General features: G+C 60.2%; 52 protein-coding genes and 1 tRNA gene (1 of these 53 running past the window's edge). 29 read left to right on the plus strand and 24 right to left on the minus strand.

The window, feature by feature from the left end; genetic code table 11:
* Nucleotides 1-827 precede the first annotated feature (827 nt).
* From guaD to xdhA, 3 genes are all read right to left on the minus strand, one after another.
* Nucleotides 828-2,153, minus strand: a complete 1,326-nt coding sequence (gene guaD, locus H663_RS36975) for a guanine deaminase (protein WP_053175076.1) — start codon at nt 2,151-2,153, stop codon at nt 828-830.
* A 251-nt stretch (nt 2,154-2,404) separates the two neighbouring features.
* Nucleotides 2,405-4,708, minus strand: coding sequence for a xanthine dehydrogenase molybdopterin binding subunit (xdhB, locus tag H663_RS36980; RefSeq protein WP_053175081.1), 2,304 nt, complete (start codon nt 4,706-4,708; stop codon nt 2,405-2,407).
* Nucleotides 4,705-6,189: a xanthine dehydrogenase small subunit gene (xdhA, locus tag H663_RS36985; RefSeq protein ID WP_116695919.1), complete on the minus strand. Its 1,485-nt coding sequence runs from the start codon at nt 6,187-6,189 to the stop codon at nt 4,705-4,707. Before xdhA ends, xdhB begins: the two co-directional genes overlap by 4 nt.
* Nucleotides 6,190-6,485: 296 nt before the next feature.
* On the opposite strand from xdhA, the gene H663_RS36990 reads away from it, so the two are divergent.
* Nucleotides 6,486-6,749 (plus strand): type II toxin-antitoxin system Phd/YefM family antitoxin, encoded by a 264-nt coding sequence (locus tag H663_RS36990; RefSeq protein WP_053175087.1) that lies wholly within the window; start codon nt 6,486-6,488, stop codon nt 6,747-6,749.
* Nucleotides 6,733-7,191, plus strand: a complete 459-nt coding sequence (locus H663_RS36995; protein WP_083451283.1) for a putative toxin-antitoxin system toxin component, PIN family — start codon at nt 6,733-6,735, stop codon at nt 7,189-7,191. The genes H663_RS36990 and H663_RS36995 overlap by 17 nt, the downstream gene beginning before the upstream one ends.
* Nucleotides 7,192-7,196: 5 nt before the next feature.
* Here H663_RS36995 and H663_RS37000 read toward each other — a convergent pair whose 3' ends face one another.
* Nucleotides 7,197-8,234, minus strand: coding sequence for a UPF0149 family protein (locus H663_RS37000; protein WP_133240059.1), 1,038 nt, complete (start codon nt 8,232-8,234; stop codon nt 7,197-7,199).
* A gap of 341 nt (nt 8,235-8,575) precedes the next feature.
* Between H663_RS37000 and H663_RS37005 the strand changes: the two genes are divergently transcribed.
* From H663_RS37005 to H663_RS37035, 7 genes are all read left to right on the plus strand, one after another.
* Nucleotides 8,576-9,526 (plus strand): LysR family transcriptional regulator, encoded by a 951-nt coding sequence (locus H663_RS37005; RefSeq protein WP_053175092.1) that lies wholly within the window; start codon nt 8,576-8,578, stop codon nt 9,524-9,526.
* Nucleotides 9,527-9,565: 39 nt separating this feature from the next.
* Nucleotides 9,566-11,134 carry an ABC transporter ATP-binding protein gene (locus tag H663_RS37010; RefSeq protein ID WP_053175095.1) on the plus strand — a complete coding sequence of 523 codons (1,569 nt, stop codon included), beginning with the start codon at nt 9,566-9,568 and terminating at the stop codon, nt 11,132-11,134.
* Nucleotides 11,121-12,194, plus strand: coding sequence for an ABC transporter permease (locus tag H663_RS37015; RefSeq protein ID WP_053175098.1), 1,074 nt, complete (start codon nt 11,121-11,123; stop codon nt 12,192-12,194). The genes H663_RS37010 and H663_RS37015 overlap by 14 nt, the downstream gene beginning before the upstream one ends.
* Complete coding sequence (locus H663_RS37020; RefSeq protein WP_053175101.1) at nt 12,194-13,114, plus strand: ABC transporter permease; 921 nt, start codon at nt 12,194-12,196, stop codon at nt 13,112-13,114. The genes H663_RS37015 and H663_RS37020 overlap by 1 nt, the downstream gene beginning before the upstream one ends.
* A 44-nt stretch (nt 13,115-13,158) precedes the next feature.
* Nucleotides 13,159-14,295 (plus strand): BMP family ABC transporter substrate-binding protein, encoded by a 1,137-nt coding sequence (locus H663_RS37025; RefSeq protein WP_053175104.1) that lies wholly within the window; start codon nt 13,159-13,161, stop codon nt 14,293-14,295.
* A 1,048-nt stretch (nt 14,296-15,343) separates the two neighbouring features.
* Nucleotides 15,344-15,778, plus strand: coding sequence for a host attachment protein (locus H663_RS37030; protein WP_053175108.1), 435 nt, complete (start codon nt 15,344-15,346; stop codon nt 15,776-15,778).
* 53 nt (nt 15,779-15,831) lie between these two features.
* On the plus strand, nt 15,832-18,069 hold the full coding sequence (locus H663_RS37035) for a PAS domain-containing protein (protein WP_053175112.1): 2,238 nt from the start codon (nt 15,832-15,834) through the stop codon (nt 18,067-18,069).
* 3 nt (nt 18,070-18,072) lie between these two features.
* Here the strand turns inward: H663_RS37035 and H663_RS37040 are convergent, their stop codons facing one another.
* The 4 genes from H663_RS37040 to metK all read right to left on the minus strand — a co-directional run bounded on the left by H663_RS37040 (nt 18,073) and on the right by metK (nt 21,856).
* A complete protein-coding gene (locus tag H663_RS37040) occupies nt 18,073-18,753 on the minus strand; it encodes a response regulator (RefSeq protein WP_053175115.1) in 681 nt (226 codons plus the stop codon).
* A gap of 30 nt (nt 18,754-18,783) precedes the next feature.
* Nucleotides 18,784-19,623 carry a peptidylprolyl isomerase gene (locus H663_RS37045; RefSeq protein ID WP_053175118.1) on the minus strand — a complete coding sequence of 280 codons (840 nt, stop codon included), beginning with the start codon at nt 19,621-19,623 and terminating at the stop codon, nt 18,784-18,786.
* Nucleotides 19,624-19,902: 279 nt separating this feature from the next.
* The gene (locus H663_RS37050) at nt 19,903-20,541 is read right to left on the minus strand and encodes a phosphoribosyltransferase (protein WP_053175121.1); all 639 of its coding nucleotides are present in this window, start codon (nt 20,539-20,541) and stop codon (nt 19,903-19,905) included.
* A gap of 133 nt (nt 20,542-20,674) precedes the next feature.
* On the minus strand, nt 20,675-21,856 hold the full coding sequence (gene metK, locus H663_RS37055; RefSeq protein ID WP_053175124.1) for a methionine adenosyltransferase: 1,182 nt from the start codon (nt 21,854-21,856) through the stop codon (nt 20,675-20,677).
* Nucleotides 21,857-22,211: 355 nt separating this feature from the next.
* Between metK and H663_RS37060 the strand changes: the two genes are divergently transcribed.
* Nucleotides 22,212-22,433 carry a SlyX family protein gene (locus tag H663_RS37060; protein ID WP_053175127.1) on the plus strand — a complete coding sequence of 74 codons (222 nt, stop codon included), beginning with the start codon at nt 22,212-22,214 and terminating at the stop codon, nt 22,431-22,433.
* A complete protein-coding gene (locus H663_RS37065) occupies nt 22,433-23,503 on the plus strand; it encodes an RNA methyltransferase (protein WP_053175133.1) in 1,071 nt (356 codons plus the stop codon). The genes H663_RS37060 and H663_RS37065 overlap by 1 nt, the downstream gene beginning before the upstream one ends.
* Nucleotides 23,504-24,669: 1,166 nt before the next feature.
* Here the strand turns inward: H663_RS37065 and H663_RS37070 are convergent.
* The 3 genes from H663_RS37070 to H663_RS37080 are packed head-to-tail and all read right to left on the minus strand — an operon-like array spanning nt 24,670 to nt 27,676.
* A complete protein-coding gene (locus H663_RS37070; RefSeq protein ID WP_053175138.1) occupies nt 24,670-25,566 on the minus strand; it encodes a DMT family transporter in 897 nt (298 codons plus the stop codon).
* A complete protein-coding gene (locus tag H663_RS37075) occupies nt 25,563-26,093 on the minus strand; it encodes a methylated-DNA--[protein]-cysteine S-methyltransferase (protein ID WP_053175142.1) in 531 nt (176 codons plus the stop codon). Before H663_RS37075 ends, H663_RS37070 begins: the two co-directional genes overlap by 4 nt.
* Nucleotides 26,090-27,676, minus strand: a complete 1,587-nt coding sequence (locus H663_RS37080) for an Ada metal-binding domain-containing protein (protein ID WP_053175146.1) — start codon at nt 27,674-27,676, stop codon at nt 26,090-26,092. Before H663_RS37080 ends, H663_RS37075 begins: the two co-directional genes overlap by 4 nt.
* A 153-nt stretch (nt 27,677-27,829) precedes the next feature.
* Here H663_RS37080 and H663_RS37085 point away from each other — a divergent pair, with 153 nt between their 5' ends.
* From H663_RS37085 to H663_RS37095, 3 genes are read left to right on the plus strand one after another with little or no spacing between them, the layout of a single operon-like run.
* The gene (locus H663_RS37085; RefSeq protein ID WP_053175149.1) at nt 27,830-29,233 is read left to right on the plus strand and encodes a phosphomannomutase/phosphoglucomutase; all 1,404 of its coding nucleotides are present in this window, start codon (nt 27,830-27,832) and stop codon (nt 29,231-29,233) included.
* Nucleotides 29,234-29,261: 28 nt separating this feature from the next.
* On the plus strand, nt 29,262-30,332 hold the full coding sequence (locus H663_RS37090) for a glycosyltransferase family 4 protein (protein ID WP_053175152.1): 1,071 nt from the start codon (nt 29,262-29,264) through the stop codon (nt 30,330-30,332).
* Between the two features lie 41 nt (nt 30,333-30,373).
* A complete protein-coding gene (locus H663_RS37095) occupies nt 30,374-31,714 on the plus strand; it encodes a 3-deoxy-D-manno-octulosonic acid transferase (protein ID WP_053176850.1) in 1,341 nt (446 codons plus the stop codon).
* Between the two features lie 624 nt (nt 31,715-32,338).
* Here the strand turns inward: H663_RS37095 and H663_RS37100 are convergent.
* Genes H663_RS37100 through H663_RS37115 form a run of 4 tightly spaced genes read right to left on the minus strand, consistent with a single transcriptional unit; the run spans nt 32,339 to nt 34,962 of the window.
* Complete coding sequence (locus H663_RS37100; RefSeq protein ID WP_083451285.1) at nt 32,339-33,166, minus strand: UDP-2,3-diacylglucosamine diphosphatase; 828 nt, start codon at nt 33,164-33,166, stop codon at nt 32,339-32,341.
* Nucleotides 33,167-33,196: 30 nt separating this feature from the next.
* Nucleotides 33,197-33,703 carry a peptidylprolyl isomerase gene (locus H663_RS37105; RefSeq protein WP_053175155.1) on the minus strand — a complete coding sequence of 169 codons (507 nt, stop codon included), beginning with the start codon at nt 33,701-33,703 and terminating at the stop codon, nt 33,197-33,199.
* A gap of 4 nt (nt 33,704-33,707) precedes the next feature.
* Complete coding sequence (locus H663_RS37110) at nt 33,708-34,391, minus strand: peptidylprolyl isomerase (RefSeq protein WP_083451286.1); 684 nt, start codon at nt 34,389-34,391, stop codon at nt 33,708-33,710.
* Between the two features lie 58 nt (nt 34,392-34,449).
* Nucleotides 34,450-34,962 carry a tetratricopeptide repeat protein gene (locus tag H663_RS37115; RefSeq protein ID WP_053175158.1) on the minus strand — a complete coding sequence of 171 codons (513 nt, stop codon included), beginning with the start codon at nt 34,960-34,962 and terminating at the stop codon, nt 34,450-34,452.
* Nucleotides 34,963-35,222: 260 nt separating this feature from the next.
* Here H663_RS37115 and cysS point away from each other — a divergent pair, with 260 nt between their 5' ends.
* The 8 genes from cysS to H663_RS37155 all read left to right on the plus strand — a co-directional run bounded on the left by cysS (nt 35,223) and on the right by H663_RS37155 (nt 42,092).
* A complete protein-coding gene (cysS, locus tag H663_RS37120) occupies nt 35,223-36,608 on the plus strand; it encodes a cysteine--tRNA ligase (protein ID WP_053175161.1) in 1,386 nt (461 codons plus the stop codon).
* Nucleotides 36,605-37,252, plus strand: coding sequence for a DNA-3-methyladenine glycosylase family protein (locus tag H663_RS37125; protein WP_053175164.1), 648 nt, complete (start codon nt 36,605-36,607; stop codon nt 37,250-37,252). The genes cysS and H663_RS37125 overlap by 4 nt, the downstream gene beginning before the upstream one ends.
* A gap of 44 nt (nt 37,253-37,296) precedes the next feature.
* Entirely contained in the window at nt 37,297-38,271 is a 975-nt protein-coding gene (locus H663_RS37130) for an acetyl-CoA carboxylase carboxyltransferase subunit alpha (protein ID WP_053175166.1), read from the plus strand.
* A gap of 29 nt (nt 38,272-38,300) precedes the next feature.
* Nucleotides 38,301-39,245, plus strand: a complete 945-nt coding sequence (gene tilS, locus H663_RS37135) for a tRNA lysidine(34) synthetase TilS (protein WP_053175169.1) — start codon at nt 38,301-38,303, stop codon at nt 39,243-39,245.
* A gap of 146 nt (nt 39,246-39,391) precedes the next feature.
* The gene (locus tag H663_RS37140; protein WP_053175171.1) at nt 39,392-40,654 is read left to right on the plus strand and encodes an aspartate kinase; all 1,263 of its coding nucleotides are present in this window, start codon (nt 39,392-39,394) and stop codon (nt 40,652-40,654) included.
* An 18-nt stretch (nt 40,655-40,672) separates the two neighbouring features.
* Nucleotides 40,673-40,765: transfer RNA gene (locus H663_RS37145), tRNA-Ser, on the plus strand.
* 539 nt (nt 40,766-41,304) lie between these two features.
* Entirely contained in the window at nt 41,305-41,583 is a 279-nt protein-coding gene (locus H663_RS37150; protein WP_053176856.1) for a type II toxin-antitoxin system TacA family antitoxin, read from the plus strand.
* Nucleotides 41,580-42,092 (plus strand): GNAT family N-acetyltransferase, encoded by a 513-nt coding sequence (locus H663_RS37155; RefSeq protein WP_053175174.1) that lies wholly within the window; start codon nt 41,580-41,582, stop codon nt 42,090-42,092. The genes H663_RS37150 and H663_RS37155 overlap by 4 nt, the downstream gene beginning before the upstream one ends.
* A 26-nt stretch (nt 42,093-42,118) precedes the next feature.
* Here H663_RS37155 and H663_RS37160 read toward each other — a convergent pair whose 3' ends face one another.
* The 4 genes from H663_RS37160 to H663_RS37175 form a co-directional block, all read right to left on the minus strand.
* Complete coding sequence (locus H663_RS37160; RefSeq protein WP_053176858.1) at nt 42,119-43,342, minus strand: pyridoxal phosphate-dependent aminotransferase; 1,224 nt, start codon at nt 43,340-43,342, stop codon at nt 42,119-42,121.
* Entirely contained in the window at nt 43,342-43,971 is a 630-nt protein-coding gene (locus H663_RS37165) for an RraA family protein (RefSeq protein ID WP_053175177.1), read from the minus strand. The genes H663_RS37160 and H663_RS37165 overlap by 1 nt, the downstream gene beginning before the upstream one ends.
* On the minus strand, nt 43,971-44,636 hold the full coding sequence (locus H663_RS37170) for an RraA family protein (RefSeq protein WP_053175180.1): 666 nt from the start codon (nt 44,634-44,636) through the stop codon (nt 43,971-43,973). The genes H663_RS37165 and H663_RS37170 overlap by 1 nt, the downstream gene beginning before the upstream one ends.
* Before the next feature lie 89 nt (nt 44,637-44,725).
* On the minus strand, nt 44,726-45,385 hold the full coding sequence (locus H663_RS37175) for an RraA family protein (RefSeq protein ID WP_053176860.1): 660 nt from the start codon (nt 45,383-45,385) through the stop codon (nt 44,726-44,728).
* Between the two features lie 117 nt (nt 45,386-45,502).
* On the opposite strand from H663_RS37175, the gene H663_RS37180 reads away from it, so the two are divergent.
* Nucleotides 45,503-46,441, plus strand: a complete 939-nt coding sequence (locus H663_RS37180; RefSeq protein ID WP_053175183.1) for a LysR family transcriptional regulator — start codon at nt 45,503-45,505, stop codon at nt 46,439-46,441.
* 71 nt (nt 46,442-46,512) lie between these two features.
* On the opposite strand, the gene H663_RS37185 is transcribed toward H663_RS37180, so the two are convergent.
* Nucleotides 46,513-47,874, minus strand: coding sequence for a class II fumarate hydratase (locus H663_RS37185; RefSeq protein ID WP_053175188.1), 1,362 nt, complete (start codon nt 47,872-47,874; stop codon nt 46,513-46,515).
* Nucleotides 47,871-48,050 carry a hypothetical protein gene (locus H663_RS37190; RefSeq protein WP_133240058.1) on the minus strand — a complete coding sequence of 60 codons (180 nt, stop codon included), beginning with the start codon at nt 48,048-48,050 and terminating at the stop codon, nt 47,871-47,873. The genes H663_RS37185 and H663_RS37190 overlap by 4 nt, the downstream gene beginning before the upstream one ends.
* Before the next feature lie 101 nt (nt 48,051-48,151).
* Here H663_RS37190 and H663_RS37195 point away from each other — a divergent pair, with 101 nt between their 5' ends.
* The 4 genes from H663_RS37195 (at nt 48,152) to H663_RS41715 (ending at nt 51,268) form a co-directional block, all read left to right on the plus strand.
* Nucleotides 48,152-48,685, plus strand: a complete 534-nt coding sequence (locus tag H663_RS37195; RefSeq protein ID WP_053176862.1) for a ferritin-like domain-containing protein — start codon at nt 48,152-48,154, stop codon at nt 48,683-48,685.
* Nucleotides 48,686-48,716: 31 nt separating this feature from the next.
* Complete coding sequence (locus H663_RS37200; RefSeq protein WP_053175195.1) at nt 48,717-49,280, plus strand: NADPH-dependent FMN reductase; 564 nt, start codon at nt 48,717-48,719, stop codon at nt 49,278-49,280.
* Between the two features lie 162 nt (nt 49,281-49,442).
* Nucleotides 49,443-49,697 carry a DUF2789 domain-containing protein gene (locus H663_RS37205; RefSeq protein ID WP_053176864.1) on the plus strand — a complete coding sequence of 85 codons (255 nt, stop codon included), beginning with the start codon at nt 49,443-49,445 and terminating at the stop codon, nt 49,695-49,697.
* A gap of 1,397 nt (nt 49,698-51,094) precedes the next feature.
* Entirely contained in the window at nt 51,095-51,268 is a 174-nt protein-coding gene (locus tag H663_RS41715) for a hypothetical protein (RefSeq protein WP_165803944.1), read from the plus strand.
* Between the two features lie 46 nt (nt 51,269-51,314).
* On the opposite strand, the gene H663_RS37210 is transcribed toward H663_RS41715, so the two are convergent.
* Entirely contained in the window at nt 51,315-53,933 is a 2,619-nt protein-coding gene (locus H663_RS37210; RefSeq protein WP_053171646.1) for a cation-translocating P-type ATPase, read from the minus strand.
* Nucleotides 53,934-54,706: 773 nt separating this feature from the next.
* On the opposite strand from H663_RS37210, the gene H663_RS37220 reads away from it, so the two are divergent.
* Complete coding sequence (locus H663_RS37220) at nt 54,707-55,162, plus strand: MaoC family dehydratase (RefSeq protein ID WP_053171644.1); 456 nt, start codon at nt 54,707-54,709, stop codon at nt 55,160-55,162.
* Here H663_RS37220 and trmL read toward each other — a convergent pair.
* Together trmL and H663_RS37230 are read right to left on the minus strand one after the other, a co-directional pair.
* Nucleotides 55,153-55,647 (minus strand): tRNA (uridine(34)/cytosine(34)/5-carboxymethylaminomethyluridine(34)-2'-O)-methyltransferase TrmL, encoded by a 495-nt coding sequence (gene trmL, locus H663_RS37225; protein ID WP_053170928.1) that lies wholly within the window; start codon nt 55,645-55,647, stop codon nt 55,153-55,155. The two genes, H663_RS37220 and trmL, sit on opposite strands and share 10 nt — an antisense overlap.
* Nucleotides 55,648-55,703: 56 nt before the next feature.
* On the minus strand, nt 55,704-56,453 hold the full coding sequence (locus H663_RS37230; protein ID WP_053170926.1) for a ComF family protein: 750 nt from the start codon (nt 56,451-56,453) through the stop codon (nt 55,704-55,706).
* A 101-nt stretch (nt 56,454-56,554) separates the two neighbouring features.
* On the opposite strand from H663_RS37230, the gene H663_RS37235 reads away from it, so the two are divergent.
* A protein-coding gene (locus H663_RS37235) for a hypothetical protein (protein WP_053170923.1) crosses the window boundary here: on the plus strand, nt 56,555-56,612 show its 5' end (the start). It continues 860 nt past the right edge of the window; 58 of the gene's 918 nt are visible here — the first part of the coding sequence; the start codon lies at nt 56,555-56,557; the stop codon falls past the right edge of the window.

A 56,612-nucleotide genomic window follows, 5' to 3' on the forward strand; every position in this document is an offset into this window, starting at 1 on the left:
AGGTCGGTGGTCGAAGACCCCGACATGGGCCTGCTGAAGCCCGCAATGGTTGAATCAAGATAGCGCCCAAGCTCTCAAACGTCGGACTCTTCGAGTACCGACCTACAGGGCAAGGCCTGTGGGTTTTCGTATGTTGGCGGTCAAAGACGCCGACTGTGGGTTTTCGTAGGTCGGTGGTCGAAGACCCCGACATGGGCCTGCTGAAGCCCGCAATGGTTGAATCAAGATAGCGCCCAAGCTCGCAAACGTCGGACTCTTCGAGTACCGACCTACAGGGCAAGGCCTGTGGGTTTTCGTATGTTGGCGGTCAAAGACGCCGACTGTGGGTTTTCGTAGGTCGGTGGTCGAAGACCCCGACATGGGCCTGCTGAAGCCCGCAATGGTTGAATCAAGATAGCGCCCAAGCTCTCAAACGTCGGACTCTTCGAGTACCGACCTACAGGGCAAGGCCTGTGGGTTTTCGTATGTTGGCGGTCAAAGACGCCGACTGTGGGTTTTCGTAGGTCGGTGGTCGAAGACCCCGACATGGGCCTGCTGAAGCCCGCAATGGTTGAATCAAGATAGCGCCCAAGCTCTCAAACGTCGGACTCTTCGAGTACCGACCTACAGGGCAAGGCCTGTGGGTTTTCGTAGGTCGGTGGTCGAAGACCCCGACATGGGCCTGCTGAAGCCCGCAATGGTTGAATCAAGATAGCGCCCAAGCTCTCAAACGTCGGACTCTTCGAGTACCGACCTACGGAACTCCGTGGCTCCCCGTAGGTCGGTAGCAACAGAGCCGACATTGCCCGCTTCGGCACAGGCCGCATGACGGCTCTGTTGCCGCCGACCTACCGACCGATGTTCACGCGCTGGCCCTGCACCACGGTGTGCGCAATCAAGCGCTCATCGCCCAGCACGATCATCGCGAACAGCCATTCGGCCAGGGTCTCGGTTTGCGTCGTTCGCCTTGCCAGCAGGGGTGTGGCCCTCGGGTTGAGCACCACAAAGTCGGCTTCGCAGCCGGGCAAGAGGTTGCCGACTTTGCCGCCCAGGTCCAGCGCGGCCGCGGCGCCCGCCGTGTGTTGCCACCACAGGTGTTCGGGCGCGAGGCTGATGCCCGGGCGGCCGACGTTTTGCCGTGCGACGGTGTAGGCCGCGTGCATGGTGTGGAAGGGGCTGAAGCTGGTGCCGCCGCCCACATCGCTGGCCAGGCCATAGCGCAGGCCAGCCGCGTCCGAGGCGGTGTAGTCAAAAAAACCGCTGCCCAAAAACAGGTTGCTGGTGGGGCTGACGGCGGCGGTTGCGCCCACTTCGGCCATGCGTCTCCGGTCGGTGTCGTCGAGGTAAATGCAGTGCGCATACACCGAGCGCTGGCGCAAGAGGCCGGCGCGGTCGTACACATCGAGGTAACTGCGCGCTTCGGGGAACAGCTCGCTTACCCAGCGGATTTCATCCAGGTTTTCGGCCACATGCGATTGAATCCACACATCGGGGAACTGATGCGCGATCTCGCCCGCGCCGTGCAGCTGCTCCGGGCTGCTGGTGGGCGCGAAGCGTGGCGTGATGGCGTAGCCCAGGCGGTCCACGCCGTGCCAGCGGCGGATCAGGTCTTCGGTCTGGCGCAGGCTCAAAGCCGTGTCGGTGTCGCGCAGGCCGTCGGGGCTGTGGCGGTCTTGCAGCACCTTGCCGGTGACCATGCGCAGCTGGCGCTTTTGCGCTTCAGCCATGAACACATCGACCGACTCGGGGTGGGCGGTGGCAAAGCACAGGGCCGTCGTCACGCCGTGGCGCATCAGCTCGTCCATGAAAAACGCGGTCACTTCATGGGCGTAGGCAGGCTCGGAAAACTGCTTTTCGTGCGGGAAGGTGTAGTGCTCCAGCCAAGGCAGCAGGCCTTCGGCGGGCGAGCCGATCACATCGGTTTGCGGGTAGTGGATGTGCAGATCCACAAAGCCCGGCGCGATGCACAGGCCGGGCCAGTGGGTCACAGGCAAGTCGGGGAATTGCGGGGCGAGATCGCGGTAGGGGCCTATGGCCTGGATGCGCACGATGCCGTCGGCTTCGCGGGCGGTCACCAGCAGGCCATCTTGTTCGTGCTGGGCTTGCGGCATCTGCGGGTCAGGAAACCACAGCAGGCCAGCGCGCCAGCCTTGGAAAAAGGAAGGAGAGGTCATGGGTTTAATAAGCTGGAATCAAACGGTCAAAGTTGTTGAAGATCGAAGTCACGGCTTCGACATGGAGCTGCGCTCAGGCCACAAATGTCGGAGCTGAAGCTCCGACCTACGAGGACGGTCTCTTGTAGGTCGGTGGCTTTAGCCCCGACATGGACCGATGCCAAGCCCACGAACGTCGGACCTGAAGGTGCCGACCTATGGGCTAATGTCTCCTGCATCATTGGGATCTGACCCCTCGTTCAAAAGCGTCGTCATCGTGCAAGGATAGCGCCCAGCACGCGCTCGGGGGTGGCGGGGGTGTCGAGGTGGATGGGTGTTTGGCCAGGGCGGGTGGCACCGATGGCGTCGCGCAGCGCCTCCACCACGCTGATGGCCAGCATGAAGGGCGGCTCGCCCACGGCTTTGCTGCCGCCCACCGTGTCTTCGCGGTTGGCCTCGAGCCACAGATCGATGTTGAGCTGCGCGGGCATGTCGGCGGCGGTGGGGATCTTGTAGGTGCTCGCGCCCTTGGTGAGCAGCTCGCCTTTGGCGTTCCACACCAACTCTTCGGTGGTGAGCCAGCCCAGGCCTTGCGCGAAGCCGCCTTCGATCTGGCCGATGTCGATTTCGGGGTGCAGCGAATGGCCCACGTCGTGCAGGATGTCGGTGCGCAGCATGCGGTATTCGCCCGTCAAGGTGTCGATGGCCACTTCGCTGCAGGCCGCGCCGTAGGCGAAGTAATAAAACGGCCGACCGGTCAGCGTGGTGCGGTCGTAGTGGATTTTGGGCGTGGCGTAAAAGCCGTCGCTCCACAGCTGCACGCGCTGGCCGTAGGCGTATTGCACCGCGTCGGTGAAGCTGCGCTGGCGCACGGGTGTGATGACTTGACCGTTTTCAAAACGCACTTTGTCTGCCGAGCAGGCATCGGCCTTGGCGATGCAGGCGGCGATGTTCTGGCGCACCTGCAGCGCGGCGTTTTCGGCGGCGCGGCCATTGAGGTCGGTGCCGCTGGAGGCCGCCGTGGCGCTGGCGTTGGCCACCTGGTCGGTGTCGCTGGCGCTGGCCTGCACTTGGGCGGCGGGCAAGCCCAACACACGCGCCACCAAACCACACACCTTGGTGTGCAGGCCCTGGCCCATTTCGGTGCCGCCGTGGTTCACGCGCACGCTGCCGTCGGTGTAGACCGAGACCACCGCTCCGGCTTGGTTGAACTGCGTGGCGGTGAAGCTGATGCCGAACTTGACCGGCGTGAGCGCCAGGCCTTTCTTGATCACGGTTTGCTGGGCGTTCCAATCGCTGATGTTTTGTCGGCGTGCGCGGTAGTCGCAGCGCTCGGCCAGCTGTGTCATCAGCGGGTGCAGGATGTTGTCTTCGACCTTCATGCCGTAAGGCGTGGTGTCGCGCTCCCCAACGCCATACAGGTTGTTCAAGCGCACATCGAGCGCGTCCAGCCCCAAGTGCCTGGCGATGTCCCCCATGACGGTCTCGATCAGCAGCACCCCCTGCGGCCCGCCAAAGCCTCGAAAGGCGGTGTGGCTTTGGGTGTGGGTTTTGCAGCGGTGCGACGTGATGTGCAGGTCGCTCAAGAAGTAAGCGTTGTCAGTGTGGAAGATCGCGCGGTCGGCCACCGGGCCGCTCAGGTCGGCGCTGTGGCCGCAGTGGACCAGCTGCACCGAATCCAAACCCAGCACGCGGCCACGCGCATCAAAGCCCACTTGCCAGTCGTGGCTGAAAGGGTGGCGCTTGCCGGTGATCAGGATGTCGTCGCCTCGGTCAAGCCGCAGCTTCACGGGCCGATCGAACTTGTGCGCGGCCAGCGCGGCCCAAACAGCCAAATGCCCGGCCTGCGTTTCTTTGCCGCCAAAGCCGCCACCCATGCGCCGACACACCACCCGCACCTGCGACAGCGGGATGTGCAGCGCGTGCGCCACCCAGTGCTGCACCTCGCCCGGGTGCTGCGTGCCGCTGTGGATCAACCAGTGGCCGTTCTCTTGCGGAATCGCATAGGCGATCTGGCTTTCCAAATAAAAGTGTTCTTGCCCGCCGATCTCCAGCGAGCCTTGCAATTGGTGGGGTGCGTTGCTCAAGGCCGCAGAGGCGTCACCGCGCTGCACCGTGACTTGGGGCAGCACAAAGCTGCCCGCTTGCATCGCCTCACGGGCGTGCAGCAAGGGCGTGTCGTTCTTCGTTTGCAATCGAATCAGGCGTGCGGCCCGCCGCGCTTGGGTGTGGCTGTGGCCCACCACCAAGCCCATCACCTGGCCCACATGCATGAGCTGCGGCCCGGCAAAAATGGGCTCGTCGTGCACAAAGGTGGCCAGCAGCGGGTCACCCGGAATGTCTTGCGCGGTGACCGTGCCCACCACACCGGGCGCGGCCAGCACCGCCTCCAGGTCCATGGCGATGAGTTGGGCGTTGGCCAGGGGGCTCATCAGCGGCGCGGCGTGCAGCGTGCCTTCGACCAGCGGCAGGTCGTCGATGTAGCTGGCGCAGCCTTGGACCTGTGCGGTGGCGCTTTCGTGGAAGCGGTGGGTGCTGCTGTGGGTAGTATTGCGGGTGGTGGACGGCGTGTTCATGTAAGGGCCTCCAGTCGAACGGTGTTGTGCCCGGTGCTCTCCAGCCAGGCGCGGCGCAGCAGTTGGCCCAAGATGGTTCGGCGGTAATCGGCGCTGGCACGCAAATCGCTGAGCGGCGAAAACTCATCCGCAATGGCGGTCTGCGCGGCCTGCAAAGTGGCTTCGCTCCAAGGCTTGCCGATCAGCGCGGCCTCGGTCTGCACGGCACGCGCGGGCGTGGCAGCCACACCGCCTGCGCCGATGCGTGCTGCGGTGATGTGACCATCTTGCACATGCAGCTGCACCGCCAGACACACGGCCGAGATGTCGTCTTCTTTCCGCTTGGACACCTTGTACGCACCCAGCCATTCTCCGGGCGCAGGGCGGGGCACCACCACCCAGGCCAGCACCTCGTCCGGGGCCAGCAGACTTTGGCGGTAGCCGGTGTAGAACCGGTCCAGCGGCACATGGCGGTGCACGGTGCGGCCTTTTCCTTTGATGTTGCGCCAAGCCATCAGCACCACTTGCGCGCCCAGCGCGATCAGCAGCGGCATGCTGTCACCAATCGGCGAGCCGTTGGCCACATTGCCGCCCAGCGTGCCCGACTGGCGCACCGGCCAGCCCGCAAAGCGTTCACCAAAGGGCGCTATCACGGGACGGTCGGCGGCCAGCGCCTCAAACGCGTCTTGCAAATTCACGGCTGCGCCAATGGCGATGTGGTGCGGGTAGTGTTCCACGCGTCGCAGCTCGGCCACGCGGGTCAGGTCAATGATCTGCTGCATGCGGCGCAGGCCCTGGGTGATCCACAGCCCGGCGTCGGTGGCCCCGGCGATCAGCTGCGCCTGGGGGTGCTGGGCGCGGGCTTGCAGCAAAGCGTGCAGGGTGTTGGGGCGCAGGTAGTTGCCGCCGGTTTTTTCGGTTGCCGAGAGCTTTTGCAGCGCCGCCACGATGGGCTGTTCATTCACGGCCTGCGCGGCATCGGCCTGCAGGCTGCAAGCCGCCTGCACGATGGGCCGGTATCCGGTGCAGCGGCACAGGTTGCCCGACAAAGCCTCATGGGCACGGTGGCTGTCCACGGCCTGGCCTTGCGCCACCGTGCGCTGGTATAGCGCAAACAAGCTCATCACAAAACCCGGTGTGCAAAAGCCGCATTGCGAGCCGTGGCACTCGACCATGGCCTGCTGCACCGGGTGCAGCGTGCCGTTGCTCTGGGCCAGATCGGCGGCGGTCCACAGGGCCTGGCCGTCAATGGCGTGGGCGGGCTTGATGCAGCTGTTGACGGCGCGGTACAACAAACGCCCGTTCACAGCTTCGGCCACCACCACCGTGCAGGCCCCGCAGTCGCCCGCTGCGCAGCCTTCCTTCGTGGCGGTGAGGCGCAGGTCCTCGCGCAGCAGGTCGAGCAGGGTGCGGTCTGGGGGAACGTGATGGCGCTCGACCACCGCATCGCTGTGCCAAAAGCGCAGGGGAGCTTCGGTAACAGGGTGAAGAGTTGGTTTCATGGGCATCGTCCAAGGCGTGCTTCATGCTAGTCCAAAGCCTTCTGGGTCATATGCAAAATTTGAGATACCCCATATGGGACTGCAAGCATGTGTTGTGCCGCTTGCACCCCGTCGCTCGCCATAAAAGACAGGGTGTTGAGTGTGTGCTTGCGCCATGCGTTTTTCTGCCTGAGCAGGTGCCACACTGAAAATGCCTGTCAATTTGGCTGGCCCCCCTTATGTTGTTTCATCCGGCTTGACTTCTTGCACAAGCTCCCTAAGATGTCCATGTTAGCTAACATGTCCAGGATGTGACCATGAAAACCCTTTCATCTGCAGAAGTTCAAAACCGATTCGGATCGATTGCCAACATCGTCAAAGGCGGTGAGCCTGTGGCTGTGACCCAATATGGCACGCCCACCATGATGATTCTTCCCTATGCCATGGCCACTGAAGCCCTGCGCGATTACAAGGCTCGGCAATGGGTTCAATTCATGGATGCCATGCCTTCTGCCAGCCCAGAGGCCCCTGAGCTCACACCCGAACAGCTGAACGAACTCGTCCATGAGCTCCGTCCGTAAAAGAATCGTTTTTGACACGAGTTCGCTCATTCCCGCTTGCTTGAATCCAGACCGAGAGCCTGCACAAATTTTGCGCCGCGCCGTGTTGGAGCACGAGGTGTTTGTTTCGGCGGATACTTTCAACGAGTTGGTCGCCGTGCTCGCCAGAGAAAAATTCAACGCCTGGCGACCTCTTGATCAACGGATGGTTTGGGTCCGACTTTTCCGCGAAGCCGTGATGTGGGTGGATGACCTGTCTCCGATCGCCGAATGCCGTGACCCCAAGGACAACAAGTTTCTGGAATTGGCCGTGGCGGCTCAGGCGGATTTCTTGATCTCAAGTGATGTTCATTTGCTTGAAATGCACCCTTTTCGCAGTATTCAAATCCTCCAGTTGGCCCACTTCAAGTCATTGGTTTTTGAAGGGCATGTCGGATCTGGGGGCCCACCCAGGAAATCGTGAAACGGTCAATGCAACTCAGCCGCTGATCCACAACATTTCTTGAACTTTTTGCCACTGCCGCAGGGGCAGGGCTCGTTGCGGCCGACCTTGGTGCGCAAGCGTTGGGACGTTTCTCGCTCGTACATGGCCTGGCGCAGCGGCAGCCAAAAGGCGTGGATGTTGACCAAGCTGTTTTCAATTTGCTGGGCCAGTTGTTCGCGCTGCGGGGGTGTTTTGGTCAGCTCGTCCTGTTCGGCAGAAAACGCTTCTTCACCCAGCAAGCCAATGGGCCTGTACCACTGCTGGCCTTGCGCGGTGTCAAACAAGGGTTTCCATGCGGCGCGGTTCAGCGCCACGCCTTCGGTAAAACCGTAGGCCCAGCCTTCCGCGTCCTCGTACACGCCTGTCTCGTATTTGCGGATGCCCCAGTAGGGCGCCACAAACGGTGGCTTGTGCTGAAAGGCAGAAATGATGCTGTTGTAGTGACGCATGACCAGGCCCATGATGTTGTTGAACTGCTCCAGGTTGTCCATGGGCGGCATCACGGCGCTGTCTTCGCCCCAGACTTTGGGCAGCCACTGACTGGGCATGATGGTTTGCGGCCCAATGGCGATGGCGTGCAAATACCCGTCCAGAGTGTCCAGCGTCATGGCTTCGTCGTTGTCCACGCCATCAAGCAAAAACTGATCGAGTTCTGCAAGATCCGCGTCGGACAGTGGCGCCATCATGTCCTGCACTTCTTGAACTGTGGGTTGAATTTTTCCCTGTGCCAAGGCTTTCAGCAACGCCGGTTCTGCGGTTTTGTCCTCGTGGTGGGCCTTGCTGATGAAGCTGCCAATGCCTTCGGACTCAATGGCCATGAAGGCTTCTTCCAGCACTTGCTTGTCCGTTTCAAACAGGTCATCCCAAACGGTGGAGGTGCCCGCTTCGTCCACCACTTCAAGGCTCCACTGGGTATCTGGGAGGCGGTAGATCAGAACGCGCAAGCTTTGGCTGTCAGCGCTGTAGGTCTGCGACAACGGGGAATGGATGATGTCGATGTCTTCGGTCCTGCGGCAGATCATGGGAGCAACTGTGCCGACTCGTGCGAAGGGTCAGTCAGTATTTTTTCGGCAAGAATCGTCACGCTGGCTTGTATCTTCAAGTGCATCGCGACAAGCCATGGCTATTCGATGGCAAGCGGTCGTGCCCATTTTTGCCTTTGGATTCATCACCATGGCTGGTGTTACATTCGCCTGCATTCCATCAAAGCCCCGGCTTGACCAAGGGGCAGACCAACACCAAGAAAACACAGAGACAAAGGCATGGGTGTGATCGATTCATTAGCACGTATGGCATTCAAAAGTTTCGGGGTTAACCCTGAAAAGAGCCTGCGCCCAGCCATAACGATCATCTGGATTCCGATATGAAGCAGCCGCATCTTTTCGACAAGATCGACCTTCAACTCATTCGCACCCTTCACACCTTGCTCATCGAACGCAGTGTCTCCAAAACCGCCATGCGCCAGGGCCAGCAGCAGCCGGCTGTGTCCGTGGCGCTCAAGCGCCTGCGCGAGCTGACGGGCGACCCGATTTTGGTGCGCTCGGGCACCGGCATGGTGCCCACCGATGTGGGCTTGCAGATGTTGGGGCCGGTGTCGCAAATTTTGCAATCGGCTGAGAGCCTGTTTTCGCCAAGTCGGGTGTTCGATCCGGCCAATGCCTGTGAGACATTTCGCATTGCCGCCAGCGACACGCTGGACCCGCTTTTTTTGCCCTCGGTCATGGCCCGCATCAAGTCATTGGCGCCGGGCTGCCGGGTCGAGGTGCATGCCTTGTCGGCGCAGGCGCAATACGCGCACGATCTGGGTCAGGGCCTGATCGATGTGGTGATTGGCAACTGGGCCCAGCCCAGCGAGGAGCTGCACCGAGCCCAGTTGTTTGAAGACGACATCATGTGTCTGGTCAGCAGCAAACACCCGGCGGTGCGCCGTGGTTGGACGCAAGATGACTGGTTGGCCTGCGAGCACATTGCGCCCATGCCGGCCTACCCGGGTTGGCGCGGCGTGATCGACGAACACCTGGACCGCTTGGGGCTGGCGCGCCACATTGCCGCACGCTGCGCCTACTTTGGCCTGATGCCGCGCATGGTGGCATCGAGTTTGCTTGTGCTGACCACTGGGCGACACTACTGCCAGCGCTTTCTGGAGGGCGACCTGCCTTCCGGGTTGGCCTTGCTGCCGTGCCCGGTGCCTTTTCCCAAGATGGTCTATTACCAGCTTTGGCACGAACGCAGCCACAACGCCGAGGCGGCCCGGTGGCTGCGAGAACAAGTGAAAATCAGCGCTTTGCAGTTGTCGCCCCCGACAGCTGCCTGAACCTTCCTGACGACAAAACCAACAAGAACACCCACAGACATGACCACACCCCTTTTGTCTTTGCAAGGCATCACCAAACGCTACCCGGGCGTGGTGGCCAATCAGGACGTGTCGCTCACCGTGATGCCCGGCCAGGCCCATGCCGTGCTGGGCGAAAACGGCGCGGGCAAGTCCACCCTCATGAAAATCATTTACGGCTCGGTCAAACCCGACGAAGGTCAGGTGGTGTTCAACGGCCAGCCGGTGCAAATTCGCAACCCGCAAGAAGCCCGCAAGCTGGGCATCAGCATGGTGTTTCAGCACTTCAGCTTGTTTGACACGCTCACCGTGGCAGAAAACGTGTGGCTGGGCCTGGACAAGTCGCTGAGCCTGGCCGAAGTGACCGAGCGCATTGTGGCCAAGGCCAGCGAATACGGCCTGGACCTGGAGCCCGAGCGCCCTGTGCACACCCTGAGCGTGGGCGAGATGCAGCGGGTGGAGATCATCCGCGCCTTGTTGACCGAGCCCAAGCTCTTGATTTTGGACGAGCCCACTTCAGTGCTGACGCCGCAAGCGGTCGAGAAATTGTTTGTGGTCTTGCACAAGCTGGTCAGCCAGGGCGTGAGCATTTTGTACATCTCACACAAGTTGCACGAAATTCGGGCGCTGTGCACTGCTTGCACTGTGCTGCGCGGTGGCAAGCTCACGGGTGTGTGCGACCCGCGAGAAGAAACGAACGCTTCGCTCAGCCGTTTGATGATCGGGGCCGAGCCCCCGGCTTTGCAGCATGTGGCGCGTGCGCCGGGCGAGGTGGTGTTGTCTGTGCAGGGCTTGAGCCTCACGCGGCAAGACCCGTTTGGCGTGGACCTGGACGGCATCAGCTTGCAGGTGCGTGCAGGCGAGGTGGTGGGCTTGGCCGGGGTGTCGGGCAATGGCCAGAAAGAATTGATGTGGGCCTTGTCGGGTGAAGACACCCGCTCGGGCGTGCAGTGCGGCGTGGCCAGTGTGAGCCTGTCTGGCCAGGCGGTGGCGGCTTTGGGGCCGGTGCCGCGCAGGCAAATGGGCCTGCATTTTGTGCCCGAAGAGCGCTTGGGCCGGGGCGCTGTGCCCTCGCTGAGTTTGTCGCAAAACCTGCTGCTCACGCGCAGCGAGGCCGTGGGGGCGGGCGGCTGGGTGCGCATGAGCGCGCTGGCCGATCAGGCCCGCAGCATCATCGACCGTTTCAAGGTCAAGGCCTCTGGGCCGGATGCCGCAGCGCAGTCGCTGTCGGGCGGCAATTTGCAAAAGTTCATTGTGGGGCGCGAAATCAGCGCGGCTCCCAAATTGCTCATCGTTTCACAACCCACTTGGGGCGTGGACGTGGGCGCGGCGGCGCAAATTCGCGCCGAAATTTTGGCGCTGCGCGACGCGGGTTGTGCCGTGTTGGTGGTGAGTGAGGAGTTGGAAGAATTGTTTGAGTTGTCTGACCGATTGCATGTGATCGCCAAGGGGCGCTTGTCGCCGTCTGTGGCGCGTGCCGAGGCCACGGTAGAGCGCATTGGCGAGTGGATGAGTGGTTTGTGGCCAGATTCCTCTTCTGCAACTTCTGCCGCGCCTGCCCAACAAGGAGCCCAACATGCTGCGGCTTGAACCCCGTCCCCAGGCCTCGCGCCTGTGGACTTACGCCTCGCCTCTGCTGGCGCTGGTGCTCACTGTGCTGCTGGGCGTGGCGCTGTTCATGGCGCTGGGCAAAGACCCGGTGCGCGGGCTGCAGATGTTCTTTTGGGAACCCATCAAAACCAGCTACGCGCTGGGCGAGTTGATGGTCAAGGCCACACCGCTCTTGGTCATTGCTTTGGGTTTGTCGGTGTGTTTCCGGTCCAACGTCTGGAACATCGGTGCCGAGGGTCAGTTTGTCATTGGCGCGGTGTGCGCCGGGGGCGTGGCGCTCTTGGCCGACAAAGACACAGGCCGCTGGATCGTGTTGGCCGTGTTGCTGGCGGGGGTGTTGGGCGGCATGTTGTGGGCCGGCATCACGGCGCTGTTGCGCGACCGCTTCAATGCCAGTGAAATTTTGGTCAGCCTGATGCTGGTGTACGTGGCCGACATGGTGCTGAGCTATTTGGTTTATGGCCCCTGGAAAGACCCGGCGGGTTTCAATTTTCCGCAGTCCAAAACCTTTGAGGCGGTCACGCAGATCCCGCGTTTGATGAGCGGTTCGCGCGTGAGCGTGGGCTTGCTCTTGGCGCTGGTGGGTGCAGGTTTACTGTGGGTGTTCTTGTTCCGCACGCGGGCGGGCTTTGCCCAGCAAGTGGGCGGTTTGGCGCCTGATGCGGCGCGGTATGCCGGGTTTTCTTCGCGCAAGGCGCTGTGGGTGGCGTTGCTGACATCGGGTGGGGCTGCAGGTTTGGCGGGTGCGTTGGAGGTGGCGGGGCCGATTGGCCAGCTCACGCCTTATGTGCCTGCGGGTTATGGCTTTGCCGCGATCATCGTGGCGTTTGTCGGGCGCTTGCACCCGGCGGGCATGGTGCTGTCGGCCGTGCTGATGAGCATGTTCTACATCGGCGGCGAGCTGGCCCAATCTCGCCTGGGCCTTCCCAAGTCGATCACGGGCGTGTTCCAGGGTTTGCTGCTGTTTTGTTTGTTGGCGTGTGACACGCTGGTGGCCTACCGTCTGCGCTGGGTGGCGGTCAAGAAAGGAGGCGTGTGATGGAGTCTTATGCATTGCTGATTGCAGCCACCCTGAATGCGGGGACGGTGCTGGCCATTGCCGCTTTGGGTTTGCTGATCAATGAAAAAGCCGGTGTGGTGAACTTGGGGGCCGAGGGCATGATGCTGTGCGCGGCGATTGCCGGTTTTGCGGCCGTGGTGCACACCGGCAACGACTGGCTGGGCTTTGTCGCGGGCATGGGCGCGGGCGCGGTGCTGGCGACCATTTTTGGGGTGCTGGTGATTTGGCTGAACACCAACCAGTACGCCACCGGGCTGGCGCTGAGTTTGTTTGGTGTGGGCTTTTCGGCCTTTGTGGGCATTGGCTATGTGAAGGAAAAGCTGCCGGACCGGCCCCATTTTGCGGTGCCTTATTTGGCCGACATTCCCCTGGTGGGGCCCGCCTTGTTCAAGCAGCACCCGCTCGTTTATGGGGCGATGGCGCTGGTGTTGGCCCTGATTTGGTTCCTTTACAAAAGCCGCACCGGTTTGGTGCTGCGGGCGGTGGGCGAATCACCCGCTTCGGCCCACGCTTTGGGCTACCCGGTGCGCCGCATCCGTTTGGCAGCGGTGGTGGCTGGGGGCGCACTGTGCGGCTTGGCGGGGGCCTACATTTCGGTGATCTACACCCCGCTGTGGGTCGAAGGCATGGTGGCGGGCAAGGGCTGGATTGCGCTGGCCTTGACCACCTTTGCCACATGGCGTCCGGCACGCGTATTGCTTGGGGCTTACCTGTTTGGTGGTGTGACCATGCTGCAGTTCCATTTGCAAGGGGTGGGCGTGCAAGTGCCCAGCCAGTTGCTCACGGCGCTGCCTTACATCGCCACCATCGTGGTGCTGGCCCTGATTTCGCGCAACCCGACCTGGATTCGCGTGAACATGCCGGCCTCGCTGGGCAAACCCTTTTATCCCGGTTCATAATTGCTTTTTTTCAACCCCTGTAACCCTGTTCAAAAGGACCTGACATGACAGACCTCTCCAAGCGCTCCATCGTCAAGATGGTGGCCCTGACCGCTGTGGCTGCCGCCGCACTGGTCGGCTGTGGCAAAAAAGAAGAAGCCCCCAAAGCTGAAGCACCCGCTGCGGCCAAGCCTGAGCCTTTGAAGATCGCGTTTGCGTACGTTGGCCCTGTGGGCGACGGCGGCTGGACCTTTGCGCACGACAACGGTCGCAAAGAAATCGAAAAAGCCTTCGGCGACAAAGTGGTCACCACCTTCGTTGAAAAAGTGCCAGAAAGCGCTGACGCTGAGCGCGTGATCCGCGACATGGCTGCCCAAGGCAACAAGCTGATTTTTGGCACCACTTTCGGCTACATGGAGCCCATGCTCAAAGTGGCGGCTGACAACAAGGGCGTGAAGTTTGAGCACGCCACCGGCTACAAAACCGCCGAGAACATGCGCACTTACGACAGCCGCACCTACGAAGGCGCGTACATGGCTGGCGTGATCGCGGGCAAGATGACCAAGACCAACACGCTGGGTGTGGTGGCTTCGATCCCAATCCCAGAAGTGGTGCGCAACATCAACAGTTTCACCATGGGTGCCCAGTCGGTCAACCCCAAGATCAAGACCAAAGTGGTTTGGGTGAACGAGTGGTTCAACCCACCGAAAGAAACCGAAGCCGCGACATCGCTGATCAACGGCGGCGCTGACGTGTTGATGCAAAACACCGATTCGTCGGCTGTGCTGCAGACCGCCGAAAAAATGGGCAAGCGTGCCTTCGGTTGGGATTCGGACATGACCGCCTACGGCCCCAAGGCCCACCTGGGTTCGGCCGTGATCAATTGGGGCCCTTACTATGTCAAGGCCGTGGGTGAAGCCCTGGAAGGCAAGTGGAGCACTGGTTCAAGCTGGTGGGGCGTGAAAGAAGGCGCGATCGAGATGGTCAACGTGGCCGCTGACGTGCCAGAAGACACCAAAAAGCGCATCGGTGAGATCCAAGCTGGTCTGAAAGACGGCACATTCTCCATCTGGAAGGGCCCCATCGTGGACCAGGCTGGTAAAGAAATGTTGGCCAAAGACGCTGTCGCCGACGACAAGTTCCTGGGCGGCGTGATGTTCTACGTCAAGGGCGTGGAAGGCAAGATCCCAGGCGGCAAATAAGTCGCATGACGGGGCCACTGCGCGCAGTGGCTCTGTAAAAAAAGGCTGCAAGGGCGAAAGTCCTGGCAGCCTTTTTTCATGCGCTCAAGCATCGGCCTTTGGTGTTGGGCGTTGCCTGGATGGTTGCGCTGCCCTGAGGCCAATTGATCCGGCACGTTGAGGTTTGAAATGTGTGAGAAAGGTCATCTCGTAGGTCGGCACTCGCAGAGTCCGACATTTTTGGTTTCGGCACAGGCCCATGTCGGGGTCTTCGACCGCCGACCTACAACAGTTTTGAGGCGCGTCATCTCGTAGGTCGGCACTCGCAGAGTCCGACATGGTTGGTTTCGCCACAGGCCCATGTCGGGGTATTCGACCGCCGACCTGCAACATCAATGTGTGAGAAAGGTCATCTCGTAGGTCGGCACTCGCAGAGTCCGACATTTTTGGTTTCGGCACAGGCCCATGTCGGGGTATTCGACCGCCGACCTGCAACAGTTTTGAGGCATGTCATCTCGTATGTCGGCACTCGCAGAGTCCGACATGGTTGGTTTCGGCACAGGCCCATGTCTGGGTCTTCGACCGCCGACCAACAACATCAATGTGTGAGAAAGGTCATCTCGTATGTCGGCACTCGCAGAGTCCGACATTTTTGGTTTCGGCACAGGCCCATGTCGGGGTCTTCGACCGCCGACCTACAACATCAATGTGTGAGAAAGGTCATCTCGTAGGTCGGCACTCGCAGAGTCCGACATGGTTGGTTTGGGCACAGGCCCATGTCGGGGTCTTCGACCGCCGACCTACAACAGTTTTGAGGCACGTCATCTCGTAGGTCGGTACTCGCAGAGTCCGACATGATGGGTTTGGGCACAGGCCCATGTCGGGGTCTTCGACCGCCGACCTACAACAGTTTTGAGACATGTCATCTCGTACGTCACGGGCGAAGGGGGCCTCGGTTGCGTTTTCTGGTGAAGGTTCGATCAAGGGTATAGACCCCCTGATCAATTGACCCACAAGCCCTGAGCCCGAAAAATTCAAGTTTGAATCTTTTGGTTGAAAGGCTGCCGATATGGCGCAAAAGCACTGGATTTTGACGGCCAACGCCTCTGTGGCCCGATTGTTTGAACGCACCAGCTTGTTGGAGCCATTGATCGAACTGGCCGACTGGATGCACCCGGAGGGCAGCATGCTGGCCAGCGAACTGGAAAGGGCACCTTTGGGCCATTCGATCGGCGGTCGCACAGGGCTGGCACCCCGCATGGATCTCAAGCACCGTGAACGACTTGAATTTGCGCACCAGTTGGCGCTGTGGCTGCGAGAGGCTGTCTTGGCTCACAGCGTTGAGGACATCGTTTTGTTTGCCTCCGATCCCTTCATGGGGGAACTGTTGGCGCAATTGGACCCTGGAGTTCAAAAAATCATCTCGCTCAAGCATTCTCTGGACTTGACGTCTTTGCCGGTCCATGAATTGGAGAGGAAGGTGCGCGTCGAATTCGGGGTGTGAGTGATCTGCAGTAGATTGCCTTTGCACAGGGCACAGGCGCTAACATCAGGGGCATGGATGCACAAGCCCTAATTACCTGGCTAAGCCATGCGCTGCGACGCCTGGCAGGCTGCATGGCCTGGCTGCTGATTTTTCTTGGGTGCGCCATCTTCAGTCACGCGGCATGGGCCACTGCGCCGAATAAATGGGTCATTGACAAAGCTGAGTTGACCAGCATGGCCGGGCGTCGCGAGGTGACGCTGCCCCATATCCTGCAGCCACAAGATTATTTGCCCGCAGGCAGCCGTGTGCGTTACCGCATCACCGTGCCTTTGACGCGGGTTCCGGCCGAGCCGCTGGGCGTGTTTGTGTCCAAGTTGAGCCTGTCGGGTGCCTTGTACATCAATGGCCAGTTCATCCTCAACTGCGACCAGGGCCGATTGGAAGAGCTGCGCTGCTTGCACAAGGTCAATTTGTTCAGCACCCCCTCCAGTGTCTGGTTTGTCGGTGACAACGTCATTGAACTGGAGCTCTATGCCACGGCGCGGCAAATGAATGGTTTGTCCAAGGTCCAGGTGGGTGATCTGGATGAACTGCATGACGGCGCTTACTGGGTGTTGCAATGGCTCAAGATCGAATTTCTGAGCGGCCTGGCATGGGTCAGTGCTCTTTTGGGCATTTTGTCCTTGGCTGTCAGTTGGGTCTTACGCAAGGAGCAGGCTTACCTTTGGTTTGGCATCGCGTCCATCGCCCATGCGCTGGGCCTGCTCAATCTCACGGTGAGCAACCCCGTCATCCATGTTGAAGTGTTCACCTGGATGGTGTTTTCATCGCGTCTGGTGGTCGCTCCGATGGCTTTGCTCACCATGCTGTCATTGTTTGACAAATTGCGCCGTTGGATGATCCTTGTCTTGGTGGGCTTTGCCCTGGTGGGACCCCTGGTGCTGGGGCTCAGCGGTAATTCCAGGATCGTGTTGGTTGTCTTTTTTCTACCCTTTTTATTGGCCACCAGCGTCTTATTGCTGTTCTTCATGCGTTGGGCCATTGAGTCGCGCAATCCCATCAAACTCATCACCATCGGCATGGCGCTGGCCCTGGTGTTTTCGGGCATGCTCGATTGGCTGCGACTGACGGGGCGGACCGATTTTGAAGGTGTTTTCCTGTTTCCCTACACCTACAGTGCCATGCTCATGACCCTGGGCACATTGCTCTTTCGCAATCTGGCGACAGCGCTCAAGCAATCGCGCATCGACCGTGAGTTGCTGGAGATGCGTGCCGCAGAACGCATGGCCTATGAGGTGACAGAAAACATTCCGGTGGGCACCTACACCCTGGTCTATCGGCAGGGGGGCAGGCGAGGGCAATTTTTGTTTGTCAGTCAACGGTTTCTGGAGCTCACGGGGCTGGACCGCAAGAGCTTGCTGGTCGACCCTAAACCCTTTCTGGACATCTTGCACGTGGACGATGGGGCCGCATGGCAACAGTTCATCGCCCGCACTTTGGATCAGCGCGATACCTTCAGCATGGAGTTCCGGATTTTTCATTTCAGTGGCGAGATGCGCTGGGTCAGCACGGAAGCCGTGGCGCGCAGCTTGCCCGACGGATCAGTGCTGTACGAGGGAGTCCTGATTGACCAGACCGCCATGGTGCATGCCAAGCGCGAAGCCGAAAGCGCGCGCGGCATCCTGCTCCAACAGCAGCTCGAACAGTCAAGGCTGCAAGAGCGTGAACAGCTCATGCGTGACATGCACGATGGATTCGGATCGCAGTTGGCGGGCGTGCGCATGCTGGCCGAAAAGGGCCGCATTCGGCCTGAGGAATTCCCCCAATTCCTGCACGAAATCACGGCGGATTTGCATTTGGTGGTGGACACATTGGGACAACTGCACATCACCCTGGACGAGGCGCTGATTGACTTGCGTCACCGACTCGAGCGACGGTTTTCTGGCAACGGTCCTCGTTTGCATTGGGACAGCCAATTGGCGGGTTTGCCTGCTTTGCCGCAACGCCAAATTCTGCAAACCCTGCGCCTGATTCAGGAGGCCTTCAACAATGCCTTTAAGCATGCCCGCGCACAGAATGTGTGGTTTTCAGCGCACTACGATGCCCCCACGGATTTGCTCACAGTCTCGGTGCGTGACGACGGACAAGGCCTGCAACTGCCCAAGGTTCGCGGGCGTGGCCTGAACAACATGCAGTACCGGGCCCGCGAGATCGGCGGCAAGTTCCAGCTGATCGAACGTCACCCCGGGGTCGAAATCATCCTGCAGGTGCCGGATGTCTCTAAGGCGGCGCAAACCGATTCAGCGTAAGACTCAAAGCAATTGGTAACTTCGCGCCATGCTCACCGCCTGGGATTGCGATTTCACATTCAGCTTGCGGTAGAGGCTGCGCACGTTGGACTGCACCGTCGACAGCGTCACCCCCATGCTTTCGGCCACCAGCTCATAGCTCAGGCCCTGCGCGAGCCCTTGCAAGGTTTCGTGTTCCCTGGGCGAGAGCTTGACGGGTAGACGTTCCTCAGGCTTTTCGCTGCTGACTGACAGGTGCTTGAACAAATAACGCGCCAGCCGTGGACTCAGGGGATACACCCCCTTGAGCACTTGCTCGATGCCTTTGGTGATTTCTTCGATGGATTCGTCCTTGAGTATGTAGCCGTTGGCCCCGGCTTCAATGGCGGTCAGGACTGCTGACTCCGAAGCCACCACCGAAATCACCACAATCGGCATATCAACAAATCGCTCGCGGCAAGCGCGGATCACTTCGATGCCACTGACATCGGGCAAACCCAGATCCACCAGCACCAGGTCAAAAGGCTTGAGCGCCACTTTGACAAAGGCTTTGGCCTGCAGGCCCTCGCTGAATTCCAGCACGTTCCAGCGCTCTGGCAGACCGCGCATGGCATCGGTGATCTGCTCGGCAAAAAGCGGGTTGTCCTCCACCAGCAAAAGCTGTCGCAAAGGGGGCGTCTGTTCGTTGGAAGGGTAAGCTTGCATCGGGCGATGATACAAAACCCTCAGGACATATCAGCGAATGAGCGCCTTGTCGCGCAGCTCTTGCAGTTTGGTGGCGATGACTTTTTGGGACAGCTGTTCCAGCAATTGGGGGCGCAGTTTTTCCAGACTTGGGGCATCCCAGGGGCGGCGCTCTTGCAGGCTCAGGACATGCCAGCCTTGTGCGGTGCGAACAGGCACTGACCACAGTTGCTGGGGTTTCATCTGGCGGATGATTGCTGCGACTTCGGGCACCAGTTGTTTTTCAGGCACCCAGCCAACCAGACCACCCTGGGCTTTGCTGTCGGGGTCTTTGGAGTGCTCGGTGGCCAAATCGTTCATGGGGGCGCCTTGCTGGATGCGCTGGATCAGTTGCTGGGCCAGGCTTTCCTCGGCCACAACGATGTGCCGAATCAGCAGTTCCTCGGGCCCCATCTGGGCCATTTGCTGCTGGTAAGCCTGCTGCAGAGCCTCGTCGGTGATGGGGTGGTCTGCCAGATACTTTTGTTGCCACAAGCGCACCAAGGCGGTCTGGCTGGCCAGGGCCATTTGCGCCTGCACCAGGGGTTGCAGGTCGATGCCATCGGCTTGGGCGGCTTGCATCATCAGGGACTGGTTGATCAGGGTCTGACGGACCGATTCACGCAACTCAGGGCTGCTGGCCACGCCACTGGCGACCTGTTCCCGATACAGCACTTCGGCATGTGCGGTCGATTGCACCAGGCCATTGACCACCACAAAGGGTTTGGTCAAGGCTTGCAGCACTTCGGCAGACGGGGCAGGCAAGACGGTTTGGGCCATGAGCGGGCTGGCCAGGGCCAGCGACAGCCACAGGGGTGAGCAGGCCTTGAGAAAAGGAGCGCGAAAAGACATGTACGTGTTCAGGGTTGAGCGTTGAGCGTTGAGCGATGAGTGATGAGCGTTGAGCGATGAGCGATGAGCGATGAGCGATGAGCGTTGAGCGTTGAGCGTTGAGCGTTGAGCGTTGAGCGTTGAGCGTTGAGCGTTGAGCGTTGAGCGTTGAGGGGGATAACTCGATTTTCATCGAAACATGGGCAGGTTTCTGAGGTCGGCTGCGCAACATCGTGGTGTGGCCGTGAGTACTAGAAGTCGCCGACATTTGTGGGTTGGGGCCAACCTGGCGTGCGACCATCAGAATTGAGGGGGCAATTGCGCCCCCAGCACGGCCACAGCCTCTGAATCTTCCACTGTGGGAAAGTGCCGGTAAAACTGCGCCACGGCCTGGAAGTCGTCTGGCGTGGACAGGCAAACGGTATCGTCTGCCAGCTCTTGCACTTGGCGCAGCGCGTGTGCGCTGGCCACGGGAATGGCGCACACCAATTTGGCTGGTGCCTGTCGGCGCACGGCTTGTAGGGCCGCCAGCATTGTGGCTCCGGTGGCCAGACCGTCGTCCACCACGATGACCAGGCGGCCCTTTGGATCGATCGGTGGGCGCACCGGCGTGTACAAGGCCCGGCGTTGGCGCAGGGTGTGCATCTGACGGGCTTTTTCAAGGTCCAGATAGGCGGCGTCTGCACCCACTTCATGCGCCCACGGGGCGATGAAGGCGTTGCCGTGTTCATCCATGGCACCCACGGCCAGTTCATCCTGATGGGGCGCGCGCAATTTGCGCACCAGCACCACGTCCAGCTCGCCCTCCAATTGCCGGGCGATCCATTGCCCCATGGGCACCGCCCCTCGGGGAATGGCCAGAATCAGGGGGTGTTGACCGCGATATGCAAGCAGCGCGTGCGCCAATTGCTGCGCGGCGTCCAGTCGGTCTTTGAACATGGCCAATCCTGTGTGATGCGTTGACTGGCATTGTTCAGGAAATGGCGAAAAAAAAGCCGTGATTCTTTCCGAAAGCGGCTGGTGCTGGCAAGGTGTGTGATCGACTTCACACACCAGCCCACAACGTGTCTGTTTACAGCCCGGCGGCTGCACGCAATGCGGCTGCGCGATCCGTGCGCTCCCAAGTGAAGTCGGGCTCGTCGCGGCCAAAGTGGCCGTAAGCAGCGGTCTTGCTGTAGATGGGGCGCAGCAGGTCCAGCATCTGGATGATGCCTTTGGGGCGCAGGTCAAAGTGTTCGGCCACCATGGCAGACAGCTTGTCATCAGCGATCACGCCAGTGCCTGCCGTGTTGACGGTGATGTTCATGGGGCGTGCCACGCCAATCGCGTAAGCGACCTGCACTTGGCACTGGGTGGCCAGACCAGCGGCCACGATGTTCTTGGCCACGTAGCGGGCGGCATAAGCGGCTGAGCGGTCCACTTTGGAGGGGTCTTTGCCCGAGAACGCGCCACCACCGTGGGGGCAAGCACCGCCGTAGGTGTCCACAATGATCTTGCGACCCGTCAGGCCACAGTCGCCTTGAGGACCACCGATGACGAAACGGCCCGTGGGGTTGATCAGGTATTTGGTGTCTTGCAGCCACTCTTTGGGCAGCACGGGCTTGATGATCTCTTCGATGATGGCTTCGGTGAAGCTGGCCTTCATCTTCGTGGCCGTTTCCGACTGGTCAGGGCTGTGCTGGGTGGACAGCACCACGGTGTCGATGCTGTGGGGTTTGCCGTCCACATAGCGCATGGTCACCTGGCTTTTGGCGTCGGGGCGCAAGAAGGGCAGACGGCCGTCCTTGCGCAACTGGGCCTGGCGCTCCATCAGGCGGTGGGCGTAGTAAATCGGGGCGGGCATCAGCTCGGGTGTTTCGCTGCAGGCGAAGCCAAACATCAGGCCCTGGTCACCCGCGCCAATGTTCAAAAAGTCGTCGGACGCGTGGTCCACGCCCTGGGCGATGTCGTTGGACTGCTTGTCATAAGCCACCAACACAGCGCAGCCTTTGTGGTCGATGCCGTAGTCGGTGTTGTCGTAGCCGATGCGTTTGATGGTGTCACGCGCCACCTGGATGTAATCCACATTGGCTTGCGTGGTGATTTCACCAGCCAACACGACCAGGCCGGTGTTGGTCAGGGTTTCGGCCGCCACGCGGCTCAGCGGGTCTTGAGTAAAGATGGCGTCCAGGATCGCATCAGAGATCTGGTCGGCGACCTTGTCGGGGTGGCCTTCCGAGACGGATTCGGAAGTAAAGAGGTAGTCGTTAGACATGAAAAAGGCTCCTGTTTTCAAAGGTTTGTCGGCGTTGCCGACCCTGAGAACCCGGAGCCTGGCGAACGCTTTAGCAGAATTTGTGAATCGCCCTGCAAGTAGTTCAGTTAACTCGGCGATGCGCGGATTGTATCAACTTGGCAGGAAGCCCATGCCAGGGTCATTGACCGCCAGATACACGCCTTCCGTAGGTCGGCGCTTCTGCTTCGACGTTTGTCCGCTTCGGCGCAGGCCAGATGTCGGGGCTGAAGCCGCCGACCTACAAACACATGGTTCCCATAGGTCGGTACTCGCAGAGTCCGACACTTTTGACATAACCCCGGCGTGCGTCAAAAAATCAGGTCCAATACAGCCCATGGACATTCCAACCCCTATTGAAAACCGCCTGGTTGATCTGGAAATCAAGGCGGGCTTTACCGAAGACCTGCTGGACCAACTCAATGCGCAGGTGTACCGCCAGCAGCAGCAAATTGACGCGCTCATTCAGGAGCTGCGCCAGATGCGCGAACGCCTGCCCGAGTCGGGCGGTGGCGCTGAAGTGCGCAATTTGCGTGACGAGATTCCGCCGCATTACTGATGAACTTTCACAGCATTCATGACATTCGGGACCATTTGCGTGCCCTGGGCGCCAATGCCTTGCATGAGCAGCGCGTGCTGCGTCTGTGGACACAAGCCAAACCGCAAAACAGTGGGCGCAGGCCGCTGGCAAGCTTCATGCCCACGGCGGTGCGTGAGGCACTGCCTGCGTTGAGTGAGGCCTTCGCAGCCTTGGCCACCTTGCGCGAACAGCACCCGGCTCAAGACGGCTCGGCGCGCTTGCTGGTGGGTCTGCAAGACGGTCAGACGGTGGAAAGCGTTTTGCTGCCGCGCGATGGCCTGTGTGTTTCCAGCCAGGTCGGTTGCGCGGTGGGCTGTGTGTTTTGCATGACCGGCCGTGAAGGCCTGATTCGCCAGGTGGGCAGTGCCGAGATCGTGGCACAGGTGGCGTTGGCCCGCACGCTCAGGCCCGTTAAAAAAGTTGTCTTCATGGGCATGGGCGAGCCTTCGCACAACCTGGATGCGGTGATGGACGCCATCGACCTGCTGGGCACGGTGGGCAATATCGGGCACAAAAATCTGGTGTTTTCCACCGTGGGGGATGCGCGGGTGTTTGAGCGTTTGCCACAAGGCCGCGTCAAGCCTGCCTTGGCCTTGTCGCTGCACACCACGCGTGCCGATCTGCGGGCGCAACTGCTGCCGCGAGCCCCGCGCTTTGACCCACAAGATTTGGTGGATGCGGGTGAGGTGTACGCCCGCGCCACCGGCTACCCGATCCAGTACCAATGGACGCTGATCGAGGGGGTGAACGACAGCGCCGAAGAAATCGAAGGCATCGTGCGTTTGCTGAAAGGCAAATACGCGCTGATGAACATGATTCCCTACAACGCGGTGCCCGATCTGCCTTATGCCCGGCCGAGTTGGGAACGCGCCGCCGACATCGCCCGCACCCTGCACCAGCGCGGCGTGCTGACCAAACTGCGCCAATCCGCCGGGCAGGACGTGGACGGCGGCTGCGGCCAGTTGCGCGCCCGCGATGTGCAGCGCGTACAGCCCGTGAAAATGTTCATGTCAGGCTCGAAGCCCCAGGCCACACGCCACTCCCCGTAGGTCGGCACTCGCAGAGTCCGACGTTGCTGGCAAGCCGCAAGACTCATTGCGCATCACCGCGTGTCAAGCACCGATGTCGGGGTCTTCGACCGCCGACCTACAAAACGGCCCATGGCCGGGTCTTCGCGCCGACAAATTGCCGCAACCCCGTAGGTCGGCACTCGCAGAGTCCGACGATGTGGGCAAGCCGCAAGACGCATTGCGCATCACCGCGTGTCAAGCACCGTTGTCGGGGTCTTCGACCGCCGACCTACAAAATGCCCCATGGCCGGGTCTTCGCGGGGATAAATTACCGCATTCCCCGTAGGTCGGCACTCGCAGAGTCCGACGTTGTGGGCAAGCCGCAAGCCCCTTTGCGCATCACCTCATGCCATGCACCGTTGTCGGGGTCTTCGACCGCCGACCTACAAAATGCCCCATGGCCGGGTCTTTGCGCCGACAAATCGCCGCACTCCCCGTAGGTCGGCACTCGCAGAGTCCGACGATGTGGGCAAGCCTCAAGACTCATCGCACATCACAGCGTGTCAAGCACCGTTGTCGGGGTCTTCGACCGCCGACCTACAAAATGCCCCATGGCCGGGTCTTCGCGCCGACAAATTGCCGCACTCCCCGTAGGTCGGCACTCGAAGAGTCCGACGTTGTGGGCAGACCGCAAGCCTCATCGCGCATCACCGCGTGTCAAGCACCGTTGTCGGAGTCTTCGACCGCCGACCTACAAAACGGCCCATGGCCGGGTCTTCGCGCCGACAAATTGCCGCATTCCCCGTAGGTCGGCACTCGCAGAGTCCGACGTTGTGGGCAGACCGCAAGACTCATCGCACCTCACATCGTGTCATGCACCGTTGTCGGGGTCTTCGACCGCCGACCTACAAAATGCCCCATGGCCGGGTCTTTGCGCCGACAAATTGCCGCATTCCCCGTAGGTCGGCACTCGCAGAGTCCGACGTTGTGGGCAAGCCGCAAGCCCTTTTGCGCATCACCTCATGTCAAGCACCGTTGTCGGAGTCTTCGACCGCCGACCTACAAAACGGCCCATGACCGGGTCTTCGCGCCGACAAATTGCCGCCCCCCCGTAGGTCGGCACTCGCAGAGTCCGACGTTGTTGGTTTTGCGAAGGCCTCATGTCGGGGCCGAAGCCGCCGACCTACAAATGCATGGCCCCCCGCTCAACGCCCCGGCAGTTTGACCAGCCCGCTGGACAGCGATGTGCCCAGCAAAATCACCGCGCCGCACAGCAGCATCCAGGCGGTGACGGTTTCGCCCAGAAACAGCACGCCGTAAGCGATGGCAAAGACGGGCACCAAAAACGTGACCGTCAAAGCGCGTGCTGGCCCCGCCACTTCGATGAGTCTGAAATACAGGATGTAGGCCACGCCGGTGCACAGCACGCCCACGGTGATCAATGACCACCAGACGGAGGCGCTGGGCCAGTGGTCGGGGCGCCACCACAGCGCTGGCAACAGCAAAGCCAAGGTGGCCCCGATTTGGCTGCCTGTGGCGGTGACCAGCGGGGGCAGGCTGGGGATGTGCTTTTTGGTGAAGCTGGCCGACAGCGCATAGCAGGTGGTGGCCGCCAGACAAGCCAGCACCGCCCATGCGGGGGCTATGCCCGAGGCGTTGGGCTTGAAGCTGGCCTGCCCACCGGCCAGCAGCACCACGCCGCCAAATCCGATGGCCAGACCCACGGTGCGTGACAGGCTGGGCTTGTCGCCCAGCCAAAGCCAGGCCACCACTGCGCCAAACAAAGGCACGGTGGCGTTCAAGATGGATGAAAAACCCGTGGTGATGTGCATGACCGCAAACGAATAAAGGGCAAACGGAATGCCACTGTTGAGTGCGCCAACAAACAGCACGGGTTTCCAATGACGGCGCAGCTCAGCCCAGTGCCCTTTGGCCAGCATGATGGGCAGCAAAAAAACAGCGGCAATGGCCACCCGCATGGCAGCGGTGGGCAAGGCACCCAATTCGACGGCCGCCATGCGCATGAACAAAAAGGACGAGCCCCAAATGGCGGCCAGGATCAGAAAGTCGGCCAGCCAGCCTTTGGCGTGAGAAGTGGTCATTCAGGAAAGAGGGCAACAGTGGTTGGCAGGGCTATGGGGTGGCCTTCCAGTTTGAGCAGCGCCTGTTTGCGCCACAGCCCGCCTGCATAGCCCGTGAGTTGGCCACCGCCGCCCAAGATGCGGTGACAGGGCACGATGATACTCACCGGGTTGCGCCCCACGGCAGCGCCCACAGCGCGCACCGCTTTGGGGTTGTTCAGCTGCCGGGCCAGATCGCCATAACTTTGGCTGTGGCCAGACGGGATGTGCAGAAGAGCTTGCCAAACCGATTGTTGGAATGCGGTGCCTGCCGACAGGTCCAGCGGCAGATCAAAGCGGCTCAGATCGCCCGTGAAATAGGCCTGCAATTGCGTGCAGGCGTCTTGCAGCAGCGGGTGTGCGGTGACGCTTGTCCAGCCGCGCAGGCGTTCAACGCTTGGGCCATGCCGCTGGCCTTCAAACCAGACGCCGCACAGGCCCAAGTCTGAAGCGGCCAGGATCATCGGCCCCAAGGGGCTGTTCCATTGTTGGGTCAACAGGGGTGTCATTGTGTGTGGGCTTTGTGGTTGTGGGGCTCGGGGTGATCAGATCGCTCAGCTTGAGGGGCCAAGCGCTGCCAGGCCGCGATCAGGGCATAGCTGCGGCAGGGCCGCCAGGCCTGGCCCAAGGCTTCCAGGGCTTGGGTGGGGCGCGGGTGCTGACGCACACCCAAGGCGGTTTGCAAGGCCACGTCCTGCACGGGCCAGGCGTCTACCCAGCGCAGGGCGCGCATGGCGATGTAGTGGGCCGTCCAGGGGCCGATGCCGGGCAAGGCCATGAGCGCCTGTAAGGTGGGCTCCACCTTGGCTTGGGGGCTGAGGTCCAGGTTGCCCGATTCGACTGCCTGCGCCAGTGCCTGAATGGCTTTTTGACGTTGCCGCACCAAGCCCAGGCTACCCATGTGTGCGGCGTTTTCTTCTCGCGCCAAAGTGGCCGGGCTGGGAAACGTACGGTTCAGCTCGGGCCAGGGGGTGTTGCAGGGCTCGCCCAGTGTGTTGACCAGCCTTTGGCCCAAAGTGCGGGCGGCTTTGACGCTGATTTGTTGACCCAAAATGGCGCGCACGGCCAGCTCAAAACCATCCAGGCAGCCGGGCAGACGTTGGCCCAGGGCTTGCGGAAAATCACGCCCAATCACCTGTGCGATGCGGGCGGGCTCGGCGTCCAGGTCCAGCCAGTCTCGCACCTGCGCCACCACTTGGGGCAACACGGGGTCCAATGAGGCGCTGACCCGCAGGTGCACCACGGCTTGCGTGCGGTCCCAGCGCAGCTCCAGCCAGCCGGTGATGGCATGGCTTGCATGGGGCCAGCGCACCGTTCTGCGCAACACGGCGTCCGGGCCTTGGCCCTCCCAGCTTTCCATGCCGCTCAAGCTGCGGTCTTTCAGAAACTGCCAAAGCGTGGCGATTTGGCAAGGCGGTCGGTAGGGCAAAACCAGGGCGGTGCCGGGCAGGGGGGCCTTGCGCTGCGGCGCGCTTGCGGTTCGAAGTTGCCCCGGGCTGAGTTGGTAGTGCTGGGCAAATGCGGCGTACAGGCGCCTGGCCGAGCCAAAACCACTGGCACGCGCCACATGGGCCACCGACAGGGGGCTGTCTTGCAGCCACTGTTTGGCGTGCAGCAGCCTTTGGGTTTGCAGGAATTGCAGGGGCGAGACCTGCCAATGGCGCAAAAACAGACGCCTCAAGTGCCGGTCGCTCACGCCCAGCTGCGCCGCCAATGCCGCCATGCTGGGCGGCTTGAGGCCTTGCTGAATGGCCGATTGCAGCTGTTGGGCCGCGCATTCGGCCAGCACCGCTTGGGCATCGGTGGTGGACCAAAAGCGACGAGCGGGGGCCAGTTCCGGGCGGCAGCGCAGGCAGGGCCTGAAACCGTGTGCCTCGGCTTGAGCGGCTGTTTCAAAAAAGCGGCAATTGGCTTGGCGCGGCAGTTTCACCCGGCAAACAGGGCGGCAATAAATCCCGGTGGAGGTCACGCCAGTGAAAAACAGCCCATCCCACGCCGCATCCTTGTCGGCCATGGCCTGGTAACAGCGCTGCGCGTCCAGGCCAGCGTCAGGGGCCGCTGGTGGGGGTGGGGGAATTTGAAGGGGCCGCATTGACGGTCATGTTATCGGCAAACGGGTATGCACAAGCGGCAGGTTTGTGCTGTTTTCGGACCCATGGTGATGCCCTGTTTGGCCAGCCCTTGCCGCCTACAATGCGCATTCAATTCATAAACCAAGCCTGATGGCTTTTGATTGGTTCATCCCATGCAAGTCACCTCCTCCATCTTCAAAGCCTATGACATCCGCGGCGTGGTGCCGTCCACGCTGAACGAGCAAGTGGCCGAGGGCCTAGGCAAGGCCTTTGGCACCCAGGCGCTGGCCGAGGGCCAGACCCAGGTGGCTGTGGGGCGTGATGGCCGCCTGAGTGGGCCTGGCTTGTCGGCTGCGCTGATTCGCGGCTTGGTGGCAGCAGGCATTCAGGTCATCGACATCGGCATGGCCACCACGCCCATGCTCTACTTTGCGGCCAACACCGCCTGCCAAAGCGGCATCCAGGTCACCGGCAGTCACAACCCCAAGGACTACAACGGCTTCAAGATGGTCTTGGCGGGCCGTGCCATTTACGGCGACGAAATCCAGGCCCTGCGCCAGATGATGGAAACCGAAACCTGGCAGCTCAAAGCCGGTGGCAGCGTGTCGCATTTGGATGTGCTGGCCGACTACACCCAGCGCATCGTGGGCGACATTCACTTGGCCCGCCCCATGAAGATCGTGGTGGACTCGGGCAACGGCATTGCAGGGGCCTCAGCCCCCGGCATTTTCCGCGCCTTGGGCTGCGAAGTGATCGAGCTGTTCAGCGAAGTCGATGGCGAATTTCCCAACCACCATCCCGACCCCAGCAAGCCCGAAAACTTGCAAGACCTGATGAATGCCCTGCAAACCACTGGAGCCGAGTTGGGCCTGGCGTTTGACGGTGACGGCGACCGCCTGGGCATCGTCACCCAAGACGGCAACAACATCTACCCCGACCGCCAGATGCAGCTGTTTGCCCAGGACGTGCTCAGCCGCGTGCCCGGCGGCACCATCTTGTTTGACGTGAAGTGCTCACAGCGCCTGGCCCCGGCCATCGAGGCCGCTGGCGGCAAGCCGCTGATGTACAAAACCGGTCACTCGCTGATCAAGGCCAAGATGAAGGCGATTGAGGCCGAAGGCGGCCAGGCCCCGCTGGGCGGTGAGATGAGCGGGCACATCTTCTTCAAGGAGCGCTGGTATGGTTTTGACGACGGCACCTACGCCGGTTGCCGTTTGCTGGAAATCGTCAGCAAGAGCCCCGATGCCAACGCCGTGCTCAACGCCTTGCCCACCAGCTTCAGCACGCCCGAGCTGAATGTGAAGTGCGCCGAAGGCGAGCCGCACAGCGTGACCAGCGCCCTGCAGGCCAAGGCCGCCAGCGCTTTCAGTGCACCCGCCAAGGTGTCGGACATCGACGGCCTGCGCGTGGACTGGCCCGATGGATTTGGTCTGATCCGTGCCTCCAACACCACCCCCGTGCTGGTGCTGCGCTTTGAAGGCCAGACCGAAGCGGCGCTGCATCGCATCGAAGGCGAAATGCTGACCCTGCTGCGTTCGGTCAAGCCCGATGCGCAGATCGAAGCCTCTGCGCACTGAACACGCCTCCTTCCAGAAAGCTCTCCCCATGAATTCCGCCAGCTCCGTGCTCAGCCCCGACCCCGAGGTCATCGTTTTCAATTTGAAAGAGCGCTACACCGGCGTGTCGGCCACTATCAATGCGTTGGTGCCTTTGCAGGCGCAGCAATGGCGACTGGGGTTTTGCGGGACGCGCATGTCCAACGGCATCGACGGCATGAGTTTGCGCGAGGCCATCAAGATCTCGCGCAAGCCGCCCGAAGGCCGGGCGTTTCGCATCTGGCATGTGCGCCGCGATCCGGAAATGATGGCGGCCATTTTTGCGCGCGATGTCTTGCGCCTGCCCATCAAGCTGGTGTTCACCTCGGCGGCCAAGCATTTGCACAGCGCGTTTCCGCGCTGGCTGATCTCCAAAATGGACGCGGTGATCTCCACCACGCAGGAAGCGGCATCTTTTGTGCCCAACACCACGGCGGTGGTGCCGCATGGCATTGACCTGTCGCGTTTTTCGCCACCGGCTGACAAGCGCACCGCCTGGAAGGACTCGGGCTTGCCGGGTGAATACGGCATTGGCGTGTTTGGCCGCATTCGGCCCACCAAGGGCACCGATGTGTTTGTGGACGCCATGATCGCAGCCCTGCCGCAATTGCCCGGCGCTACGGCAGTCATCACCGGAATGGCCTTGCCCAAGCACAAGGCGTATCAGGACGCTCTGATCGCCAAAATCGCCGCTGCAGGCCTGAGCGATCGCATCATTTTTCTGGGGCAATTGCCCACCAGTGACATTCATCTGTGGTACCAGCGTTGCCTGCTGTGTGTGGCTTGCCCACGCTATGAACCCTTTGGCCTGACCCCGTTCGAGGCCGCATCGGCGGAATGCGCCCTGGTGTGCTCGCGCACCGGCGCTTTTGACCTGATCACGGTGCCCGGACTGACGGGCGAGATGGTGGAGCCCGGTGACGCCCCGGGCCTGGCGCAAGCGGTGCTCAAGGTCTTGCGCGATCAAGACCAGGCGCTGGCCATGGGCCGGGCGGCGCGTGAGCGGGTGATCGCGCAATTTTCTCTGGCCAAAGAAGCCCAGGGCATTGCTGACGTGTACACGCAGCTGTTTACCCGGTGATGGCAGGCTGTGCCCAGCCGCTCAGTGCGTGGGGGCGTCGCATGCAGCACCTCAAGGAACGCTTCACGTTGGGCGGCTACGCATTGCTCATGCGCGCCTTGCAGCCCCTTTTGCGCCGCAAATTGCAGCGGCGTGGAAGCACCGAGCCCGGCTATTTGCAGCAGGTGCCTGAGCGCTTTGGGCACTACGACACCCCACCTGCGCAGGCCGGAGCGGTGTGGGTGCATGCGGTGTCATTGGGTGAAACCCGCGCTGCAGCCTTGTTGATTGACGCCTTGCGCCAGCGCCTTCCGGGCATGCGTTTGTTGTTGACCCACAGCACCGCCACCGGCAGGGCGCAAGGCCAGGCTCTGCTGTTGCCCGGTGACGCGCAAGTCTGGTTGCCCTGGGACACGCCAGAGGCCACGCAGCGTTTTTTGCAGCACCACCGCCCCTGTTGTGGCCTGCTCATGGAAACCGAGGTTTGGCCCGCCTTGGTCCGCGCCTGTCAGCAGCAGTCGGTGCCCTTGTACCTGGTCAACGCCCGTTTGAATGACAAATCCTTTGGTGCGGCAAAGCGTTGGCTCAGCCTGTCAGGGCCTGCTTACCGGGGCTTGAGCGGTGTTTTTGCCCAGGCCGATGCCGATGCCCAGCGCCTTTCGGCTTTAGGGGCCAAGGTCTTGGCGGTTTTGGGCAACCTCAAATTCGACGTCAAGCCGCAACCCGAGGCAAAAGCGCTGGCTCTGCAATGGCGTGCCGGTTTGCAGGCGCGTGGGGCAGCACGGCCGGTGGTCATGCTGGCCAGCACCCGCGAAGGCGAAGAAAGCCTGTGGCTGGACGCTTTGGTGGCCGATGAAACGCGTGTACAAGCCTTCAAATCACTGGGGGTGCTATGGCTTTTGGTGCCGCGTCACCCCCAGCGTTTTGAGGAAGTACACCAGCAGGTGCAGGGGCGAGGCTGGGCAGTTTTTCGGCGCAGTGCCTTGCCCCAAGCGCCCGGGCCCTGGCCCGCAGCAGTTCTGGAGGCCGATGTTTGGTTGGGCGACAGCTTGGGCGAGATGCCGGTTTACTTTCAGATGGCCGACATGGCCTTGCTGGGCGGCAGTTTCATGCCCTTGGGTGGGCAAAACCTGATCGAAGCGGCCGCATTTGGCTGTCCCATCGTCATGGGGCCGCACACCTTCAACTTTGCAGAAGCTTCGCAACAGGCTGAAGAGGCTGGCGCAGCTGCGCGAGTGCCCGATATGGACGGCGCCTTGAATCAGGTGCTGTCCTGGCTGGAAGCACCGCAAGCCTTGGCTCAGGCCCAACAGGCAGGCTTGACCTTGATCGCCCAAAGCCGAGGTGCTGCCGACCGCTATGCCCAAGCGTTGATGAATGAATTGCCTCCTCTCGACCTATAGGGGGGCGTGTATTTGGAGGTCGGCGGCAACAGAGCCGACAAGGTGCTTTTCGTAGGTCGGCGGTCGAAGACCCCGACATGGTTTCGTAGGTCGGCGGTCGAAGACTCCGACATGGGCCTTCGCCAAAGCAGAAAAACGTCGGACTCTGCGAGTGCCGACCTACGGGGCGTTGCCTTTTCGTAGGTCGGCGGTCGAAGACTCCGACATGGGCCTGTGCCGTAGGCTGTCAACGTCGGACTCTGCGAGTGCCGACCTACGGGGTGTTGCCTTTTCGTAGGTCGGCGGTCGAAGACCCCGACATGGTGCCTGTGTCGTAGGCTGTCAACGTCGGACTCTGCGAGTGCCGACCTACGGGGCGTTGCCTTCTCGTAGGTCGGTGGTCGAAGACCCCGACATGGGCCTGCGGCAAAGCAGAAAAAACGTCGGACTCTGCGAGTGCCGACCTACGGGGCGTTGCCTTCTCGTAGGTCGGCGGTCGAAGACCCCGACATGGTTTCGTAGGTCGGCGGTCGAAGACTCCGACATGGGCCTGCGCCAAAGCAGAAAAACGTCGGACTCTGCGAGTGCCGACCTACGGGGCGACGGTGCAAAAAAATGAAACTTCAGCGTGCAGGATCGATGGCTTCAATGGGCCGTCAGCAGGCTGTGACGTGCCCATGCGCCGTCGCGTTGCAAGCGCATCACTTCTGCGCGTTGCGGGGGGTGGTCCAAGGACCAGTCGCTGAGGACATGCCTTTGAGCGCTTCCTAAAGGGTGCTCGGCAGGGCGATGGGTGTGGCCGTGGATGAGCCGGTCGGCTTGGGTTTGCGCCAGCCAGGTCAGGCTCATGGGCAGGTCGGCATCAGCAAAGTGCATGCCTGGGCGTTTTTGTGATTCGCTGAGTTGGCGCAGGCTACGGGCGAATTCCATGCGTTCTTCCAGGGGCTTGGCCAGAAAAGCTTGTTGCCAATGCGGGTTGCGCGCCTGCAATCGAAAGGCTTGATAGGCTTTGTCTTCCAGGCACAAGGCGTCGCCGTGGGTCAGCAAGAGGCGCTGGCTGCCCAGGCAGAGCACGGTCGGGTCGGTCAATGCCTGCACGCCGCAGGCTGAGAGAAAGTCGGGGCCGACCAGAAAGTCCCGGTTGCCGGGCATGAAGCCCACATGCAAGCGACACGAAGCTTGCCGCAACACCTCAGCGCAGCGTTGCAAAAACGGGTCCAGTGGCACGGCATCGTCGCCCACCCAGACCTCAAACAAATCACCCAGGATCAGCACCGATTGGGCGGGCGTGGTCGCCATGAAGTGTTGCCACGCCTCGAAGGTGGCTGTTTCACTGGCTTGCAGGTGCAAGTCGGAGATCAGGTCTACGGTGTGCCATGCCGCTGGGGCCTGCAACAGGCCCCAGTTGTCAATAGCATGAACGTCGTTGCCTGGCGCCTGCTTGGGCACTTGAGCAGAATGAGCGGCAGACATGGCAACGGGCACGCGCAAAGGACGGTGAAATCAGAGGGCCACGGCCTTCTCGATGACCACGTCTTCTTTGGGCACGTCACCGTGGCCGCCACGGTTGCCGGTTTTCACGCCCTTGATCTGGTCCACCACTTCGGTGCCTTTGACCACTTTGCCAAACACGGCATAGCCCCAGCCTTGCATGGAAGGGGCGGTGTGGTTCAAAAAGTCGTTTTTGGCGACGTTGATGAAGAACTGCGAAGAAGCCGAGTGGGGGGCCGATGTACGTGCCATGGCCACGGTGTATTCGTTGTTTTTGAGGCCGTTGTTGGCTTCGTTTTCAATGGCCGCGTCGGTGGGCTTTTGGCTCATGCCGGGCTCGAAGCCGCCGCCCTGGACCATGAAGCCGGGGATCACACGGTGAAAAATCGTGTTGTTGTAGTGGCCTTTGTTCACATAGGCCAGAAAGTTTTCGGTCGACTTGGGGGCTTTTTCAGCATCGAGTTCGAGGGTGATGACGCCGTAGCCGGTGATGTGCAGTTCTACTTGTGGATTGCTCATGGTTTTACTTCAACAAAGTGATGGATTGGATGACAACCGGCGTCCGGGGAACATCGGTCGGGAAGGGGCCGCCTGCGCCGGTGGGCGTGTTGCGGATTTTTTGGACCACGTCCATGCCGGACGTGACTTTGCCAAAAACGGTGTAGCCGTAAAGCTGGGTGGCCCCCAGCAATTGGGCACGGGCCACGTTTTCATACACGCGGCCCTGGTATTCAAATTTGGCAACCGGGTCGCCGTCAGGGATGGGGGTAGGGTCCAGAAAGGCGTTGTCCACCACGTTGATGAAAAACTGCGCGGTGGCCGATTGCGGGTCGTTGGTGCGGGCCATGGCCAGTGTGCCGGTGGTGTTTTTCAAGCCTGCGGCCAGCGCCTGGCGGCCTTCGTGTGGCACTGGGGCGCGGGTTTTCTTTTCTTTGTATTGCGCGTCATAGCCGCCGCCTTGCACCATGAAGCTGGAAATCACGCGGTGAAAGATGGTGCCGTCGTAGTGCTTGTCCTTCACGTACTGCAAAAAGTTGGCCACTGTTTTAGGGGCTTTGTCGGCGTACAGCTCGGCTTCGATGTCACCAGCGGAGGTGCTGATGCGCACCTTGCTGATGTTGCCCGTGTTGGCCTGGCTCGGCCATGGCGCCATCAGGATCAAAGGCAAAGTGAGGGCCAAAGTGCGCAGGAATTGGGTGCGTTTCATGGGATGGGTGCCGTGTTGTCAGCCGAGTAGAAAACCGTGTGCAGGGGTGTACTGCCTGTCAAGGGGCAGCGTTTTTGATCAGTTGATCGAGGGTCAATTGTTTGTTTTGAATGCGGGTTTGCCCAGGCGTCGCTTTCAAGGCGTTGGCATAGGCGTCGCGGGCCAGTGCAAGGTGCAGATCGCCCAGATTTTCCAGGGCAATGGCGTAATCAGGCCGGGCCAAGATGGCCGCTTGCAAGGCCGTCAAGGCTTCGGCATACCGGTTTTGCCGCACCAGCAAGGCGGCCAGGTTGTTGTGTGGTTCTGGCAGTTCGGGAAAGTTTTGCGTCAGGGCTTGCAAGGTGTCCAGCGCCTCGTCGGTTTGGCCTTGGCCGTCCTGGATGCGGCTGAGCAATAGTCGCATTTGCGGGTCTGTGGGGGCGGTTTTCAGGCGAGACTGAGCCTGTTGCAGGGCCTTGTCCCAGTTTCCAGACTGAATCAATCGGTTCACATCGGTGTAGATGTCGGCCCGAGCCACTGCACTGAGCGACAGCAAGCCGCAGAACAAAATGAACAAATTGAGCAGGCGCATGCAGGGGAGGGCGTCGAAGGCGTGATCAGGACGGGTCGGGAAGGTGGACGATTCAGGCGTTCAGGCCGCCTGTCGGGGATATACTGGAAGGTCATTGTAGCGGAGGCCCGAATGCCCCCGTGCTCCTCAAGAGTGGGTGTCCATGCGTCTACGGCGCGACCCGGTTGAGATCGGTTTTGAGCCCCATTCCCTGTGATTTCTTGCCTGAGCGGCCCGTGTGCCGTCCTGGTGGTTTTTTCTATCCCGAACCCTGTTTTGACATGAGTCTGCGCATTTTCAACACACTGACCCGTGGTGTTTCCGAGTTTTTGCCCATTGAGGCTGGCCATGTCCGCATGTACGTTTGTGGCATGACGGTGTATGACCTGTGCCATTTGGGCCATGCCCGTTCGATGATCGCGTTTGACGTGGTGCAGCGCTGGCTCAAGGCCAGCGGCTTGAAGGTGACTTATGTGCGCAACATCACCGACATAGACGACAAGATCATCAAACGTGCCTTGGACAATGGCGAGACCATCCGCAGCCTGACCGATCGCATGATCGACGCGCTGCACCAGGACGCCGACGCCTTGGGCATCGAGCGCCCTCAATTCGAGCCCCGAGCCACCGACTACGTGCCCCAGATGCTGGGCATGATCCACACCCTGGAGCAAAAGGGCCTGGCCTATCGCGCAGGCAATGGCGATGTGAACTACGCCGTGCGCAAGTTTCCAGGCTACGGCAAGTTGTCGGGCAAGTCGCTGGACGAGTTGAATGCGGGTGAGCGCGTGGCGGTCAACACCGATGAGGGGGGCAAACACGACCCGCTGGACTTCGTGCTCTGGAAGTCGGCCAAGCCCACCGAGCCCGAGGATTGCAAGTGGGACAGCGAATTCGGTATAGGCCGCCCTGGCTGGCACATTGAATGCTCGGCCATGAGCTGCCAGTTGTTGGGTGAGACCTTCGACATCCACGGCGGCGGCGCAGATTTGCAGTTTCCGCACCATGAAAATGAAATCGCGCAAAGCGAAGGCGCAAGCGGCCAGACCTTGGCACGCTTTTGGATGCACAACGGCTTCATCAATGTGGACAACGAAAAGATGTCCAAGAGCCTGGGCAACTTTTTCACCATCCGTGATGTGCTCAAGGAGTTTGACGCCGAAACCGTGCGCTTTTTCGTGGTGCGCAGCCACTACCGCAGCCCGCTCAATTACAGCGATGTGCATTTGAACGATGCCAAAGGCGCGCTCAAACGTTTGTACACCGCACTGCAAACCGTGCCGCCTGCCCAGGTGCAGATCGACTGGGCCGAGCCGATGGCGGCCCGCTTCAAGGCCGCCATGGACGAAGACTTTGGCACGCCCGAAGCGGTGTCTGTGCTGTTTGAGTTGGCCAGCGAGGTCAACCGCAGCCAGTCCGCCGAACGCGCAGGCTTGCTCAAAGCGCTGGGCGGGGTGCTGGGTTTGCTGCAAACCGACCCCACCACCTATTTGCAAGCCGGTGCCGGTCTCGATGAAGCGGCCATTCAGGCGCACATTCAGGCCCGTGCCGATGCCAAGAAAGCCAAGAACTTTGCCGAGGCCGACCGCATCCGCAACGACTTGCTGGCACAAGGCATCGTGCTCAAGGACTCTGCAAGCGGCACGACCTGGGAGGCTGCTCAGTGAGTGTTTTAGCCACTGCTGCAACCCCAGTCACGCCCGGCTATTGGGCGCAAGCGTGTACCCACCTGGCCAAAAAAGACCGGGTGATGAAAAAACTCATTCCCCAGTTTGGCAGCGCCATTTTGGAGACGCGTGGCGATGCTTTTGTCACGCTGGCGCGCTCCATCGTGGGCCAACAGATTTCCGTCAAGGCCGCGCAGTCGGTCTGGGACCGCTTTACGCTCCTGTCCAAAAAATTGACGCCTGCGGGGGTGCTCAAGCTCAAGGTGGACGACATGCGCGCGGCCGGTTTGTCGGCACGCAAGGTCGAGTACCTGGTGGATCTGGCCGTGCACTTCAGCTCCGGCACGGTACATGTCAAAAATTGGCAAGAAATGGACGACGAGGCCATCATCGATGAGCTGGTGGCCATCCGTGGCATTGGCCGCTGGACGGCCGAGATGTTCCTGATCTTTCACCTGATGCGTCCGAATGTGCTGCCGCTGGACGATGTGGGCCTGATCAATGGCATCAGCCAGAACTATTTTTCGGGTGAACCGGTCAGCCGCAGCGATGCCCGCGAAGTGGCGCAGGCCTGGAGTCCCTACTGCACCGTGGCAACTTGGTATATTTGGCGCTCGCTGGACCCCGTGCCTGTGGCTTACTGAATATGGGGTTTTTGCCCTTGCGATGATTAACTGAGGAGAAAAACTTGGCCAAAAAAACATTTCTCGACTTCGAGCAACCCGTTGCCGAACTCGAAGCCAAGATCGAAGAGCTGCGCTATGTGCAAAGCGAATCGGCGGTGGACATCACCCTTGAAATTGACCAGCTGAGCAAGAAAAGCCAGCAACTGACCAAAGACATCTACAGTGACCTGACCCCCTGGCAGGTCACCAAAATCTCGCGCCATCCCGAGCGCCCTTACACGCTGGACTACATCAACGGCATCTTCACCGACTTTGTCGAGATGCACGGGGATCGTCACTTTGCCGATGACTTGTCCATCGTGGGTGGGCTGGCGCGTTTCAATGGCCAGGCTTGCATGGTGCTGGGGCAGCAAAAAGGCCGCGACACCAAAGAGCGCGCCCTGCGCAACTTCGGCATGAGCAAGCCCGAGGGTTACCGCAAGGCCCTGCGCCTCATGAAGACAGCTGAAAAATTCAAACTGCCCGTGTTCACTTTTGTGGACACGCCCGGTGCCTACCCCGGCATCGACGCAGAAGAGCGTGGCCAGTCCGAAGCCATTGGCCGCAACATCTTCGAGATGGCCCAGCTGGAGGTGCCCATCATCACCACCATCATTGGCGAAGGCGGCTCCGGCGGAGCGCTGGCCATTTCGGTGGCCGACCAGGTGCTGATGCTGCAGTATTCCGTTTATTCGGTGATCAGTCCGGAAGGCTGCGCCTCCATTTTGTGGAAAACCAGCGAAAAAGCCGAACTGGCCGCTGAAGCCCTGGGTATCACGGCGCACCGCCTCAAAGCTTTGGGGTTGGTGGACAAAATCGTCAACGAGCCTGTGGGTGGCGCGCACCGCGATCCCGCGCAAATGGTCTCTTTCCTCAAACGTGCCTTGGGCGACGCCTGGCGCCAATTGGCCGACCTCAAGCCCAAAGAACTGCAAGAGCGTCGCTACGAGCGCCTGAACAGCTACGGGCGCTTCACCGACACCAAAGCCGGTAAGTAAACGCTGAGCTGAGCCTTCGGGCTACACACATGGCGCAATCCCCGGAACAGGCCCTGGCTGCCTTCAGCCCGGGCCTTCCTTTTGTGGTGGCCTACAGCGGCGGGGCGGATTCCACCGCCTTGTTGTTGGCCTGCGCTCAGCGCTGGCCGGGGCAGGTGAGGGCGGTGCACATCCACCATGGCCTGCAAGCGGCCGCCGATGAGTTCGAGCGCCATTGCCAGGCGCTTTGCCAGCAAATGAAGGTGCCCCTGGCTGTGCGCCGGGTGCAGGCCGGAAATGCACCCGGGCAAAGCCCCGAAGACGCAGCCCGCAAGGCCCGCTACAGTGCGCTTGCCGAAGCGGTGAACACCGAATGGCCCGAGGTCCGGGACATTGCGCTTGCCCAACATGCGGATGACCAGGTGGAGACTTTGCTGATTGCTTTGTCTCGTGGCGCCGGTTTGCCGGGGCTGGCCAGCATGCCTGCGCACTGGCAGCGGTTGGGCCTGCATTGGCATCGGCCTTTGTTGGCAGTGCCAGGTGCCGTTTTGCGCCAGTGGCTGACCACGCAAGGCCAAGCTTGGATCGAAGACCCCAGCAACACCTGTACGCAATTCACGCGCAACCGCATTCGAGCGCAAGTGCTGCCTGCACTGGCCGAAGCCCTGCCTGCTTTTCGCGACACCTTTGCCCGCAGCGCTGGCCATGCGGCACAGGCACAAGAGGTGTTGAACGAGGTGGCCGAGCAAGACTTGGCCCTCATCGGCGTGCCGCCGCGCATTGCCGCCTTGCAGTTGCTCAGTCGCCCGCGCCAGGCTTTGGTGCTGCGCCATTGGTTGCGAATTCAACATGCCACCACCCCCAGCACGGCCCAGCTCCATGAACTGCTCGACCAGGTGGCCGCATGCACCACACGGGGCCATCGACTGCACCTGAAAGTGGGGCAGGGCTTTGTCAGGCGAGAGGGTGCCTGTCTGCTCTGGCATGCCTCCTGAGAGCGTGGGCGCTGGCTTGCCAGCCAAAGCGCTCTGCCCGGTTGCTACAATCGACGGGTTTTGCTGGGGCCAAAGCCCTCTCAAATGTTTGCGGTGCGGGCTTTGAAGGCTCGCACCCGCTGTCATCCTTTATTCATAAACGACACATGGCTTTGATCGTTCACAAATACGGCGGCACCTCGATGGGCTCGACCGAGCGCATCCGCAATGTCGCCAAGCGCGTGGCCAAATGGGCCCGCGCTGGCCACCAGATCGTGGTGGTGCCCAGCGCCATGAGCGGCGAGACCAACCGCTTGCTCGGCTTGGCCAAAGAGCTGGCCCCCGCCAAACCCGGCGATGCCTACAGCCGCGAACTCGACATGCTGGCCTCGACCGGCGAACAAGCTTCCTCGGCCTTGTTGGCCATTGCCTTGCAATCCGAAGGCCAGCCTTCGGTCAGCTACGCGGGCTGGCAAGTGGCCATCAAGACCAACAGTGCCTTCACAAAAGCACGCATCGAGTCGATCGACGATGCCCGCGTGATGGGCGATCTCAACGCTGGCAAAGTGGTCATCATCACGGGCTTCCAAGGCGTGGACGACAACGGCAACATCACCACCTTGGGCCGCGGCGGCTCGGACACCTCGGCCGTGGCCGTGGCCGCTGCCCTCAAAGCCGACGAATGCCTGATCTACACCGATGTGGACGGCGTCTACACCACTGACCCCCGCGTGGTGCCCGAAGCGCGTCGTCTGCACACCGTGAGCTTTGAAGAGATGCTGGAGATGGCCTCGCTCGGCTCCAAGGTCCTGCAAATCCGCTCGGTGGAGTTTGCTGGCAAATACAAAGTGCCCATGCGCGTGCTGTCGAGCTTCACGCCCTGGGACATCGATATCAATGAAGAAGCCGCATCCGGCACCCTGATCACTTTTGAGGAAGACGAACAAATGGAACAAGCCGTCGTTTCCGGCATCGCATTCAACCGCGACGAAGCCAAAATCTCCGTGTTGGGCGTACCCGACAAGCCCGGCATCGCCTACCAAATTCTGGGCGCCGTGGCCGATGCCAACATCGAAGTGGACGTGATCATCCAGAACCTGAGCAAAGACGGCAAAACCGACTTCAGCTTTACCGTGCACCGCAATGACTATGCCAAGACCATTGATCTTCTGAAGGAAAAAGTCTTGCCCGCACTGGGCGCCGCCGAAGTGGCGGGTGACGCCAAGATCTGCAAGGTGTCCATCGTCGGCATCGGCATGCGCAGCCATGTGGGCGTGGCCAGCAAGATGTTCCGCAGCTTGAGCGAAGAGGGCATCAACATCCAGATGATCTCCACATCCGAAATCAAGACCTCGGTCGTGATCGATGAAAAATACATGGAATTGGCGGTGCGCGCCTTGCACAAAGCCTTCGACTTGGACCAAGCCTGAGCTATAATTTGACCTGCTGGAAACGTGACCGAGTGGCCGAAGGTGCTCCCCTGCTAAGGGAGTATGGGGTGTAGAGCCTCATCGAGGGTTCGAATCCCTCCGTTTCCGCCAGTGACCCAGTAAAAATGCGCCTTTCGGCGCATTTTTCATTTGTGCGCTCACCAATTTTCCCGCTATCTCATGTTGACTGGTCATCAGGGCTTGAATACTCCATGCGTCGAATCCCCGACCTCAACAGAACAGGGGTATGAAAGCTCTTGCAAGATGAGTTTGTCTCAAGATTTATTGATCCGGCCCGCTGAAGTTTGAAATGTGTGAGACATGTCTTCTCTTGGGTCGGTACTCGCAGAGTCCGACATGATGGGTTTTGGCACAGATCCATGTCGGGGTCTTCGACCGCCGACCTACAGCGTCTTTGAGCATTGAAAACTTCACAGGGCCGAATCAATAGAAAGATGAACTGGACACCAAGTGCTTGATGTTCTTGCCCATCAAAATCTTAGGCAGTTTGTGATGAAGTATGTTCTGCCCCACTATTTGTGTTGGCGCTTTGGGGGGGGCGGTGCATTAGGGGTACAGTCGTTATAAAACGATTGTCAGTACGTTGTCCGGACGCTATGATGGAACAACTGTCCAAAAAAGGGGGGGCCATGACCGCAGTCATTCATTCCAAATCTGAGCGCATCGATGTACGCGCCAGCGCGCCAGTGAAGCAATTGCTTCAAGATGCGGCGCGTGTGGCGCACAAAAATGTGAGCGAGTTTCTGCTCGACGCGGGCATCATGGCGGCCAACCAGACCTTGGCTGACCGCACCCGTTTCGAGCTGAGTGACGAGAAGTGGCTGGCGTTTCAGGCAGCACTGGATCAGCCCGTGAGCGCCAAGCCCAAGCTCAAGAAGCTTTTGTCTGAGCCGGGGCTGCTTGGTTGAGTTTGCAGGCTTACGAGCCAGTACGCAAACTGGCCGGTTCGGACGCCGTTGAGTCCTTTGACTGTGGCCAGAGCGCACTGAACCAGTTTTTGCAGCGATTTGCGCTTGTCAACCAAAAATCCAACAGTGCGCAAACCTACGTGAGCTGCCAGTCGGGCTCGGTCGTTGGTTTCTACAGCTTGGCGGTTGGCAGTATCGAGCCATCCCATGCGGCTCCGCGTGTGACCAAAGGCATTCCACAACACCCCGTGCCGGTGATGATTTTGGCCCGGCTGGCTGTGGACCTTCAGCACCAAGGCGAAGGGCTTGGCAAAGCACTGCTCAAAGATGCGCTGCTGCGCGCTGCACAAGCGGCAGACATTGCCGGTATTCGTGCACTGCTGGTGCACGCCAAGGACGAGCCTGCCAGACTGTGGTATCTCAATTGGGAGTTCGAACCCAGCCCATCCGATCCGTTTCACCTGTTCCTTTTGATGAAGGACATCAAGGCCATGGCAGGCAAAGCCTGAGTTAAAAGTTAAGGAAATGCGTACTCTCATGACCTTAAGATCAAACCAGCGCAAAAATCGTTGATCCGATCACAAGCCATCGACAGTTTTTGATCATCCAGTGCGTAAGCCATTCGGACATAGGGGCCGAGGCCGAAGGCGCTTCCATGAACGGCGGCGACATGAATTTCTTCCAGCATGGCCGCAACAACGTCCTCGTCACTGGCGAGGAATCTCCCCGCTGGTGTCGTCTTGCCTAGAAGATCGGCACAAGATGCAAGGACATAGAAAGCGCCTTGTGGTTTGGCGCAACGAAACCCAGGTCCCGCATTGAGCTTGCTGACGACAAGATCGCGTCTTCTCTGGAAAGCAGACCGTGCTGCGCTGATGAAGTCCTTGGGCCCTTCCAAGGCTGCAAGCGCAGCGTACTGCGAAATAGAGCACGCGCCCGAGGTCTGCTGTCCCTGTAGCTTCTCCATGGCGTCGATCAGCCAGCCCGGCCCAGTGCCAAAGCCGATGCGCCACCCCGTCATGGCATATGCCTTTGATACGCCGTTCATGGTCAGAACGCGATCCTGCAAACGTGGTGCCACTTGGGCCATGGTGTGGTGCGTGACATCATCAAAAATGAGGTGCTCGTAGATGTCGTCAGACAAAACGAGTACTTGTGGGTGATCCAGAAGTACCGCTGAAAGTGCCCGCAACTCTTCTTGAGAGTAGACGGCGCCGGAGGGGTTTGACGGCGAGTTCAAAACCAACCAACGTGTGCGAGGCGTTATGGCGTGCCTCAACGCTTGAGGTGTCATCTTGAAGCCGTTGGCGGCCTCGCACTGAACAGTAACGGTCTTTGCCCCGCAAAGCTGCACGATTTCGGGGTAGCTCACCCAATAAGGCACAGGCACGATGACTTCGTCACCTTCGTTCAGCGTCGCTGCGAGCGCCGTGAAGATGACCTGCTTCCCCCCGGTACTGACCAAGGTGTTGCGCCAGTCCACATCCAGTCCATTTTCGCGACTGAACTTGCGGGCGATGGCTTCACGCAGGGGACGGATGCCTGCCACCTGCGTGTAGCGGGTATGGCCTTTGCGGATCGCCTCGATCCCTGCTTGCCTGACATGGGGTGGGGTGTCGAAGTCTGGCTCACCTGCATTCAATGAAATGAGCGAGACGCCTTGGGCACGCAGCTCAGCCACACGGTCGATCACTTTGTAGGTTGCGGAAGGCTTGACTGCGGCAAGGTGACAGTTCAGACGTACTTCATTGTTCTGGATCACTCAGATCTCCACTTGGTGAGTTGCATCAGCTCCAGGGTGGTTTTGCCTTCGGCAAGCGCGCTCATCATCTGCGCTTCATTGTCGGCACGCAGCTGCCCTTGATCCAAAGTGGTCGGGACTTGTGCCGCAGGCAATATCAGGACGCCGTCATCATCGGCAACAACCAGATCCCCCACGGAGACCGGTGTACCTGTAAAGCTGATGGTCTTGCCGACAGAAGGTGCACTGGCCTTGATGGTGCCGCGCATGGAGATGCCCCGCGTAAAGACCGGAAAGCGTCGCGCTGTGATGGCTGAGATATCGCGCACACCTCCATCGATCACCAAGCCGACCACCCCCGCAGCTTCAGCTGCAACCGTCAGCACTTCACCCCAATACCCCGCAACGAATCCACCAGTGGACACCACCAAGATACTCCCTCTGGAGACTTTCTCAAGAGCGAGGTGGATGGCCAGGTTGTCGCCGGGGGAGCATTCCAAGGGGTAGGCCGGGCCTGCGATGCTGGCACCAGACCACACCGGACGTATGGCTGGGTCGATCGCACTGTTTGCAATCTTGGATGCCTCGAACAAGGTGGAAGTGCCCAGCTTGGTAGCCCGCAGCAGCAAATCAGCTGTGTATTTCATCATTTTTCCTTGGTTTGAAGCGAGTGGTAACCAAGTGATGCGCGAGCTTCGCCCAAGCTGGCACCTTGGCGGATGGCCTCCCGGATCGCGGATTCAACACCTTCTATGTGCCGCGCCACTTCTGCCACTTTCCTGGCTTGGCCTCTGGGCACAATCACAACGCCGTTGGCATCGGCCACCACGATGTCGCGTGAGGCAACACGCACGGTTCCGATAGAGATGGTCGTGTTGACCGACTCGACCTGTACGCGGTCCTTGCCAGTGCGCATGAATCGGCCAACGGAGAACAGGGGGTAACTGTCCTCAAGCGCTTTGGCCACATCACGGCAAACCCCGTCGATGACGGTGGCTGCGATGCCGTGCTGGCCTGCATACTGGGTCATGATGTCGCCCCAAACGGTGCAGTCAGTTCGCCCGTCGTTGTCGATCACGACCACATCGCCAGGAGCGACGTCGTCGATGAAGTCGCCAACAGTGCCGGCCGGAACAGAGGCGGGCACGTACTTGACGGTGAACGCTGGACCGACAACAGCTTGTGTGTAGTTCGCTAAAGGTGTAATGCCCAGTGCCTGCCCGTGCAGGCCGAGCTTGTCCAAGGCGTCAGAAATGCCTGGAGTGTCCAGTCCCTCAAAGAGGGCAACCAGTTCTTTGTCTTCTGTTTTCATGTTGATTGAATCCAGTTAATCGTCGTTTTTCATGAGCGTATTCGGCATGTCGTCTTCCTAAATCTGAAAGGGAAAACCAGAAAAAGGGGTCACTTGCTGAAAATGGCCTCGAACTCTTTGTCGTGCATCACTTGTGCAACAGATCGACCCGCTCGCACGGCAGATACCATCAGCTCCTGCCGCTTGGCAATGCGCTCGCCGAGATCAAGTACCTCTGCGATATTGACTGAAGACACGAACACGGTGCCGCAGCGATCTGCAATGACAAAGTCATCCTCGTTGACGGTCACGCCCGCGAACTGCACCGGCTTGCCGGAGTCGATCTGGATCACTCTGTTTCGTGCGCTGATCATCGTCACGCCGCGCCCGTAGACGGGGTAGTCGATGGACTCGCTGCCTTCGATGTCTCGGCTGAGGCCGTCGATGACGGAGCCGCGGATTTGCTTGTATTTGGCGGCGTTCGCCAGGATGTCGCCCCAGCAAGAAATGCCATCTACACCGCCGGCAATGACCAGCACGCGGTCTGTTGTGTTTACCGCGTCTATCACCGGCGAAATCAGGTGAGTAGTGGGTCTGACATCGGTCTTGGGCCCAAGTTGGATGGTGCTGGCACGCCCCACGACCTTGGGGCAATCCCAAAGTGGGCGAATTCCGAATGTCGCACCTTGCAAGCCAAGGAAGTCAAGTGCGTCGGAAAGGGTGTTGGTATCAAGGGCTGCAAGTCGGTCAAGAGGATCAGTATCAGACATGGGGCAAGAGGAGGAGTCGTTGTGTTGAGCATTGTTTACCTTGCTCTCTGATTGGTAAATTTCAAATTCAATATCTGCGTGATACATAATTTGGAATAAGACTATTGGGGGGTATGCATGAACGGAACCATTGACTTTCGCCTGATTCGCCAGTTGTGGATGTTTCTAGCCGTGGCCGAAGAGCAGCACTTTGGTCGCGCAGCTAAGCGACTGAACATGTCGCAGCCACCGCTCACAGAAGCCATTAAGGTGTTGGAGCAATCCCTTAAGGTCACGCTGTTCAGCCGTTCGCGCCAAGGCACACGGCTGAGTCCTGCGGGCGCAGCGATCCTGCCTGCCGTCAAGCAATTTGCCACACAAGTTGAAAAGTTGGAACAAGTTGTCCGTGAGGTTGCTGCAGGTCAGTCTGGGGTGTTGCACATCGGCGCGATTACATCGGCGATGCTGCAGACGGTGCCGCCATTGCTTGCGGCCTTAAAGAAGTCACACCCGCACCTGACAATTTTCATCCGGGAGATTGACAGCGTTGAAGCGATTCCGGCATTGGAGGCTGGTGAGCTGGATCTTGCATTCGTCAGACTGGATGGTGATATCGGTCAGGGCATCTCAACCATGCCGCTCGCCGAGGACCGCTTGGCCGTAGCGTTGCCTGCCGATCACGCATTGGCCCGTCAGCCGCGTATTCGTTTGAAGTCGCTGGCCAATGAGTCGCTTGTCATGTCTTCTCGGCAGGTGAGTCCCGTCTACTTTGACATGCTCACGTCGGTTTGTCGGGCTCATGGATTCGCGCCGCGTGTGCTTCACGAGGTGAGGTCCATCACTTCACAAATCGCTTATGTGGGGTGCGGCCAAGGTGTCGCATTGGTACCCTCTCAAATGAAGAAGCTCGCACCCGAAAATGTAGTCGTGCGGCCTTTGAAAGAGCGCGCTATGGTCGTGACTGCAGCGTTGGCCTGGAACAATGCACGCCATCATCCCATGGTGGACGTCGCTGTGAAGTGGCTTGCAAGCCGGCAGCAGTGTCGCGGCATGCCCATTGGATCGTCATTCACATGAACAGGGCAGCTTAATGAGTCACGACCTGTGCCTAAGTTCTGTGGTGCCTTCGGACATTGCCAATGCACGCCCTACAACATGCCGCGCGGATCGACCCATTCATCAAACTGCTGCGCTGAGACTGCGCCCAACTGGAGAGCCGCCTCGCGAAGCGTGGTGCCTTCTTGCTGGGCCAGCTTGGCAATCTGTGCCGCGCGGTCATAGCCGATATGGGGGCTCAGTGCGGTGACCAGCATCAGGGATCGCTCCAGGTTGTGAGCCAGTTGTAGCAAGTTGGCTTCCAAACCTGCCAGGCAATGCAGGTTGAAACTGTGCATGGCATCGCCCAGTAGCCGAATGCTGTCCAGCACATCCAGGGCGATCAAGGGTTTGTAGACGTTCAGTTCCAGCTGACCCTGGCTGGCAGCAATGCCAATTGCCACGTCATGCCCCATGACTTGAGCACAGACCATGCACAGGGCTTCGACCTGGGTCGGGTTGACTTTGCCCGGCATGATGGAACTGCCCGCTTCGTTTTGCGGCAGCAGCAGCTCACCCAGGCCTGCGCGTGGGCCGCTGCCCATGAGGCGGATGTCGTTGCCGATTTTGTTCAATGCGATGGCCAGCATGCGCAGGCTGCCAAGCAGCGCCACCAGAGCCTCATGTCCGGCCAAAGCCGCAAACAGATTGCTGGACTGGCGCAATGGCAGGCGCAGTTGTGTGGCCAGCAAACTGGCCACGCGGCTGCCAAATTCCGGATGCGTATTCACACCCGTGCCCACGGCCGTTGCGCCGATGGCCAGCGCACACACCCCGTCCAGGGCATGGTGAATGCTGACCTGACACAGGGCCAGTTGCGCGGCATAGCCACTGAATTCCTGACCCAGTGTGATCGGGACGGCATCTTGCAAATGTGTGCGACCGACTTTGGCCAAATCCTTGAAGGCCACGGCTTTTTCCAACATCGATTCATGCAAGGCATTGAGCGCTGGCAAAAGCTTGTTGTGCGTCAGTTGCAGCACGGCGATATGCATGGCCGAGGGAAAGACATCGTTGGATGATTGACCCAGATTGACATCGTCATTCACGTGCACGGTCAGGCCGGCTTGTTTGGCGAGTGTGGCGATGACTTCGTTCACATTCATGTGACTTTGCGTGCCGGAGCCGGTTTGCCACACCGACAGGGGAAAGGCGTCATCGAGCTGCGCAGCGGCAATGCGTTGTGCGGCCGCCGTGATGGCCAATGCCTTGGACTCATCAAGCAGGCCCAGCTGCGCGTTGACTGTTGCCGCTGCCGCCTTGATGTGCGCCATGGCGTGAATGATTTCCACAGGCATGCGTTGCGTGCCGATATTGAAAAAGTGCAAGCTGCGCTCGGTGTGCACACCCCACAGCGCATCGGCTGCAATCTCCAGTGAGCCGAAGCTATCAGTTTGCGTTCGGGTGGTCTTCATGCGTCTTGCTGGCGCTCCAGCTCCTCGGCTTGTTCAGGGTCATCGTGGCGCTCTGGAAAATCGGGCTCTTGCGGGGGCACTGGGGCTGGAGCAGGCTGATCACGCGTGGGCGTTGGTGTTGGTGTTGGTGTTGGTGTTGGTGTGCCCAACACAGGGGCGGGTCGTGGGTTTTGCATGGAGTCATTGGCGCATTGCTCATACAGTGCGTCGGTTCGCTGCCGCACGGTGCCCATGAACGCTCTGTTGCAAAGTGATGTTTTTACTCAGCGAGATGATCATGTCGAATAAATCCAATATCACCGAGATCAAGGACATGCGCCGAGAAGCGCGCAAACATCTTGAGCAAGGTGCCGTGACGGCAGATTACGAAGCGGACCGTCTGGAGTTGCTCAAACAACTCAACCAGTCGCTGGCCACAGAGTTGGTGTGTGTGTTGCGTTATCGACGCCATTACTTCATGGCCCGGGGTATCCACTCCCGTGCAGTGGCTGATGAATTTTTGGCGCATTCCAACGAGGAACTGGCGCATGCTGACAGCCTGGCTGCGCGCATCGTGCAGCTGGGGGGGGAGCCTGACTTTGCGCCGCAAAACCTGGAAGGCCAAAGTCATGCCGAATACAAAGTCGGCGCCGACTTGGAGGACATGATTCGCGAAAACCTGGTGGCCGAACGCATCGCCATTCACAGCTACCGCGAGACCATTCAAAGCATTGGCGATAAAGACTCCACCACCAGCGACATGCTCAAGCGCATCCTCGCCGTGGAAGAGGAGCATGCAGACGACTTGGCCAGCCTGCTCAGCGGCATGTAAGACGTCCGATTGCATGGCACAGGACCTCTTTATGAACACCCTCTACATTGCCGTCATTGTCGGCAGCTTTCGCCGCGATTCTCTTAATCAAAAGTTGGCCGATGCCTTGATCCAATTGGCACCACCGGAACTGAGCTTCAGTCAGGTGAAATTCGATGACTTGCCGCCTTACAACCAAGACGATGACGAGCACCAGGCCGCTTCGGTGCTGCGCGTGAAGTCGCAAATCCAGTCGGCACATGGCCTGTTGTTTGTCACACCGGAATACAACCGATCGATTCCTGGTGTGCTGAAAAACCTGATTGACCATGCATCACGCCCCTATGGACAAAGTGTGTGGGCCGGCAAGCCAGCGGGCGTGCTCGGAGCTTCTGTGGGCGTCTTGGGCACTGCACTGGCGCAGCAGCATTTGCGCAATATTCTGGCCTATCTGAATGTGCCCACGATGGGACAACCTGAAGCCTTTATCCACGCCAAAGAAGGCTTTTGGACAGAGGATGGTCACATCGGTACCACCAGTCTGGGCTTCGTGCAGGGATGGATGGATCAGTATGTGTCCTGGTTGCGGCTGCATGTGCAGGGCAAGACACCATGACGCACTTGGCCCATGCTTGCATGGCATTTGGGCATGGCTGTGCTGGTCAATGCAGCAGCATCCGTCAGGTCACAAATTGGCTGTCATTGATCAGTCGCAACTGCCCGGGCGCAGTTGTCCACCAAGGTGAAGACATGCGCCCATCTGTATCAAGGATTGAGCATGGAACTGATTGAAAAAAACATGAAAACCCTGTTTGCACAACTGGGTGAGGCCAATGATGACGCCAGTATTGACCGCTTCATTGCCAAGCATGTGATCATGGATGGAACCACCTGTTTGCACGACGCGCCCTTCTGGACGGCTTCGCAGGCCAGCTTTTTGCGAGAAGCCTTGGTGCTCGATGCCGCTTGGGCACCGGTGGTCGACGAACTCAACACCAAGTTGCACCGCTCGCCTGACGTCAGCTCGTCCTGAAAATCAAGCGCCTGCGCTGTGGTGGCCTTGGCGCGCAAACTTGTCGGGGCTGAAGCCGCCGACCTACAAATACACATCCCTCGTAGGTCGGCACCAACAGGTCCGACGTTTGTTCGCTTCGGCACAGGCCCATGTCGGGGCTGAAGCCAATACCGTGGCCCTCGTAGGTCGGCACCTTCAGGTCCGACGTTTGCCCGCTTCGGCACAGGCCCATGTCGGGGCTGAAGCCACCGACCTACAAATACACATCTCTTGTAGGTCGGCACCTTCAGGTCCGACGTTTGCCCGCTTCGGCACAGGCCCCATGTCGGGGCTGAAGCCACCGACCTACAAATTCCGTGGCCCTCGTAGGTCGGCACCTTTAGGTCCGACGTTTGCCCGCTTCGGCACAGGCCCATGTCGGGGCTGAAGCCACCGACCTACAAATTCCGTGGCCCTCGTAGGTCGGCACCTTCTGGTCCGACGTTTGTTCGATTTGGCAAAGGCCCATGTCGGGGCTGAAGCCGCCGACCTACAAATACAGATCCCTCGTAGGTCGGCACCTTCAGGTCCGACGTTTGCCCGCTTCGGCACAGGCCCATGTCGGGGCTGAAGCCGCCGACCTACAAATACAGATCCCTCGTAGGTCGGCACCTTCAGGTCCGACGTTTGTTCGCTTCGGCACAGGCCCCATGTCGGGGCTGAAGCCACCGACCTACAAATACACATCCCTCGTAGGTCGGCACCTTCAGGTCCGACGTTTGCCCGCTTCGGCACAGGCCCATGTCGGGGCTGAAGCCGCCGAACTACAAATACACATCCCTTGTAGGTCGGCACCTTCAGGTCCGACGTTTGTTCGCTTCGGCACAGGCCCCATGTCGGGGCTGAAGCCACCGACCTACAAATACACATCCCTCGTAGGTCGGCACCTTCAGGTCCGACGTTTGCCCGCTTTGGCACAGGCCCATGTCGGGGCTGAAGCCACCGAACTACAAATACACATCCCTTGTAGGTCGGCACCTTCAGGTCCGACGTTTGTTCGCTTCGGCACAGGCCCCATGTCGGGGCTGAAGCCGCCGACCTACAAATACAGATCCCTCGTAGGTCGGCACCTTCAGGTCCGACGTTTGCCCGCTTCGGCACAGGCCCATGTCGGGGCTGAAGCCGCCGACCTACAAATACAGATCCCTCGTAGGTCGGCACCTTCAGGTCCGACGTTTGGTCGCTTCGGCACAGGCCCACGTCGGGGTCTTCGACCGCCGATCTAAAGCAAAAACTTCACAGGGCCTAATCCATCTCCACCCCGGCCACGAATTGGGCGCACCACGCCATCACCCATGTCGACGGCGCGGGGCAGGACAAGGATATCTTTGGCAAGCTGCTGTTTTTTCTGGAACATTTTGTTGGGCCGTGCGCACATGACACGCTGCTACCCTGAGCAGGTCGGCTTGATCGACGACACGTTGTTGGGTCGGGAGCGCTGTTACCACCAGATGTGGCAATCCTTGCTGCAGTCGCAGCGCGAGCACCCGGCCTTGAAATTCGGCGGCAGTGTGAATGAGGGGCCCGAGGGTCAGAGCCAGCAGGTGTGAATTGAACGCTTATGGCGGCTGAGAACACTGCAATTTTCCGGGAGCCTCACTGACTATCTGGTCGTTGGAGGGCTGTCTCATGTTTTGTTGCAAATGCCCACTGCAACAAGGTCACATTGACCAAACTCAACAGCCCTGAACCGATGGCCACCCACAGCGCTTGCGCGGGGGGCGCTTTGAATTGCAGCGGCCCCGCCAGCCAGGGCCAGTAAATGGCCACCATCAAAAAGCCCAATGCCAGGCCCATGACGGCATAAGCGGTGGGGTTGGGCACGCGCAAGCTGGCCCAAAATGCGCCGCCTTGGGCTCGGTTGCTCAGGATCAGGGCAGCATTGCCGACCACCAAGGTGACGAAGACCATGGCGCGGGTTTGCGCGGGATCAAGTGGTGACCATCCCAGTTGGGCTACCCCGTCAGAGGCCCAGGCGCCCAGCCCTTTTTGGGCCAAAAAATACGTTAAGGCCACGCTGGCCAGCACGCACAGGCCTTGCCCCATCGCCAGGGCAATGGCGCTGGCACCAAACAAGGGGGCTGTGGTGTCGCGTGGCGGGCGTTGCATCACTTGGGCATCGGCTGGTTCGTTTTCAAAGGCGATGGAGCAGGCCGGATCAATCACCATTTCCATCAGCGCCACATGCAGCGGCAGCATCATGGGGGGCCAACCCATGAGCATGGGCACAAGCGCAATGCCTGCAATCGGGATGTGGATGGCGAAGATGTAGTGCATGGACTTTTGCAGATTGCCAAAGATGCGCCGACCCACCCGGATGCCGCGCACGATGGAGGCAAAGTTGTCGTCCACCAGCACCAGGTCGGCGGCTTCGCGGGCCACGTCGGTGCCGCGCGCGCCCATGGCAACGCCCACATGGGCGGCTTTAAGGGCGGGGGCGTCGTTCACGCCGTCGCCGGTCATGGCGACCACTTCGCCAGCGGCTTGCAGGGCCTGCACGATGCGCAGTTTTTGATGGGGCGAGATGCGGGCGCACACCGTCACTTGGGCCAGCCGCGCTTGTAATTGCGGGTCACTCAGGCTGTCGAGGGTGTCGCCACTCAGGGTCTCGCCTTCAGGCAGTCCCGCCTGGCGGGCAATCACCTGGGCAGTGGCGGGGTAGTCGCCGGTGATCATGATGACGCGGATACCGGCCGACTGGCATTCGGCCACGGCCTGGTGAATTTCTGGACGCAAGGGGTCGGTCAAACCGATCAGTCCCAGCCATTCGAAGTGAAAGCCGTGGACGCTTTCGGGCCAGTCGTTGCCCACAAAGCGGCTTTGCGCTACGGCCAGCACACGCAAGCCTTGTGCGGCCATGCGCTCGACCTGAGCTGACCAGGTTTTCCGCTCAGCGTCCTGGAGGTGGCACAAAGCCATCATGGCTTCTGGCGCGCCTTTGGCCGACACCGTGCGGTCGGGGCCATCGTTCATTTGCCAGACGTGTGACATGGCTTTCAGTTGGGGGCTCAGGGCGTAGGTTTGCACCAGTTCCCAATCGGCGTGCAGGTGGTCGGTAGCGGCCAGATGCTTTTGACCCAGGGCATGGAAGGCCGCCTCCATAGGGTCAAAGGGCTCGGGGGCGCTGGCCAGAATGGCGTGTTCCACCAGGGGGTAAAAGTCTTCGCTCAATGTGGGGGCGCCTGCATGCCATGTCAGGAGGCTGGCGTCGGCTGCAGCGTTGTGTGTCTTCACGGCCAGCGCCGTCACGGTCATGCGGTTTTGGGTCAGGGTGCCGGTTTTGTCGGTGCACAGCACGCTGATGGCGCCCAGGGTTTCGATGGCTTGGATGCGCCGCGTCAGCACGCCAGTTCGGGTCAGCCGGTGTGCGCCCATGGCCGGAAAGATGGTGAGCACCACGGCATATTCTTCGGGCAGTGTGGCCATGGCCAGCGCAATGCCGGACAGAACGGCGGGTATCCACTGACCCGTGCGCCAGCCCAGCGTGAGCACCATGACCAGGCACAAGACCAAGACGATGCTGGCCAGAACTTTGACCAGGCTTGCGGTTTGTTGTTGCAGGGGGGTGGTGTCGACCATGAGCTGGTTCAGGCTCTGGCCAATTTGGCCGACCTGGCTGCGTTGGCCGGTGGCAGTCACACGAGCCACGCCCTGTCCTCGCACGATGAAGGTGCCCGCTTGCACGGTGTTTTGGCTGTTGGCAGGCGTGTCGCTGGTGTGGGCTTGCTTGCTCACGGGCACGGATTCGCCCGTGAGCATGGATTCGTCGATTTGCAGGTTGTTGGCGCTCAGCAGTTGGCCGTCCGCTGCGACGCGATCGCCTTCGGAGATCAGCAGCCAGTCCCCGACCACCACCTCGCGTGCGGGGATTTTGAGGGTCTGGCCTGAGCGCACCACCTGGGCATTGGCTTGGGTCAACTGGCGCAAGGCCTGGATGGATTTTTCGGATTTGCCTTCCTGGTAGAAGGTCAGTACCAGCACTGCCAGCACAAATACGCTCAGTGTCAGGCCTTCGGTCAGATCGCCCAGCACGATGTAGAGGAGGGCGGCAGTGACCAGCAGTGCAAACATGGGCTGGCGCAGCATGTCGATCAAACGACGCCAGATCGGTCGCACCTTGGCTTGCTCGATGTCGTTGGGGCCGTCTTGCAGCAGCTTTTGTGCGGCTTGCGCTGTCGTCAGCCCGTCAAGAGTGTTAATGTGGTTTGCTGTCATGGTGTGCTGTTTGAGCACTGTGCCTGGTTTTTCGGGGGTGGATTTGACGCATGTCATGTCCAGCCCAATGTCTGTCGCTGCAGCTGCGAGCACCCTGTGGCTGTCAAAGGACGATCATGAATACCAAGATTCAAGAATTTCTGGAGCGCATCCACCAGCTGGAGATGCAGATTGAGGATGAGTTCGCGCAGCGCAGGCAGCAGCTGCAGGTGGACTTTGAGAAGCGCAAGGTGAAGTTTGAAAAAGAAGTCGTGGCGCAGCAGCGGCGTTTCAAGCAGGGTGTGCTGCGCTACATCCTGACGGCGGACTGGCGACATCTGTTGAGCGTGCCCTTCATCTACCCGGTGCTTTTGCCCATGTTGGTGCTAGATGCGTTCATCACCCTGTACCAGTGGGTGTGCTTTCCGATGTACGGGATGGCGCGTGTCAAGCGCTCAGACTATTTTGTCTTTGACCGCACGCATCTGGCCTACTTGAACGTTCTGGAGAAGATCAATTGTGCGTACTGCTCGTATGGCAACGGTTTGATGGCCTATGGCCGCGAGGTGGTGGGTTTGACCGAGCAGTACTGGTGTCCGATCAAGCATGCCCGCCGGGTTTTGCATGCCCATCCTTACTACCATGGCTTTGTGGATTACGGCGATGCGGCCCATTACCGTGAACAGTTGGCGCAATTGCGGCAACAGCTTCAGGCCATGTCTTCGGGGCAGGATCAGGGACCGCTGTCACAGCCTGGACAGCCCGAGCCACCCAGCCTGTCTACAGTCGAAGGCATGAAAACTTTCAATACTTTGGCCGATTTGGCCGCTTGTGTCGGCCAGGATGTCGCGGCTTCTGAATGGATCGAGATCACGCAGGAGCAGGTCAATCAGTTTGCACAGGCAACGGGTGACCACCAGTGGATTCATGTCGATGTCGAGCGGGCCAAACAAGGCCCGTTTGGTGCGCCGATTGCCCATGGCTTTTTGACCTTGTCGCTGCTGTCCCAGTTTTTTGACAAGACCATCGTGGTGACCGAGGCGCGCATGGGGGTCAATTACGGCCTGAACAAGGTGCGTTTCATGGCCCCAGTGCCAGTGGGTAGCCGCTTGCGGGCACATTTGCATTTGCATTCGGCCACGCCTTTGGAGGGCAATGGCCTGCAGCTGCAGTGGAATGTCTCGATCCAGCGAGAGGGCAGTGACAAGCCCGTTTGCGTGGCCGAATCCCTGGTGCGCCTTTACGCCTGATGGCTGGATGGGGCCAAACTGGCCTCGCCAAAACCGTTTTGCCGCCAGGCTTCAAAGACGGTCACGGCCACGGCGTTGGACAGGTTGAGGCTGCGCTGACCTTCGCGCATGGGCAGTTTGATGCGCTGGTTCAGCGGAAATTGTTCGCGCAGTTCTGGAGCCAAGCCCCGGGTTTCGGCGCCAAAGATCAGCCAATCTCCAGGCTCAAAGGCCACGGTGTGAGCCGCTTTGCTGCCCTTGGTGGTCAGTGCAAACATCCGGTCTGCGGCGGGGCGTTCGCTGTCCAGAAAGGCGGGCCAGTCGGCATGGCGACGCAAGGCGGCGTATTCGTGGTAATCGAGTCCGGCGCGTCGCATGTGCTTGTCGTCCATGGAAAAACCCAGCGGTTCGATCAAATGCAGTGTGCAGCCGGTGTTCGCCGCCAGGCGGATGACGTTGCCCGTGTTGGGGGGGATTTCGGGTTCGACGAGGACGATATGGAACATGGCCCGTATTGTGCCTTGGGGTCTGAGGGGGCGAGGCCCGAGAGTTAGGCGGAGCTTCAGCCTTCGCTGTCAGCTTCGGTGCGGGCCAGCACAATGGCGCTGACGTGGGTGGCACCCCCTTGCCGCAGCACCCGCGCCGCGGTGTACAGCGAGGCCCCGCTGGTCATCACGTCATCGATCAAAACCACCCGTTTGCCACGGATGTCATGGGCTCGCAAAGGTTCGATTGCAAAAGCGCCTTGCAGGTTACTCAGACGCTCTGCTCTGGGCAAGCTGCGCTGGGCCGGCGTGTTGCGGGTGCGCAGCAGCAAGTGGGCATCGGTTTTTTCGGGGCAGAGTTTGTTCGCCAGCAGCAAGGCTTGGTTGTAGCCCCGCTCTGCGAGCCGTTGGGCAGATAAGGGTACAGGAAGCACCCAGTCAGCAGCCTCCAGCGTGTCCTCTACCCATGGGGCGCTCATCATCAGGGTAGCCAACGGTCCAGCCCAGCCCGGTTGCTGGTGAAATTTGAGATGGGCAATCAAATCGCGCCATGGCCAGGCATAGGAAGTGGCGCAAAGGCAGGCATCCAATGGAGGGGGCGACTTCAGGCACGCGCCGCACATGTCGACCATCTGCGTGGGCATGGGCAATGCACAAGTTCTGCAGCGATGAAGTGGTGGGGCAAAACGACTGATGCAGGTGTCACACAAAGGGGCATGCGGCCAACTGCGGCACACCGCGCAGCGGCTCGGTAACCAGGCCCAGGCACTGTCTGGCCTGCGCAAGGCCAACAATGGGTTTTCTCCTTTGAATAACTTGGACCACATGAAATCAATATACTGCCGCCACCCCCTGACGACAAGCCTGCTTCAATCTACCCAGTGCGTGAGCAGCGTGTTGTATTTTCAAAGCTTTTGACCCTTTGGCCATGTCTGTATCTGATCGCCCCCCTTCACTTGATCCTGTTGCCGCGGCCCGTTGGGCGG

Origin of the sequence: Limnohabitans planktonicus II-D5, from assembly GCF_001270065.2 — a bacterium.
GTDB lineage: Bacteria > Pseudomonadota > Gammaproteobacteria > Burkholderiales > Burkholderiaceae_C > Limnohabitans_A > Limnohabitans_A planktonicus.

Excerpts from the sequence above, each read along its gene's own strand:
- guaD (WP_053175076.1), bottom strand. The coding sequence starts at position 2,153 with ATGACCTCTCCTTCCTTTTTCCAAGGCTGGCGCGCTGGCCTGCTGTGG.
- xdhB (WP_053175081.1), bottom strand. The coding sequence starts at position 4,708 with ATGAACACGCCGTCCACCACCCGCAATACTACCCACAGCAGCACCCAC.
- xdhA (WP_116695919.1), bottom strand. The coding sequence starts at position 6,189 with ATGAAACCAACTCTTCACCCTGTTACCGAAGCTCCCCTGCGCTTTTGG.
- H663_RS36990 (WP_053175087.1), top strand. The coding sequence starts at position 6,486 with ATGAAAACCCTTTCATCTGCAGAAGTTCAAAACCGATTCGGATCGATT.
- H663_RS36995 (WP_083451283.1), top strand. The coding sequence starts at position 6,733 with ATGAGCTCCGTCCGTAAAAGAATCGTTTTTGACACGAGTTCGCTCATT.
- H663_RS37000 (WP_133240059.1), bottom strand. The coding sequence starts at position 8,234 with ATGATCTGCCGCAGGACCGAAGACATCGACATCATCCATTCCCCGTTG.
- H663_RS37005 (WP_053175092.1), top strand. The coding sequence starts at position 8,576 with ATGAAGCAGCCGCATCTTTTCGACAAGATCGACCTTCAACTCATTCGC.
- H663_RS37010 (WP_053175095.1), top strand. The coding sequence starts at position 9,566 with ATGACCACACCCCTTTTGTCTTTGCAAGGCATCACCAAACGCTACCCG.
- H663_RS37015 (WP_053175098.1), top strand. The coding sequence starts at position 11,121 with ATGCTGCGGCTTGAACCCCGTCCCCAGGCCTCGCGCCTGTGGACTTAC.
- H663_RS37020 (WP_053175101.1), top strand. The coding sequence starts at position 12,194 with ATGGAGTCTTATGCATTGCTGATTGCAGCCACCCTGAATGCGGGGACG.
- H663_RS37025 (WP_053175104.1), top strand. The coding sequence starts at position 13,159 with ATGACAGACCTCTCCAAGCGCTCCATCGTCAAGATGGTGGCCCTGACC.
- H663_RS37030 (WP_053175108.1), top strand. The coding sequence starts at position 15,344 with ATGGCGCAAAAGCACTGGATTTTGACGGCCAACGCCTCTGTGGCCCGA.
- H663_RS37035 (WP_053175112.1), top strand. The coding sequence starts at position 15,832 with ATGGATGCACAAGCCCTAATTACCTGGCTAAGCCATGCGCTGCGACGC.
- H663_RS37040 (WP_053175115.1), bottom strand. The coding sequence starts at position 18,753 with ATGCAAGCTTACCCTTCCAACGAACAGACGCCCCCTTTGCGACAGCTT.
- H663_RS37045 (WP_053175118.1), bottom strand. The coding sequence starts at position 19,623 with ATGTCTTTTCGCGCTCCTTTTCTCAAGGCCTGCTCACCCCTGTGGCTG.
- H663_RS37050 (WP_053175121.1), bottom strand. The coding sequence starts at position 20,541 with ATGTTCAAAGACCGACTGGACGCCGCGCAGCAATTGGCGCACGCGCTG.
- metK (WP_053175124.1), bottom strand. The coding sequence starts at position 21,856 with ATGTCTAACGACTACCTCTTTACTTCCGAATCCGTCTCGGAAGGCCAC.
- H663_RS37060 (WP_053175127.1), top strand. The coding sequence starts at position 22,212 with ATGGACATTCCAACCCCTATTGAAAACCGCCTGGTTGATCTGGAAATC.
- H663_RS37065 (WP_053175133.1), top strand. The coding sequence starts at position 22,433 with ATGAACTTTCACAGCATTCATGACATTCGGGACCATTTGCGTGCCCTG.
- H663_RS37070 (WP_053175138.1), bottom strand. The coding sequence starts at position 25,566 with ATGACCACTTCTCACGCCAAAGGCTGGCTGGCCGACTTTCTGATCCTG.
- H663_RS37075 (WP_053175142.1), bottom strand. The coding sequence starts at position 26,093 with ATGACACCCCTGTTGACCCAACAATGGAACAGCCCCTTGGGGCCGATG.
- H663_RS37080 (WP_053175146.1), bottom strand. The coding sequence starts at position 27,676 with ATGCGGCCCCTTCAAATTCCCCCACCCCCACCAGCGGCCCCTGACGCT.
- H663_RS37085 (WP_053175149.1), top strand. The coding sequence starts at position 27,830 with ATGCAAGTCACCTCCTCCATCTTCAAAGCCTATGACATCCGCGGCGTG.
- H663_RS37090 (WP_053175152.1), top strand. The coding sequence starts at position 29,262 with ATGAATTCCGCCAGCTCCGTGCTCAGCCCCGACCCCGAGGTCATCGTT.
- H663_RS37095 (WP_053176850.1), top strand. The coding sequence starts at position 30,374 with ATGCAGCACCTCAAGGAACGCTTCACGTTGGGCGGCTACGCATTGCTC.
- H663_RS37100 (WP_083451285.1), bottom strand. The coding sequence starts at position 33,166 with ATGTCTGCCGCTCATTCTGCTCAAGTGCCCAAGCAGGCGCCAGGCAAC.
- H663_RS37105 (WP_053175155.1), bottom strand. The coding sequence starts at position 33,703 with ATGAGCAATCCACAAGTAGAACTGCACATCACCGGCTACGGCGTCATC.
- H663_RS37110 (WP_083451286.1), bottom strand. The coding sequence starts at position 34,391 with ATGAAACGCACCCAATTCCTGCGCACTTTGGCCCTCACTTTGCCTTTG.
- H663_RS37115 (WP_053175158.1), bottom strand. The coding sequence starts at position 34,962 with ATGCGCCTGCTCAATTTGTTCATTTTGTTCTGCGGCTTGCTGTCGCTC.
- cysS (WP_053175161.1), top strand. The coding sequence starts at position 35,223 with ATGAGTCTGCGCATTTTCAACACACTGACCCGTGGTGTTTCCGAGTTT.
- tilS (WP_053175169.1), top strand. The coding sequence starts at position 38,301 with ATGGCGCAATCCCCGGAACAGGCCCTGGCTGCCTTCAGCCCGGGCCTT.
- H663_RS37140 (WP_053175171.1), top strand. The coding sequence starts at position 39,392 with ATGGCTTTGATCGTTCACAAATACGGCGGCACCTCGATGGGCTCGACC.
- H663_RS37150 (WP_053176856.1), top strand. The coding sequence starts at position 41,305 with ATGACCGCAGTCATTCATTCCAAATCTGAGCGCATCGATGTACGCGCC.
- H663_RS37165 (WP_053175177.1), bottom strand. The coding sequence starts at position 43,971 with ATGAAATACACAGCTGATTTGCTGCTGCGGGCTACCAAGCTGGGCACT.
- H663_RS37170 (WP_053175180.1), bottom strand. The coding sequence starts at position 44,636 with ATGAAAACAGAAGACAAAGAACTGGTTGCCCTCTTTGAGGGACTGGAC.
- H663_RS37175 (WP_053176860.1), bottom strand. The coding sequence starts at position 45,385 with ATGTCTGATACTGATCCTCTTGACCGACTTGCAGCCCTTGATACCAAC.
- H663_RS37180 (WP_053175183.1), top strand. The coding sequence starts at position 45,503 with ATGAACGGAACCATTGACTTTCGCCTGATTCGCCAGTTGTGGATGTTT.
- H663_RS37185 (WP_053175188.1), bottom strand. The coding sequence starts at position 47,874 with ATGAAGACCACCCGAACGCAAACTGATAGCTTCGGCTCACTGGAGATT.
- H663_RS37190 (WP_133240058.1), bottom strand. The coding sequence starts at position 48,050 with ATGCAAAACCCACGACCCGCCCCTGTGTTGGGCACACCAACACCAACA.
- H663_RS37195 (WP_053176862.1), top strand. The coding sequence starts at position 48,152 with ATGTCGAATAAATCCAATATCACCGAGATCAAGGACATGCGCCGAGAA.
- H663_RS37200 (WP_053175195.1), top strand. The coding sequence starts at position 48,717 with ATGAACACCCTCTACATTGCCGTCATTGTCGGCAGCTTTCGCCGCGAT.
- H663_RS37205 (WP_053176864.1), top strand. The coding sequence starts at position 49,443 with ATGGAACTGATTGAAAAAAACATGAAAACCCTGTTTGCACAACTGGGT.
- H663_RS41715 (WP_165803944.1), top strand. The coding sequence starts at position 51,095 with ATGACACGCTGCTACCCTGAGCAGGTCGGCTTGATCGACGACACGTTG.
- H663_RS37210 (WP_053171646.1), bottom strand. The coding sequence starts at position 53,933 with ATGACAGCAAACCACATTAACACTCTTGACGGGCTGACGACAGCGCAA.
- H663_RS37220 (WP_053171644.1), top strand. The coding sequence starts at position 54,707 with ATGAAAACTTTCAATACTTTGGCCGATTTGGCCGCTTGTGTCGGCCAG.
- trmL (WP_053170928.1), bottom strand. The coding sequence starts at position 55,647 with ATGTTCCATATCGTCCTCGTCGAACCCGAAATCCCCCCCAACACGGGC.
- H663_RS37230 (WP_053170926.1), bottom strand. The coding sequence starts at position 56,453 with ATGTGGTCCAAGTTATTCAAAGGAGAAAACCCATTGTTGGCCTTGCGC.